General features: G+C 73.0%; 58 protein-coding genes, 2 tRNA genes, 1 other RNA gene and 2 pseudogenes (1 of these 63 only partly in view). 29 read left to right on the forward strand and 34 right to left on the reverse strand.

Going from position 1 to position 53,934, the window contains the following annotated elements:
• The 7 genes from ABZ312_RS01030 to ABZ312_RS01060 all read right to left on the reverse strand — a co-directional run.
• A protein-coding gene (locus tag ABZ312_RS01030; protein WP_499512995.1) for an RNA polymerase sigma factor SigF crosses the window boundary here: on the reverse strand, positions 1-83 show its start. The gene continues 784 nt to the left of window position 1, outside the view; the window shows 83 of its 867 coding nt (coding positions 1-83); its start codon is at positions 81-83; the stop codon falls past the left edge of the window.
• 161 nt (positions 84-244) lie between these two features.
• Complete coding sequence (locus ABZ312_RS01035) at positions 245-541, reverse strand: Dabb family protein (RefSeq protein ID WP_500331925.1); 297 nt, start codon at positions 539-541, stop codon at positions 245-247.
• 31 nt (positions 542-572) lie between these two features.
• Entirely contained in the window at positions 573-737 is a 165-nt protein-coding gene (locus ABZ312_RS01040; protein WP_018558266.1) for a hypothetical protein, read from the reverse strand.
• A 563-nt stretch (positions 738-1,300) separates the two neighbouring features.
• Positions 1,301-1,387: transfer RNA gene (locus ABZ312_RS01045), tRNA-Ser, on the reverse strand.
• 10 nt (positions 1,388-1,397) lie between these two features.
• Positions 1,398-1,853, reverse strand: a complete 456-nt coding sequence (tadA, locus tag ABZ312_RS01050) for a tRNA adenosine(34) deaminase TadA (protein WP_500331924.1) — start codon at positions 1,851-1,853, stop codon at positions 1,398-1,400.
• A 38-nt stretch (positions 1,854-1,891) separates the two neighbouring features.
• Entirely contained in the window at positions 1,892-2,434 is a 543-nt protein-coding gene (locus ABZ312_RS01055; RefSeq protein ID WP_500331922.1) for a tRNA adenosine deaminase-associated protein, read from the reverse strand.
• Positions 2,435-2,655: 221 nt separating this feature from the next.
• A complete protein-coding gene (locus ABZ312_RS01060; protein WP_499513000.1) occupies positions 2,656-2,865 on the reverse strand; it encodes a hypothetical protein in 210 nt (69 codons plus the stop codon).
• A 145-nt stretch (positions 2,866-3,010) separates the two neighbouring features.
• On the opposite strand from ABZ312_RS01060, the gene upp reads away from it, so the two are divergent.
• Positions 3,011-3,643: a uracil phosphoribosyltransferase gene (gene upp / locus ABZ312_RS01065; protein ID WP_500331920.1), complete on the forward strand. Its 633-nt coding sequence runs from the start codon at positions 3,011-3,013 to the stop codon at positions 3,641-3,643.
• Positions 3,644-3,732: 89 nt separating this feature from the next.
• Here the strand turns inward: upp and ABZ312_RS01070 are convergent, their stop codons facing one another.
• On the reverse strand, positions 3,733-4,410 hold the full coding sequence (locus tag ABZ312_RS01070; RefSeq protein ID WP_500331918.1) for a LytR C-terminal domain-containing protein: 678 nt from the start codon (positions 4,408-4,410) through the stop codon (positions 3,733-3,735).
• A gap of 132 nt (positions 4,411-4,542) precedes the next feature.
• Positions 4,543-4,839 carry a type II toxin-antitoxin system VapB family antitoxin gene (locus ABZ312_RS01075; protein ID WP_499513003.1) on the reverse strand — a complete coding sequence of 99 codons (297 nt, stop codon included), beginning with the start codon at positions 4,837-4,839 and terminating at the stop codon, positions 4,543-4,545.
• Positions 4,840-4,936: 97 nt separating this feature from the next.
• Between ABZ312_RS01075 and ABZ312_RS01080 the strand changes: the two genes are divergently transcribed.
• The gene (locus ABZ312_RS01080) at positions 4,937-6,487 is read left to right on the forward strand and encodes a helicase HerA-like domain-containing protein (protein WP_500436085.1); all 1,551 of its coding nucleotides are present in this window, start codon (positions 4,937-4,939) and stop codon (positions 6,485-6,487) included.
• 2 nt (positions 6,488-6,489) lie between these two features.
• Here ABZ312_RS01080 and ABZ312_RS01085 read toward each other — a convergent pair whose 3' ends face one another.
• Complete coding sequence (locus ABZ312_RS01085) at positions 6,490-7,086, reverse strand: HhH-GPD-type base excision DNA repair protein (RefSeq protein ID WP_500331914.1); 597 nt, start codon at positions 7,084-7,086, stop codon at positions 6,490-6,492.
• Between the two features lie 142 nt (positions 7,087-7,228).
• Between ABZ312_RS01085 and ABZ312_RS01090 the strand changes: the two genes are divergently transcribed.
• Both ABZ312_RS01090 and ABZ312_RS01095 read left to right on the forward strand, forming a co-directional pair.
• Entirely contained in the window at positions 7,229-7,654 is a 426-nt protein-coding gene (locus tag ABZ312_RS01090) for a DUF7144 family membrane protein (RefSeq protein ID WP_499513006.1), read from the forward strand.
• Between the two features lie 143 nt (positions 7,655-7,797).
• A complete protein-coding gene (locus ABZ312_RS01095; protein ID WP_500331912.1) occupies positions 7,798-10,017 on the forward strand; it encodes a family 2 encapsulin nanocompartment cargo protein terpene cyclase in 2,220 nt (739 codons plus the stop codon).
• Between the two features lie 62 nt (positions 10,018-10,079).
• Here the strand turns inward: ABZ312_RS01095 and ABZ312_RS01100 are convergent, their stop codons facing one another.
• Together ABZ312_RS01100 and ABZ312_RS01105 are read right to left on the reverse strand one after the other, a co-directional pair.
• Positions 10,080-11,123: a CU044_5270 family protein gene (locus ABZ312_RS01100; RefSeq protein ID WP_500436087.1), complete on the reverse strand. Its 1,044-nt coding sequence runs from the start codon at positions 11,121-11,123 to the stop codon at positions 10,080-10,082.
• On the reverse strand, positions 11,120-11,662 hold the full coding sequence (locus tag ABZ312_RS01105) for a sigma-70 family RNA polymerase sigma factor (RefSeq protein ID WP_500436089.1): 543 nt from the start codon (positions 11,660-11,662) through the stop codon (positions 11,120-11,122). The genes ABZ312_RS01100 and ABZ312_RS01105 overlap by 4 nt, the downstream gene beginning before the upstream one ends.
• A gap of 95 nt (positions 11,663-11,757) precedes the next feature.
• Here ABZ312_RS01105 and ctaD point away from each other — a divergent pair, with 95 nt between their 5' ends.
• Together ctaD and ABZ312_RS01115 are read left to right on the forward strand one after the other, a co-directional pair.
• Entirely contained in the window at positions 11,758-13,437 is a 1,680-nt protein-coding gene (ctaD, locus tag ABZ312_RS01110; RefSeq protein WP_500331906.1) for an aa3-type cytochrome oxidase subunit I, read from the forward strand.
• Positions 13,438-13,447: 10 nt separating this feature from the next.
• Positions 13,448-13,963 (forward strand): PaaI family thioesterase, encoded by a 516-nt coding sequence (locus tag ABZ312_RS01115; RefSeq protein ID WP_500436091.1) that lies wholly within the window; start codon positions 13,448-13,450, stop codon positions 13,961-13,963.
• Positions 13,964-13,967: 4 nt separating this feature from the next.
• On the opposite strand, the gene ABZ312_RS01120 is transcribed toward ABZ312_RS01115, so the two are convergent.
• Genes ABZ312_RS01120 through ABZ312_RS01130 form a run of 3 tightly spaced genes read right to left on the reverse strand, consistent with a single transcriptional unit; the run spans position 13,968 to position 17,928 of the window.
• The gene (locus ABZ312_RS01120; protein ID WP_500331902.1) at positions 13,968-15,830 is read right to left on the reverse strand and encodes a GMC family oxidoreductase; all 1,863 of its coding nucleotides are present in this window, start codon (positions 15,828-15,830) and stop codon (positions 13,968-13,970) included.
• Entirely contained in the window at positions 15,827-17,239 is a 1,413-nt protein-coding gene (locus ABZ312_RS01125) for a tocopherol cyclase family protein (RefSeq protein ID WP_500436093.1), read from the reverse strand. Before ABZ312_RS01125 ends, ABZ312_RS01120 begins: the two co-directional genes overlap by 4 nt.
• Positions 17,236-17,928, reverse strand: a complete 693-nt coding sequence (locus ABZ312_RS01130; protein ID WP_500331899.1) for a FadR/GntR family transcriptional regulator — start codon at positions 17,926-17,928, stop codon at positions 17,236-17,238. Before ABZ312_RS01130 ends, ABZ312_RS01125 begins: the two co-directional genes overlap by 4 nt.
• Before the next feature lie 193 nt (positions 17,929-18,121).
• Between ABZ312_RS01130 and ABZ312_RS01135 the strand changes: the two genes are divergently transcribed.
• Positions 18,122-19,492 carry a serine hydrolase domain-containing protein gene (locus ABZ312_RS01135; protein WP_500331897.1) on the forward strand — a complete coding sequence of 457 codons (1,371 nt, stop codon included), beginning with the start codon at positions 18,122-18,124 and terminating at the stop codon, positions 19,490-19,492.
• Between the two features lie 31 nt (positions 19,493-19,523).
• Here the strand turns inward: ABZ312_RS01135 and ABZ312_RS01140 are convergent, their stop codons facing one another.
• From ABZ312_RS01140 to ABZ312_RS01150, 3 genes are all read right to left on the reverse strand, one after another.
• Positions 19,524-20,897: an amidase gene (locus ABZ312_RS01140; protein ID WP_500331895.1), complete on the reverse strand. Its 1,374-nt coding sequence runs from the start codon at positions 20,895-20,897 to the stop codon at positions 19,524-19,526.
• 164 nt (positions 20,898-21,061) lie between these two features.
• Entirely contained in the window at positions 21,062-22,036 is a 975-nt protein-coding gene (locus ABZ312_RS01145; RefSeq protein WP_500331893.1) for a lysylphosphatidylglycerol synthase transmembrane domain-containing protein, read from the reverse strand.
• Between the two features lie 186 nt (positions 22,037-22,222).
• Positions 22,223-23,164, reverse strand: coding sequence for a GlxA family transcriptional regulator (locus tag ABZ312_RS01150; RefSeq protein WP_500331891.1), 942 nt, complete (start codon positions 23,162-23,164; stop codon positions 22,223-22,225).
• 178 nt (positions 23,165-23,342) lie between these two features.
• Here ABZ312_RS01150 and ABZ312_RS01155 point away from each other — a divergent pair, with 178 nt between their 5' ends.
• The 4 genes from ABZ312_RS01155 (at position 23,343) to ABZ312_RS01170 (ending at position 25,812) form a co-directional block, all read left to right on the forward strand.
• Positions 23,343-24,011 (forward strand): DJ-1/PfpI family protein, encoded by a 669-nt coding sequence (locus tag ABZ312_RS01155; protein WP_500331889.1) that lies wholly within the window; start codon positions 23,343-23,345, stop codon positions 24,009-24,011.
• Between the two features lie 16 nt (positions 24,012-24,027).
• Complete coding sequence (locus tag ABZ312_RS01160) at positions 24,028-24,462, forward strand: hypothetical protein (protein WP_500331887.1); 435 nt, start codon at positions 24,028-24,030, stop codon at positions 24,460-24,462.
• 2 nt (positions 24,463-24,464) lie between these two features.
• A complete protein-coding gene (locus ABZ312_RS01165; protein ID WP_500331885.1) occupies positions 24,465-24,755 on the forward strand; it encodes a DUF3817 domain-containing protein in 291 nt (96 codons plus the stop codon).
• A 196-nt stretch (positions 24,756-24,951) separates the two neighbouring features.
• Positions 24,952-25,812, forward strand: coding sequence for a SigB/SigF/SigG family RNA polymerase sigma factor (locus tag ABZ312_RS01170; RefSeq protein ID WP_500331883.1), 861 nt, complete (start codon positions 24,952-24,954; stop codon positions 25,810-25,812).
• Positions 25,813-25,826: 14 nt separating this feature from the next.
• On the opposite strand, the gene ABZ312_RS01175 is transcribed toward ABZ312_RS01170, so the two are convergent.
• Both ABZ312_RS01175 and ABZ312_RS01180 read right to left on the reverse strand, forming a co-directional pair.
• Positions 25,827-26,132 carry an ANTAR domain-containing protein gene (locus ABZ312_RS01175; RefSeq protein WP_500359594.1) on the reverse strand — a complete coding sequence of 102 codons (306 nt, stop codon included), beginning with the start codon at positions 26,130-26,132 and terminating at the stop codon, positions 25,827-25,829.
• Positions 26,133-26,213: 81 nt separating this feature from the next.
• A pseudogene (locus tag ABZ312_RS01180) lies at positions 26,214-26,605 on the reverse strand (cysteine hydrolase family protein).
• Between the two features lie 310 nt (positions 26,606-26,915).
• On the opposite strand from ABZ312_RS01180, the gene ABZ312_RS01185 reads away from it, so the two are divergent.
• Positions 26,916-28,187 (forward strand): ferritin-like domain-containing protein, encoded by a 1,272-nt coding sequence (locus tag ABZ312_RS01185; protein WP_500436095.1) that lies wholly within the window; start codon positions 26,916-26,918, stop codon positions 28,185-28,187.
• Positions 28,188-28,220: 33 nt separating this feature from the next.
• Here ABZ312_RS01185 and ABZ312_RS01190 read toward each other — a convergent pair whose 3' ends face one another.
• Positions 28,221-28,571: a hypothetical protein gene (locus ABZ312_RS01190; protein WP_500331875.1), complete on the reverse strand. Its 351-nt coding sequence runs from the start codon at positions 28,569-28,571 to the stop codon at positions 28,221-28,223.
• 167 nt (positions 28,572-28,738) lie between these two features.
• On the opposite strand from ABZ312_RS01190, the gene ABZ312_RS01195 reads away from it, so the two are divergent.
• Complete coding sequence (locus tag ABZ312_RS01195) at positions 28,739-29,140, forward strand: VOC family protein (protein ID WP_499513022.1); 402 nt, start codon at positions 28,739-28,741, stop codon at positions 29,138-29,140.
• A gap of 115 nt (positions 29,141-29,255) precedes the next feature.
• Positions 29,256-30,365: a hypothetical protein gene (locus tag ABZ312_RS01200; protein WP_500359596.1), complete on the forward strand. Its 1,110-nt coding sequence runs from the start codon at positions 29,256-29,258 to the stop codon at positions 30,363-30,365.
• 139 nt (positions 30,366-30,504) lie between these two features.
• Here the strand turns inward: ABZ312_RS01200 and ABZ312_RS01205 are convergent, their stop codons facing one another.
• Complete coding sequence (locus ABZ312_RS01205; RefSeq protein WP_500331928.1) at positions 30,505-30,936, reverse strand: hypothetical protein; 432 nt, start codon at positions 30,934-30,936, stop codon at positions 30,505-30,507.
• A gap of 560 nt (positions 30,937-31,496) precedes the next feature.
• On the opposite strand from ABZ312_RS01205, the gene ABZ312_RS01210 reads away from it, so the two are divergent.
• From ABZ312_RS01210 to fmdA, 3 genes are all read left to right on the forward strand, one after another.
• On the forward strand, positions 31,497-31,775 hold the full coding sequence (locus tag ABZ312_RS01210) for an FmdB family zinc ribbon protein (RefSeq protein WP_500331871.1): 279 nt from the start codon (positions 31,497-31,499) through the stop codon (positions 31,773-31,775).
• Between the two features lie 137 nt (positions 31,776-31,912).
• Positions 31,913-32,542: an AmiS/UreI family transporter gene (locus tag ABZ312_RS01215; RefSeq protein WP_500331869.1), complete on the forward strand. Its 630-nt coding sequence runs from the start codon at positions 31,913-31,915 to the stop codon at positions 32,540-32,542.
• Positions 32,543-32,618: 76 nt separating this feature from the next.
• A complete protein-coding gene (fmdA, locus tag ABZ312_RS01220; RefSeq protein WP_500331867.1) occupies positions 32,619-33,866 on the forward strand; it encodes a formamidase in 1,248 nt (415 codons plus the stop codon).
• A 76-nt stretch (positions 33,867-33,942) separates the two neighbouring features.
• Here fmdA and ABZ312_RS01225 read toward each other — a convergent pair whose 3' ends face one another.
• The 4 genes from ABZ312_RS01225 to ABZ312_RS01240 form a co-directional block, all read right to left on the reverse strand.
• On the reverse strand, positions 33,943-34,593 hold the full coding sequence (locus ABZ312_RS01225) for a hypothetical protein (RefSeq protein ID WP_500436097.1): 651 nt from the start codon (positions 34,591-34,593) through the stop codon (positions 33,943-33,945).
• A 97-nt stretch (positions 34,594-34,690) separates the two neighbouring features.
• Complete coding sequence (locus tag ABZ312_RS01230) at positions 34,691-35,266, reverse strand: hypothetical protein (protein ID WP_500436098.1); 576 nt, start codon at positions 35,264-35,266, stop codon at positions 34,691-34,693.
• Positions 35,259-35,810 carry a SigE family RNA polymerase sigma factor gene (locus ABZ312_RS01235; protein ID WP_500331861.1) on the reverse strand — a complete coding sequence of 184 codons (552 nt, stop codon included), beginning with the start codon at positions 35,808-35,810 and terminating at the stop codon, positions 35,259-35,261. Before ABZ312_RS01235 ends, ABZ312_RS01230 begins: the two co-directional genes overlap by 8 nt.
• A gap of 142 nt (positions 35,811-35,952) precedes the next feature.
• Positions 35,953-36,456: a MarR family winged helix-turn-helix transcriptional regulator gene (locus ABZ312_RS01240; RefSeq protein ID WP_500331859.1), complete on the reverse strand. Its 504-nt coding sequence runs from the start codon at positions 36,454-36,456 to the stop codon at positions 35,953-35,955.
• A gap of 200 nt (positions 36,457-36,656) precedes the next feature.
• On the opposite strand from ABZ312_RS01240, the gene ABZ312_RS01245 reads away from it, so the two are divergent.
• On the forward strand, positions 36,657-37,505 hold the full coding sequence (locus ABZ312_RS01245) for an alpha/beta fold hydrolase (RefSeq protein WP_500359600.1): 849 nt from the start codon (positions 36,657-36,659) through the stop codon (positions 37,503-37,505).
• Positions 37,506-37,581: 76 nt separating this feature from the next.
• Here the strand turns inward: ABZ312_RS01245 and ABZ312_RS01250 are convergent, their stop codons facing one another.
• The 3 genes from ABZ312_RS01250 to ABZ312_RS01260 all read right to left on the reverse strand — a co-directional run bounded on the left by ABZ312_RS01250 (position 37,582) and on the right by ABZ312_RS01260 (position 39,519).
• The gene (locus ABZ312_RS01250) at positions 37,582-38,457 is read right to left on the reverse strand and encodes a hypothetical protein (RefSeq protein ID WP_500331855.1); all 876 of its coding nucleotides are present in this window, start codon (positions 38,455-38,457) and stop codon (positions 37,582-37,584) included.
• A gap of 9 nt (positions 38,458-38,466) precedes the next feature.
• On the reverse strand, positions 38,467-39,000 hold the full coding sequence (locus ABZ312_RS01255; protein ID WP_500331853.1) for a SigE family RNA polymerase sigma factor: 534 nt from the start codon (positions 38,998-39,000) through the stop codon (positions 38,467-38,469).
• Positions 39,001-39,087: 87 nt separating this feature from the next.
• Complete coding sequence (locus ABZ312_RS01260) at positions 39,088-39,519, reverse strand: hypothetical protein (RefSeq protein WP_500436100.1); 432 nt, start codon at positions 39,517-39,519, stop codon at positions 39,088-39,090.
• 1,017 nt (positions 39,520-40,536) lie between these two features.
• Between ABZ312_RS01260 and ABZ312_RS01265 the strand changes: the two genes are divergently transcribed.
• The gene (locus ABZ312_RS01265; RefSeq protein ID WP_500436101.1) at positions 40,537-41,178 is read left to right on the forward strand and encodes a TolB family protein; all 642 of its coding nucleotides are present in this window, start codon (positions 40,537-40,539) and stop codon (positions 41,176-41,178) included.
• A gap of 786 nt (positions 41,179-41,964) precedes the next feature.
• Here ABZ312_RS01265 and ABZ312_RS01270 read toward each other — a convergent pair.
• Together ABZ312_RS01270 and ABZ312_RS01275 are read right to left on the reverse strand one after the other, a co-directional pair.
• Positions 41,965-42,369: a DUF6221 family protein gene (locus tag ABZ312_RS01270; RefSeq protein ID WP_500436103.1), complete on the reverse strand. Its 405-nt coding sequence runs from the start codon at positions 42,367-42,369 to the stop codon at positions 41,965-41,967.
• Positions 42,370-42,547: 178 nt separating this feature from the next.
• On the reverse strand, positions 42,548-42,790 hold the full coding sequence (locus ABZ312_RS01275; RefSeq protein ID WP_500436105.1) for a hypothetical protein: 243 nt from the start codon (positions 42,788-42,790) through the stop codon (positions 42,548-42,550).
• Positions 42,791-42,810: 20 nt separating this feature from the next.
• Here ABZ312_RS01275 and ABZ312_RS01280 point away from each other — a divergent pair.
• A pseudogene (locus tag ABZ312_RS01280) lies at positions 42,811-43,032 on the forward strand (site-specific integrase); the annotation flags it as partial.
• 67 nt (positions 43,033-43,099) lie between these two features.
• On the opposite strand, the gene ABZ312_RS01285 reads toward ABZ312_RS01280, so the two are convergent.
• Positions 43,100-43,187: transfer RNA gene (locus ABZ312_RS01285), tRNA-Ser, on the reverse strand.
• A gap of 72 nt (positions 43,188-43,259) precedes the next feature.
• On the opposite strand from ABZ312_RS01285, the gene ffs reads away from it, so the two are divergent.
• The 9 genes from ffs to ABZ312_RS01330 all read left to right on the forward strand — a co-directional run bounded on the left by ffs (position 43,260) and on the right by ABZ312_RS01330 (position 51,834).
• An RNA gene (gene ffs / locus ABZ312_RS01290) (signal recognition particle sRNA small type) lies at positions 43,260-43,356 on the forward strand.
• 111 nt (positions 43,357-43,467) lie between these two features.
• On the forward strand, positions 43,468-45,672 hold the full coding sequence (locus ABZ312_RS01295; RefSeq protein WP_500436107.1) for a DNA polymerase III subunit gamma and tau: 2,205 nt from the start codon (positions 43,468-43,470) through the stop codon (positions 45,670-45,672).
• 156 nt (positions 45,673-45,828) lie between these two features.
• Entirely contained in the window at positions 45,829-46,164 is a 336-nt protein-coding gene (locus tag ABZ312_RS01300; protein WP_431958833.1) for a YbaB/EbfC family nucleoid-associated protein, read from the forward strand.
• A 25-nt stretch (positions 46,165-46,189) separates the two neighbouring features.
• Positions 46,190-46,789, forward strand: coding sequence for a recombination mediator RecR (recR, locus tag ABZ312_RS01305; protein ID WP_018558314.1), 600 nt, complete (start codon positions 46,190-46,192; stop codon positions 46,787-46,789).
• Positions 46,782-47,429 carry a DUF5063 domain-containing protein gene (locus ABZ312_RS01310; RefSeq protein ID WP_500332022.1) on the forward strand — a complete coding sequence of 216 codons (648 nt, stop codon included), beginning with the start codon at positions 46,782-46,784 and terminating at the stop codon, positions 47,427-47,429. The genes recR and ABZ312_RS01310 overlap by 8 nt, the downstream gene beginning before the upstream one ends.
• Before the next feature lie 237 nt (positions 47,430-47,666).
• Positions 47,667-48,941: an aspartate kinase gene (locus ABZ312_RS01315; RefSeq protein ID WP_499513036.1), complete on the forward strand. Its 1,275-nt coding sequence runs from the start codon at positions 47,667-47,669 to the stop codon at positions 48,939-48,941.
• Positions 48,942-49,228: 287 nt separating this feature from the next.
• Positions 49,229-49,897 carry a SigE family RNA polymerase sigma factor gene (locus ABZ312_RS01320; protein WP_500332021.1) on the forward strand — a complete coding sequence of 223 codons (669 nt, stop codon included), beginning with the start codon at positions 49,229-49,231 and terminating at the stop codon, positions 49,895-49,897.
• Positions 49,894-50,931, forward strand: a complete 1,038-nt coding sequence (locus ABZ312_RS01325) for a hypothetical protein (RefSeq protein ID WP_500332020.1) — start codon at positions 49,894-49,896, stop codon at positions 50,929-50,931. The genes ABZ312_RS01320 and ABZ312_RS01325 overlap by 4 nt, the downstream gene beginning before the upstream one ends.
• 48 nt (positions 50,932-50,979) lie before the next feature.
• A complete protein-coding gene (locus ABZ312_RS01330; protein ID WP_500332019.1) occupies positions 50,980-51,834 on the forward strand; it encodes an SURF1 family protein in 855 nt (284 codons plus the stop codon).
• On the opposite strand, the gene ABZ312_RS01335 is transcribed toward ABZ312_RS01330, so the two are convergent.
• Both ABZ312_RS01335 and ABZ312_RS01340 read right to left on the reverse strand, forming a co-directional pair.
• Complete coding sequence (locus ABZ312_RS01335; protein WP_500332018.1) at positions 51,790-53,580, reverse strand: S9 family peptidase; 1,791 nt, start codon at positions 53,578-53,580, stop codon at positions 51,790-51,792. The two genes, ABZ312_RS01330 and ABZ312_RS01335, sit on opposite strands and share 45 nt — an antisense overlap.
• Before the next feature lie 46 nt (positions 53,581-53,626).
• Positions 53,627-53,932 (reverse strand): DUF6191 domain-containing protein, encoded by a 306-nt coding sequence (locus tag ABZ312_RS01340; protein WP_500332017.1) that lies wholly within the window; start codon positions 53,930-53,932, stop codon positions 53,627-53,629.
• Positions 53,933-53,934 lie beyond the last annotated feature (2 nt).

Consider the following 53,934-nt stretch of genomic DNA (forward strand, 5'->3'; position numbering starts at 1 on the left):
CGATTGCCGCCGCCGGTGGTCGTACCGGTCCCGCTGCCGTCTCCGGAGGTCGATGGTGACGCGGGTCGGGCCGACACGGACATGCCACTCCTCATCGGTCCACTCATCCGGCAAAAGCGGTCATAGCATCACAATTCATGTGGACTGTGTGCAAGTGAGGCGCGGCCCTCGATGAAAAAGCCCTCCGCCCGGCGGGCGGAGGGCTGTGCGGCAGGAGCGGGTCCCGAGGGGCCGCCGCGGGGGGTCACTCGAACATGTAGTCGGCGACCACCCAGGTGGAGAACTCGCGCCACAGCGCGACCCCGGCCTGGTGTGCGGGATGCTCCAGGTACGCCTTGAGCGCGTCGGCGTCGGCCACCGAGGAGTTGATGGCGAAGTCGTAGGCGATCGGACGGTCCGAGATGTTCCAGCCCAGTTCCCAGGAGGCCAGTTCGGGGATCTGCCCGCCGAGCCGCTCGAAGGCGTCGACGCCGGCCACGACCCGTGGGTCGTCGCGCTCCACGCCTTCGCCGAGCTTGAAAAGGACCAGGTGGCGTATCACGGTGCTGTGCTCCTCACCGGCTCCCGGCCGGTCAGTTGACCAGCGCGGTCATGAACTCCCCGACGCCCTTGGCGGCGTCCGATATGCCCTGGAAGCCTATCTGCACGAGATCGGCTGCGCGGGCCGGCGATGTCACGATCGTATAGAGCACGAAAGCCACGATGACGTACATGGTGATTTTCTTCGCCTGCGCCATGGCTGGAGTGTATCCACCGGATGGCCCAATCAGACCGGGTGGCGGAAGCCTCCTTGCGGGTGATCCACGGGCCCGCCCCGCTCCGTGCGTGACGCTCGCCACAGCAGGTTCGGAAGGCCGGAAAACGCCGAGAACGCCCGGTCCGGAAGGGGCGGGTACCGCTCGCGGCGGCCGCGGTCGGCACCCGTCGCCAGGGTGTGCTCGCTCGCACGTTCATTCGGTGCGGGCGCGGGGTGCGGCAGGCGACCGCCACCGCATCGTCTGCGGCTCGGTCAAGGTCTCGCTGCCCGGCGCGGTCACCGTCAAGGGGGCTGGGCGCAGGGCACGCTCACCGTGGCCAACCCCGGCTCCACCACTCTCACCGGCCAGCACGTCTTCTGGGACATCAGCACCATGGACCGGACCGACCCTCGGCGGCGGCTTCGCGGCGGGCAAACACCAGTCGTCCGCCGGCGAGTACCCCGGAATCGGTCCCGACACCGCCCGCCGGCACACGTGAGGGCAAAGCCGAAGGGCGGCAACCGGGAAAGTTCTCCCGGTTGCCGCCCTTCGCTTGCTCGGAGCGGTAGCGGTGGGATTTGAACCCACGGAGGAGTTGCCCCCTCACACGCTTTCGAGGCGTGCTCCTTAGGCCGCTCGGACACGCTACCGAGAGAGAGCTTAGCGGACGTCCGGGTGTGCTCCGAAATCCTTTGACCGGAAGAAGCGGGTGAGGAGCTCACCGCACTCCTCGGCCAGCACGCCGTGGATCACCTCCGGACGGTGGTTGAGCCGGCGGTCGCGGACGAGGTCCCACAGGGAGCCCGCCGCCCCGGCCTTCTCGTCGAGCGCGCCGTAGACCACGCGTTCGAGGCGGGAGGCGACGACGGCCCCCGCGCACATCGTGCACGGCTCCAGGGTCACCACCAGCGTGCAACCGGTCAGCCGCCACTCCCCGAGCGCCTTCGCGGCCTCGCGGACGGCGAGCACCTCCGCGTGGGCGGTCGGGTCGCCGACCGCCTCGCGTTCGTTGCGGCCACGCCCGATGACCGTGCCCTGCGGCGACAGCACCACCGCGCCCACCGGCACGTCGCCGGTGCGCGGGGCGAGGCGGGCCTCCTCCAGGGCGAGCCGCATCGGGGGGACCCAGGGGTCGCGCAGCGGGTCGGGCCCGGTCAGCGGACCGCCTCCAGCACGTCGGCGCAGCCCAGCGAGTCGGCGATCTCCCCGAGCGCCTCCCCGGTCAGCGCGCCGTCGCCGCTGAGGGCCAGCAGCTCCTTGTCGCTCATGCCGAAGTCCGCGAGGAGCTCGGCGTCCCCGAGCGGGCCCACGGGGACGTGGACCTCCGTCGGGCCGGGCACCACGTCGTCGTCGAGGTCGTCGGCGTCACCTTCCTCGGTGCCGTCGAGGTCGACGATCTCGTCCAGGTCCTCCGGGTCGCGGCCCAGCAGTTCGTCGGTGAGCAGGATCTCCCCGTACGAGCTGCGCGCCGCGGCGGCGGCGTCGGACACGTAGATCCGCGGGTCCTCCTCCCCGTCGACGCGGACGACGCCGAACCAGGCGTCCTCCTGTTCGATGAAGACCAGGACCGTATCCTCCCCGGCTGAAGCCGCCCGGGCCAAGTCGGTCAGGTCGCCGAGGGTTTCCACATCGTCGAGATCGGTCTCGCGCGCTTCCCAACCGTCCTCGGTGCGCGCGAGCAGTGCGGCGAAGTACACCGTGACTCTCCCACAGGTCTCAGGCCGTCCGGACTTTCGGGCGGGAGTCGAATGATCTGGCGCAGGTCCCCGCCCACACTCGGCATCGTGGCAGAAACCTCGGCTTTGCGAAGGGTCTTCCGCGCTGCGTCGGGAGAGGCCTTCCGGCTTTTTTACCGCGTGGCGGCCTGCGGGTACCCCCTCGGCGCCCGCCAGGTGGGGGCATTGTGCCGACCTGGGGACTACCAGCGGAACGTCCGCATCCTCATCTGCTGGCGCGCGCGTGCCGCGCGCGCCCGGCGTGGCTGGACGCGGTCGCGCAGTTCCTTGGCCTCGTTCAGCTCGCGCAGGAACATGGCGCGCCGCCGTCTGCGTTCGGCGTCGCGATCCTGCTGCGTACGGGCGTCGCCCGTGTCGTCCGCGCCGGCGCCGTCGCTGCCGCGCTCCGCCATGGGGCACCACCCCTAGAGATCCACGTGCCCGGCCGGGACAGCCCGGGCGTAAGGGCACGCATTCCCCCTACCGGGTGGTTCGAAGCGTGACCGGCCGCACGGACCGGGAGGGCCGGGGGACAGGCCGAACGTTAGAGTCGTGGACATGCGGATCCACGTCGTCGACCACCCCCTGGTGGCGCACAAACTCACCACCCTGCGCGACGAGCGCACCGACTCGCCGACCTTCCGTCGGCTGGCCGACGAGCTGGTCACCCTGCTCGCCTACGAGGCGACCCGTGACGTGCGCACCGAGCAGGTGGACATCAGCACACCCGTCGCGGACACCACGGGCGTGCGCCTGTCCCACCCGCGTCCGCTGGTCGTGCCGATCCTGCGGGCCGGCCTCGGGATGCTGGAGGGCCTGGTGCGGCTCCTGCCGACCGCGGAGGTCGGCTTCCTCGGCATGATCCGCGACGAGGAGACCCTGGAGGCCAAGACCTACGCCACCCGCATGCCGGAGGACCTGTCCGGGCGGCAGGTGTACGTCCTCGACCCGATGCTGGCCACCGGCGGTACGCTGATCGCCGCGATCGACCTGCTGATCGAGCGGGGCGCCGACGACGTGACGGCCGTGGTGCTGCTCGCCTCCCCCGAGGGCGTCGAGGCGATGGAGCGCGCGCTGGCCGGCAAGCCGGTCACCGTGGTCACCGCGGCGGTCGACGACCACCTCAACGAGCACGGCTACATCGTCCCGGGCCTCGGCGACGCGGGCGACCGCCTCTACGGCACGGCCTGACACCGGTCGTCCCACGACACGCGGAACCGGCCGCCGGGGCCCACGCCCCGGCGGCCGGTCCCGTCGCAAACGCAACCGGGACCGTGGGCCTAACAGGTGCCGGCGCTCGGCGCCGCGCTCGGCCGGGCCAGGGCGGCGAGGGCCTTCTCGACGGCCTTGTCGCCGGAGAGCTTGGTGAAGCCCTTGCCGAGCATGATGTCCACCGTGCCGGTGGGGCGCTTGGAGCCGGCGGCCGCGGGCTTCAGCGTGACCGTGCCCTTGACCTGGGCGCCGACCAGCTTCATCGCGGCCTCGGCCTTGGGCCCGTGGCCGCCGATCAGCAGCGCGGCCACCTGCACCTTGCGGTCGTACTCGGGGTCGGCGTTGCCGAAGGTGCCCACCTTGAAGCCGCGTGCGGCGAACTCGTCGGCGGTGTCCTTGGCCAGGCCGCCCTTGGCGGTGGCGTTGTAGACGTTGACCGTGAGCTCCCCGGGTTCCGGGAAGGCGGTGGGCACCGTCGAGGCCGAGCCCGGTGCGGCGGCCGCCTTGCAGGTGCGTTCCTTGGCGGCGTTCTCCGCCTTGGCCGCGGCGTTCTTCGCGGGCGTGGACTTGCCGCCGAAGACGTCGACCAGTTGGAGCGTGCCCCAGCCGGCCAGGCCGACAACGGCGACGGTCGTCACGACGACCGCCACGATGCGCACCCTGCTCCGGGGGCGGCGCATCCGCGGGTACTGGTTCCCGGTGACCCGGTACTTTCCGCCCATGCCAGGGGGCGTCAGCATGCTCATGTGCGCAGCGTAGTGCGATCGGGCGTCCGGGCCTACTAAACGATCAACCAATCGGGGCCAATGAGGGGCACTTGAACCCGAAAGGGCGAAGGAGTCCCCCGGCGGAGACGGGCCCGCGGAGCGGTCCGGAGGTCAGTCCATCTCCAGCACGCGGGCGTGCAGCACCTGGCGCTGTTGCAGCGCCGCGCGCACGGCCCGGTGGAGCCCGTCCTCCAGGTAGAGGTCGCCCTGCCATTTCACGACGTGCGCGAACAGGTCCCCGTAGAAGGTCGAGTCCTCGGCGAGGAGGGTCTCCAGGTCGAGGTTGCCCTTGGTGGTGACCAACTGGTCGAGGCGGACCGGACGTGGGGCGACGTCCGCCCATTCACGGGTGCTTTTCCGGCCGTGGTCGGGGTACGGCCGCCCGCTTCCGATGCGCTTGAAGATCACACGGAAAGCCTACCGGGCAAGGGCGTACGGGCGCAGCAACGGCGCAGGAGTGCGATGGTGGGCAAATACGGTGATAGCGGGAGCAGTGGAGCAGCCCATGACCACGCCGAGCCCGCCCGGCGCCGCCCGGGCCATCGCCGAGGGGTACGCCTTTACGGGGCCGGCCCTCGAACTCGGCGCCCTGCTGTGGGAGGACCGGGTGCTGCCGGAGGCGCCCGTGCGCGTCCCGCTGGCGGTGCTCAACCGGCACGGGCTCGTCGCGGGGGCCACCGGCACCGGCAAGACCAAGACGCTCCAACTCGTCGCGGAACAACTCTCGGCGCAGGGCGTGCCGGTCTTCCTCGCCGACGTCAAGGGCGACGTCTCCGGCATCTCCTCCCCGGGGGTGCCCGGTGACCGCGTCGCCCGGCGGGCCGCCGAGGTGGGTCAGGAATGGAGCCCGGCCGGCTGCCCCGCCGAGTTCTACGCCCTCGGCGGCATGGGCCGGGGCATCCCGTTGCGGGCCACGGTGACGAGCTTCGGTCCCGTGCTGCTGTCCAAGGTGCTCGGGCTCAACACCACGCAGGAGCAGTCGCTCGGCCTGATCTTCCACTACGCCGACACCAAGGGCCTGGAACTGCTGGACCTGAAGGACCTGCGGGCCGTGGTCACCTTCCTCACCTGCAACGAGGGCAAGGCCGAGCTGAAGGGGATCGGCGGGGTCTCGCCGGCGACGGCCGGGGTGATCCTGCGGTCGCTGACGGCCTTCGAGGCACAGGGGGCGGGGGCCTTCTTCGGCGAGCCCGAGTTCGACACCGCCGAACTGCTGCGGACGGACGGCGACGGGCGGGGCGTCGTCTCCGTGCTGGAACTGCCCGCCGTGCAGGACCGGCCGCAGCTGTTCTCCACCTTCCTCATGTGGCTGCTGGCCGACCTCTTCGAGGACCTGCCGGAGGTCGGCGACCTGGACCGGCCCAAGCTGGTCTTCTTCTTCGACGAGGCCCACCTGCTGTTCACCGGGGCCAGCAAGGCGTTCCTGGAGGCCATCACGCAGACCGTGCGGCTGATCCGCTCCAAGGGCGTCGGCATCTTCCTGGTGACGCAGACGCCCAAGGACGTGCCCTCCGAGGTGCTCGGCCAGCTCGGCAACCGGGTGCAGCACGCGCTGCGCGCCTTCACCCCGGAGGACGCCAAGGCGCTCAAGGCGACGGTCCGCACCTTCCCCACCTCCCCGTACGACCTGGAGGAACTGCTCACCGGGCTCGGCACGGGCGAGGCCGTGGTCACCGTCCTCGACGAGGACGGCGCCCCCACCCCGGTTGCCGCGGTGCGGCTGCGGGCGCCCCGGTCGCTGATGGGTCCCGCCGACCCCGCGGCGATGGACGCGGCGATCGGGAACTCGGCGCTGTACGGGCGCTACGCGCAGGCGGTGGACCGGGAGTCGGCGTACGAGCGGCTGGCCGGGCGGCAGGCGCCGGCGCCCGTGCGGCCGTCCGCACCGGGTCCTGCCGGGCGAGGGCGCGAGGAACGCCCGCAGGAGGGGACGGGTGTGGTGGAGCAGGTGATGGGCAGCGGTGCCTTCCAGTCGCTGGCCCGCTCCATCGGCACCCAGATCGGGCGGGAGATCACCCGGTCCCTCTTCGGCACGTCCAAGCGCCGCCGTCGTTAGGGTCAGGACTCCTTCGCGGCCTTCGCCTCCTTGGCGGCCCGCTTCTGCTCCTGCTTGAAGGCCCTCACCTTGTCCAGCGACTCCGGGCCGGTGATGTCGGCGACCGACCGGTGGGAGCCTCGCTCCCCGTACGCGCCCGCCGCCTCGCGCCAGCCCTTCGGCGTCACGCCGAGCTGCTTGCCCAGCAGCGCCAGGAAGATCTGCGCCTTCTGCTTCCCGAAGCCGGGCAGCTCGTTGAGCCTGGTCAGCAGCTCGCGGCCGTCGGACACCTCGCGCCAGACCGCCCCGGCGTCACCGTCGTAGTGCTCCACGAGGTACTGGCACAGCTGCTGGACCCGCTTGGCCATCGACCCCGGGTAGCGGTGGACGGCGGGCTTCTGCGAGAGCAGCTCGGAGAAGGCCTCGGGGTCGTAGGCCGCGATCTCCCCGCAGTCGAGGTCGTCGCGGCCCATGCGCTGCGCGATGGTCCAGGGGCCGGAGAAGGCCCATTCCATGGGGATCTGCTGGTCGAGCAGCATGCCGACCAGGGCCGCCAGCGGACTGCGGGAGAGCAGGGCGTCGGCCTCGGGCTGCTGGGCGAGGTGGAGTGTGGTCGTCATGCACCGATGATCTCGCCTGCCGGGGTTTGCCGCCCGTGGGTCACCCGGACGGCGCAGCGCGGATGGCCGTACCCACCGGCCGGGCGGACCGTGTGGAGTGTCCGGGCAGCGAGCCCGGGCGGCGAGGGACGGGAGCCATCTCATGAGCCAGCAGACACAGCCGGTCACCGGGCGCCCGCATTCGGGCCTGGCGTCGGGCGGTACCACCTTCGCCGGTGTGCTGCTCATCGTCTCCGGTGTCGTGATGATCTTCGAGGGCATCTCGGCCATCGCGCAGGACGACATCTGGGTCCGGCTCGGCGACTACGTCTTCAAGTTCAACCTGACGGCCTGGGGCTGGATCCACCTCGTGCTCGGGGTGCTCGTCATCGTGGTCGGCGCCGCCCTGCTCCAGAACGCCCCCGACTGGGCCCGGGTCGCCGGTGTCGCCCTGGCCGCGTTCAACATCGTCGTGAACTTCGCGTGGATGCCGTACACCCCGGTGTGGGCGATCATCGTCATCGCCATCGACGTCTTCGTCATCTGGGCGTTGTGCAGGAGCTGGGGGGAGCACCCGAAGCGGGCCTGACCTCCGCGGACGACGAGGGCCGGCCCGGCGCACGGGCCGGCCCCCGGCCGTTCCCGGGGGGTGTTCCCGGAGTGTTTTCACCCGTTCGTATGGGTTGTCCGTCATGCCGGATAGCGCCCCCGGCCCCGGGTAGCGCTGAACGAGTGACGCAGCCATTTGAACTGCCCGACTTCTACCTGCCGCACCCGGCGCGCCTCAATCCCCACGTGGAGCGGGCCCGGGAGCATTCCCGCGGCTGGGCGCGGGAGATGGGGATGCTCGAAGGCTCGGGCATCTGGGACACCGGCGACCTCGACTCGCACGACTACGCGCTGCTGTGCGCGTACACGCACCCGGACTGCTCCGGACCGGCCCTGTCCCTGGTGACGGACTGGTACGTATGGGTCTTCTTCTTCGACGACCACTTCCTGGAGGCGTTCAAGCGCACGCAGGACCGCGAGGGCGGCAAGGCGTACCTGGACCGGCTGCCCGCCTTCATGCCGATGGACCTGGCGCAGGGCATGCCCGAGCCGCGGAACCCGGTGGAGGCGGGCCTCGCCGACCTGTGGGCGCGTACGGTGCCGGCGATGTCCATGGACTGGCGCAGGCGCTTCGCCGAGAGCACCGAGCACCTGCTCAACGAGTCCCTGTGGGAGCTGTCCAACATCAACGCGGGCCGGGTGCCCAACCCCGTGGAGTACATCGAGATGCGCCGCAAGGTCGGCGGCGCGCCCTGGTCGGCGGGGCTGGTGGAGTACGCCGCCGGAGCCGAGGTGCCGGCCGCCGTCGCCGGGGCGCGGCCGCTGCTCGTGCTGCGGGACGCCTTCTCCGACGCGGTGCACCTGCGCAACGACCTCTTCTCGTACCAGCGCGAGACCGAGGAGGAGGGCGAGCTCAGCAACGGCGTGCTGGTCCTGGAGACCTTCCTCGGCTGCACGACGCAGGAGGCCGCGGAGTCGGTCAACGACCTGCTGACCTCCCGGTTGCAGCAGTTCGAGAACACCGCGCTCACCGAGTTGCCGCCGCTGTTCGCCGAGCACGCGCTCGACCCGGAGCAGTGCGCGCGTGTGCTGGCGTACGCGAAGGGCCTGCAGGACTGGCAGTCCGGCGGCCACGAGTGGCACATGCGCTCAAGCCGCTACATGAACGGCGGCGGGGCGGGGGCCGCGGACGCCGGATGGTCGCCGTTCGCGCTGCCCGGCGGGCTCGGGCTGTCGGCGGGCACCGTGCGGACCACCGGCCGCGCCGAGGTCGCCCGCGCCCGGGGCTTCACCCATGTGCCGCGGCGCACCGGGCCGACGCCGCTGCCCGACTTCCTCATGCCCTTCCCGGCCACGCTCAGCCCGCACCTGGACGCCGCCCGGCGCCACGTCGTCGACTGGGCGCACCGGATGGGCCTGCTGCTGCCGCAGCCCGGGGTCCCGCACTCCCACGTGTGGGACGAGCACAAGCTGACCGCCTTCGACTTCCCGCTCTGCGCCGCCGGCATCCACCCCGACGCGACCCCCGAGGGGCTGGACCTCACCTCCGGCTGGCTCACCTGGGGCACCTACGCCGACGACTGGTTCCCCGCCGTGTACGGCCGCACCCGCGACCTGGCCGGCGCCCGCGCGGCCAACGAGCGGCTGTCGGCCTTCATGCCGGTCGACGGCTCCGCCGCCCCGGCCCCGGTCAGCGCCCTGGAGCGGAGCCTGGCCGACCTGTGGGCGCGGACGGCCGGGCCGATGGAGCCGCAGGCGCGGCGCCGCTTCCGCACGGCCGTCGAGAACATGACCGCCAGCTGGCTGTGGGAACTGGCCAACCAGGCGCAGAACCGCATCCCCGACCCGGTCGACTACCTGGAGATGCGCCGCCACACCTTCGGCTCCGACCTGACGATGAGCCTGTGCCGGCTGGGCCACGGCGAGCGGGTGCCGGAGGAGGTGTACCGCAGCGGGCCGATGCGGTCGCTGGAGAACTCCGCCGCCGACTACGCCTGCCTGATGAACGACGTCTTCTCGTACCAGAAGGAGATCGAGTACGAGGGCGAGATCCACAACGCCCTGCTGGTCGTGCAGAACTTCTTCGACTGCGACGAGCAGGCCTCGCTCGCCGTCGTCCACGACCTGATGACCGGGCGCATGCGGCAGTTCCAGCACGTCGCCGCGAACGAACTCCCGGTCCTGTACGAGGACTTCGGGCTCGGCACGGACGCGCGGGCGGTGCTGGACGGTTATGTGCGCGAGCTGCGGAACTGGCTCGCGGGCATCCTGACCTGGCACCGCGGCTGCCGCCGCTACGACGAGGAGGAGCTGCGCCGCCCGGTGGGGGGAGGCCGGCTGCCCACCGGGCCGACCGGACTGGGCACCTCCGCGGCGCGCCTGGCGGTCCTGGCCGCGCGCTGACCGCCGCGCGGGGGCGGGGCGCCGGGCCCCGCCCCCCGTCCCGGCGCTGCGCGCCCCGGGCGTCAGTCCATCCAGGCCTGGTACGACATGACGTCGCCGGCCTTCACCCGGTACTCGGGCTGGTCCTGCGTGTACGTCTCCTCGATCCCCAGGACGCGCCCGTCGGCCGGGTCGAGGACGACCATGCGGCGCAGCCCGGCCGCGTCGTGGACGTAGGCCTGGCCCCGCCTGCCCAGCCGGTCGGTGACCGTACCGGCAGGCCGCAGGCCGGGGGCGGCGGCGAGGAGCTCGTCGACCGCGGCGGTGCCGGCGGGCCCCGGCGTCCAGTCCCGCAGCAGCGAGGCCAGCGCGTCCACCAGTTCCGGGGTGCCGGCGCAGGCGCAGCCGTACACCTGGGACAGGTACGCCCGCAGCTCCTCCGCGGAGTCCGGGGGCTCGGTCCCCGAGCGGCCGTACGGGGGGAGGGTGCCCGGCGGGTACGCGGCGCGGTGCAGCACCTCGCCGTCCGCGACGGTGTGCGGGGAGCCGCCGGAGTCGCTGATCACCGGCTCCCCGGGATGCCGCGGGTCGGTGGCGACGACCAGTTCGGTGCCGCTGCCGTCGGCGTTCCAGCGGGTGAGGTGCTCCTCGGGCAGGGTGACGGGCGGGCGGCCGCCCGGGCCCGCCTCCATGCCCATGCTCCACATCATCACGTGGCTCCCGCGGCGGGTGCCCGGGCCGCCGCCCCGCGCCGCCGCCTCCCTGGCCGCGCCGGCCACCTCGGTCAGCGGGACCTCCCGCGACCCGGCCAGCGGACGCAGCGCCACGGGGGCGGCGACCGCCGGGGTGGTGCCGGCCCCGGAGAGCACGACGACCAGGACGGCCACCACGGTCGCCGCCACCGCGGCCAGGCCCGTGACGAGGCCGCCCACCCGGCGGGCGGTCCGTCGGGGCGCGGGGACGGGTGCCGCTCCGGCTGCTGCTCCAGGTGCCGGTCCGGAGGCCAGCAGCCGCCGCAGCCCGAGTTCGGCCCGCGCGTCCAGGGGGCGGTCGCGCCAGCGCGGATCGCCGGCAGGCACGGGATCGGCCCGGCGCAGCAGCTCCAGCTCCGGCTCCAGCTCGGTCATGGCCCCTCCTGGGTCACGGTCATCCCCATGCGGTCGATCTGCTCGCGCAGCCTGCGGCGCGCCCGGTGCAGGCGCATGGCGGCCGCGGAGCGCCCGCAGCCCAGGGCGACCGCCAGTTCCCCGACCTCCAGCTCCTCCCAGGCGGTCAGCCGCAGCACCTCCTGGTCGGCCGCCGCGAGCCGCCCCAGTGCCTCGTGCACCCAGGCGCCGGGTGCTTCGGTGCCGGGGCTCGGCACGAGGTGCGTGCCGTGCGCCGTCTCGTGGTTCCCGATCCGGTCCAGCAGCCTGCGCCGCCGCCCCTGCCCGCGCACGCTGTTGGCCAGGCAGTTGCGGGCGACGCCGTACAGCCAGGGCAGCGCGTACGAGGGGAGCTCGGCGCGCCGCCGCCAGGCGACGGCGAAGACCTCCGCCACCACTTCCTCCACCTCGTCGTACGCCGCCCGCCCGGCCGTCCGCCGGGCGACGTAGCGGCTGACCGCCCAGTAGTGCTCGCGGTAGGCAGCGGCGAACGCCTGTGACCGCGTCTCGTCCGTGCTCATGACCGCTTGGTGTCCGCCACGGGACCGATCATCACACCCCGCCGCTGTGACGTTCCCCGCGTGACGCCGCGGGCGGGCCCGGACACCTACCGGGCATGAGGCTCACGTTCCCGCGACGCACGGCGTCCGCCGTGGCATGGCTGACCACGACCGACCACAAGGCCATCGGCACGCTCTACCTCGGTACGGCGTTCGCCTTCTTCTGCGGTGGCGGGGTGATGGCCCTGCTGATGCGCGCCGAGCTCGCCCGCCCCGGGCTGCAGGTCATGTCGAACGAGCAGTTCAACCAGCTCTTCACGATGCACGGCACGGTGATGCTGCTGATGTTCGCGACCCCGCTGTTCGCCGGTTTCGCGAACTGGATCATGCCGCTGCAGATCGGTGCCCCCGACGTCGCGTTCCCCCGGCTCAACATGCTCGCGTACTGGCTCTACCTCTTCGGCTCGCTGATCGCGGTGGGCGGTTTCCTCACCCCGCAGGGCGCGGCCGACTTCGGCTGGTTCGCCTACTCACCACTGTCGGGCGCGGCGCACTCGCCGGGCGTGGGCGGCGACCTGTGGATCATGGGGCTGGCGCTGTCCGGCTTCGGGACCATCCTCGGCGCGGTCAACCTGATCACTACGATCATCTGCATGCGTGCCCCGGGCATGACGATGTTCCGGATGCCGATCTTCACCTGGAACGTGCTGCTCACCGGTGTGCTGGTGCTGATGGCCTTCCCGGTGCTGGCCGCGGCGCTGCTCGCGCTGGAGCTGGACCGCAAGTTCGGGGCGCACATATTCGACCCGGCGAACGGCGGGGCGCTGCTGTGGCAGCACCTGTTCTGGTTCTTCGGGCACCCCGAGGTCTACATCATCGCGCTGCCCTTCTTCGGGATCGTGAGCGAGGTCATACCGGTCTTCTCGCGCAAGCCGATGTTCGGCTACACCGGCCTGATCGCGGCGACGATCTCGATCGCCGGACTGTCGGCGACGGTCTGGGCGCACCACATGTACGTCACGGGCGGCGTGCTGCTGCCCTTCTTCTCCTTCATGACGCTGCTCATCGCGGTACCGACCGGGGTGAAGGTCTTCAACTGGATCGGCACGATGTGGAAGGGCTCGCTCAGCTTCGAGACGCCGATGCTCTGGGCGACCGGCTTCCTCGTCACCTTCGTCTTCGGCGGGCTCACCGGGGTGCTCCTGGCGTCGGCGCCCCTGGACTTCCAGGTCTCCGACTCCTACTTCGTGGTGGCGCACTTCCACTACGTCGTCTTCGGCACCGTTGTCTTCGCCATGTTCTCCGGACTCCACTTCTGGTGGCCGAAGTTCACCGGCAAGATGCTCGACGAACGCCTGGGGAAGATCACCTTCTGGACGCTCTTCGCCGGTTTCCACGGCACCTTCCTCGTCCAGCACTGGCTGGGCACGCAGGGCATGCTGCGGCGCATCCCGGACTACCTGGCCGCCGACGGCTTCACCACGCTGAACACCATCTCGACGATCAGCTCCTTCCTGCTGGGCCTGTCGATCCTGCCGTTCCTCTACAACGTGTGGAAGACCGCCAAGTACGGCGAGCCGGTCGGGACGGACGACCCGTGGGGCTGGGGCCGTTCGCTGGAGTGGGCGACGAGCTGCCCGCCGCCGCGGCACAACTTCCTCACGCTCCCGCGCATCAGGTCCGAGTCGCCCGCCTTCGACCTGCGCCACGGCGCGGCAGGGGTGCCGGGGGCCGTGTCGGGAACGGTATCCAAGCTGCCGGATACGCCACTGCCGACGAGCCGGGCCGACGCCTAGCGTCGGTGCCATGACGACGTACGAGGCCGCCACCGCCACCCGTTCGCGCACCCACACCTGGGAGCCGCGCCCCGATCCCACTCCAGAACTCCTGGCGCTGACCGGGCGTGAGGTCCTGCAGGGCGCGATCGACGGCCGCTTCCCCGAGTCCTCGATCATGAGCACCCTGGGCTTCCGCTTCGTCGAGGTCGGCGACGGGCGCGCGGTCTTCGAGGGCGACCCCGGCGACCACCTGCTCAACCCGATGGGCACGGTGCACGGCGGCTTCCTCGCCACCCTGCTGGACTCGGCGCTCGGATCGGCCGTGATGAGCCACCTCCCGGCCGGATCGGCGTACATCACCGTGCAGTTGGGGGTGCACATGATCCGGCCGGTGCTCCCCGGGACGTCCACGCTGCGCTGCGAGGGCGTGGCGCTCCACGTCGGCCGGACGACGGCCACCGCCGAGGCCCGGGTGACCGGCGCGGCCGACGGGAAGCTCTACGCGCACGGCACGACGACCTGCGCGGTGCTGCGCCCCCGCTGACCGCTCAGCCGGCCGCCCGCACCGCGCCCTCGCTGACGGCCAGGGCCAGCGCCATGATGCTGAGCTGCGGGTTCACCTCGGGGCAGCTGGGCAGCGCCGAGGCGTCGGCGATCAGCACCCCGTGCACACCTCGCAGCCGGCCCGCGGGGTCGGCCGGCGCCACCTCCGGGTCCGCGCCGAGGGCGACGGTGCCCGTGGGGTGGAAGGCCGACAGGTGCAGCTGCCGTGCCGTCACCCCCTCCAGGGCCGACGCGAACTCCCGTGGCGTACGGGCCCGCGGCGCGGCGGGGACGCCGGTGAGGACCTCCTCGGCCCCGGCGGCGAAGAGCAGGTCGCCCATCGCGCGGACGGCGCGCAGCAGTCGGCGGCCGTCGCGGGGGTCGAGGTCGTAGCGGAGCAGGCCGCCCTCGCGGCCGAGGACGCGTCCGCCGGGCCGGTCCGCGATCATCGCGCCGAACGTGGCCAGCCGTCCGGAGTCCTCCAGCTCCGCGCGCAGTTCCCGGCCTACGCCCGGCAGCACGAACGAGCCCATGCCGGGCGGCGGGGCGGTCGCCTCGACGAGGATGCCGTCCTCGTGCAGCTCCTCCACGCCGACGCTCTGCAGCACCGCCGGGCCGCCGTCCGCGACCGGCTCGGCGAACCGCCCGGCGACGCTGGTGGCGGGGTGCACGGCCAGGTTGCGGCCGGTCCGGGGGTGGCCGCCGAGGCCGGAGCGGCGCAGCAGCGGGGGAGTGCGCAGGGCGCCCGCGGCCACCACGACCAGCGGGCTGAGGATCTCCAGTTCGCTGCCGTCCGCCCGCCGTACCGCCACACCGCAGGCGCGCGGGCCGCCCGGCCGGTCGGGCTCGGTGAGCACCCGCCGCACGTTGGCGCCGGTCACGATCCGGGCCCCGGCCGCGCACGCCTGCGGCAGCACCGACAGCTGGACGCTCTGCTTCGCCCCGGACGGGCAGCCCACCACGCACTGGCACGAGCCCCGGCAGCCGGGGGCGTTGCGCCGCAGGGGCGCCGCGCGCCAGCCGAGGCCGCCCGCGCCGAGCAGGGCGAGGGCGCCGTTGCGGCCCAGCACGTCCTGCGGCTGGCGGGCCACGCGCAGGGTGCGCTCCACCTCGTCCAGGTACGCGCCGAAGGCCACCGGGTCCGCGAGGTCCCCGAGCCCGTGCTCCTCGCGCCACCGGGCCAGCACACGGTCCGGAGTGCGGTAGCAGGTGCCGGAGTTGACGACCGTCGTGCCGCCGACGGCGCGCCCGGTCGGCACGACCATGGGGGGGTTGCCGAGGGCGAGGGTCGCGCCGCCGTCCCGGTACAGCTCGGCGAACCGGTCGAGCGGGGCCCGCCGTCCGAACTCCGAGGTGGTGTGCCGCCGGCCCTCCTCCAGGACGACCACCCGCAGTCCCGCCCGTGCCAGGGTGCGCGCCGCCATCGCCCCGCCGGCGCCCGAGCCGACGACGACGGCGTCCGCGCGGGAGCGGTCCGGCCACTCGCCGGCGGGCACGCAGTCCAGCGCAGGGTCCTCCGGCGCCACGGGCGCCGTGGCGCCGGGCGGCTGCGCCAGCAGCCGTTCGGTGCCGGCCGCCAGCAGCACCGGCACCTTCACCACGTCGAGCAGGGGCAGCAGCGCGGGCCGCGCGGCGAGGCCCGCCAGCACCCGTTCCCGTTCCCCCGGGCCCAGCCGGTCCAGCCGCCGCCCGGTGCGTGCCGCCGCGTAGACGTCCACCGCGGCCGCCGCGGCGCGGAAGCCGTGCCGGGTCCGCGCGGGCATCGCCGCCAGCAGGCCGTCCAGCCGGTGGGGCACGCCCGTGGTCCAGTCGCCGTCGCCCGCGTCGGCGAGCAGCGCCGCCACCAGGCCGCGGACGGCGGCGCTCACCGGTCGCCCACTTCTGCGTGGGCGGTGCCGGCGAGCGTCCACTCCGCCTCGGTGCGCCAGCCGCCGCGGCCCCTGCGCTCCAGCACGACGTGGGCGTCGGCGGTCTCGCTGTTGCGGCACACGGCGGGAGAGCCGTCGGGGTCGGCGTAGTCGAGGGCGAGGGTGCGCTCGGCCGGCTGGTCGACCCGTACGGTGATCCGGCGCCCGCCCGCGCGGCCGGTCACCGTCCAGCGCGGCAGGCCGATCTCGGCGGTGAAGCGGCCGAGGCCGGCGCGCCCCAGGGCCGGGCGCAGGCCGCCGCGCGGCCAGTCGCGGCCGTCCCTGCGCAGCCGCAGGAACACCAGCGGAGGCAGCCGGTCCAGGCCCGGGCGGGTGGAGACGGCGGCGACGACCTCCAGCACGTCCCCGTCGCCGAGGTCGGCGTGCAGCCAGGCCCAGCGCCGGGCGTTGCCATGGCCGTAGATGCGGGCCGAGGCCCCGGGCGCGGCCCGCAGGCCGAGTTCGCCCCCGCCGTGGCGGACGGTGCCCGTGTACCGGGCGCGGGGCGACGGCACGAGCTGCGCGGCGGGCAGCAGCGGATGCCGCCACGACCAGCGCGGGAAGGTGTACAGCGGCTGCTCGGCGCCGGCGTCCTCGGTGAGGTCCCAGGCGAGGTCGCCCGCCGTGCCGCGTAGCCGGCCGGGGACGGCCTCGACGCCGTCGGCCGTGAACCCCTCGGCGCCCGTCGCGGGACGCCAGGGCGACGGGCCGAAGCGGGCGTGCTCCACCGGGCCCTTGCCGTCCGGGGGGAAGACGGCGGCCCAGCCGTGGGCGAAGGCGGGGGATCCGTCGGCGGGGGCGACGAGTTCGTGGTGGAGCCACAGGCCGGTGCCCGTCGCGGGGTCGGTGGCCGTGGTGTACCAGACCTCGGTGCGGCCCGCGGCGCCGTCCCAGCGCGGTGCCCACTGCGCCCGGGGGTCGTCCCGGCGGGGGAAGCGGAAGCTCGCCAGGAACGGCACGAGCGAGGACGCCGTGCGGAAGCGCAGCGTGCCCGTGCCGGCCGGTTCCGGGACGTCCCCGGCGGTGAGGGTGAAGGGCAGCGTGGTCATCGAGGCCAGCGGCCGCCGCGGGGTGACGGACTTCCAGCCCTCCAGGAGGCAGCGCTCGCCGTCGAGTGCGAACTCCAGCCGGTAGTGGATGCGCCGCCGGGCCAGCGGCGAGACCTCCAGCGTGCCGGTGGCGGCGGCGTCGGCGCGGCCCGCGATGCGCAGCCGACCGGTGGCGCGGGCCACGGTCGTACGGTGCGGCAGCAAGAGGTCGTCGCTGCGCGCCGTCAGCTCCAGCCGTACCGGCCGCTCCCGGTCCTCGCCGCGCAGCCGTACGGTCCCCGTCATGGTCTCGGCGAAGACCGTCCCCCGTCCCGCGCTCACCGGGACTTCAGCCCCTCGCGCATGATCTCCTCGGTCGCCGTCAGATACGCCTCCGCCGCCGCGCGGGCGGCTGCACCGTCCCCCTCCTCCACCGCGGCGACCACCGGCGCCAGCCGTCCGTACGCCTCCTCCGCGTCCTGGAAGGGGCCGGCGAGGTGACGGCGCATCGGCAGGTAGGCGTTGAACAGGGTGTTGGTGAGGAGCACGTAGACGCGGTTGCCGGTGGCGCGGGCCAGCGCCCGGTGCACCTCGGCGTCCGCCAGTTGCACCGCGTCCGGGTCCCCGGCCGTGCGCACGGCCTCCACCCGGTCCCGCAGCCGGGTCCGTGCGGCGCCGCTCGCCCGGGTCGCCGCCGCGCCGGCGATCAGGGCGCCCACCCCGCGCCGCACCTCGAAGATCTCGGAGAGCCAGCGCGCGTCGTGCCGGACGAGCATGGGCAGCAGGTCGGCGCCGCCGAGGCGTTCGTAGTCCCGGACCCTGGTACCGACGCCGTGCCGCGTCTCCAGCAGTCCGGCCTGGACCAGCCGCCCGAAGGCGTGCTTGAGGGTGGTGCGGGTGACGCCGTACCCCTCGGCCAGCGTGCGCTCGGGCGGCAGCAGGGTCCCCGCGGGACGGCGGCCGGTGAGGATCTCCTCGCGGATCCGGTCCTCCAGGACGTCCACGATCGACGTGCGCGGCAGCGCTTCCATCACACCTCCATGGGTCAGTGGATGAGCCACTCAACCAATGACCCGACGCACCGTCAAGACCCGCCCCCCCAACGGACGTCACCCGCTCGGCCGCGCGCCGCCCGCCGCCCGGTCGCCGCACCGCGGCCGGCGGCTTACGTTCGCGATGGCGTGCCCCCGCCCCGCCCCGTCCCCACGGCCGAAAGGCACTGACATGACGCACCCGTGCGCCCGTCCGCCCAGGCTCCGCGGCACCGTGCGCAAGGCGGTCGCCGCGGTCCTGGCCGCCGCCGCGCTCCCCACGGCCCTGGCGTGCGGCGGGCCCGCGGACACCACCCGCTCCCCCGAGGCCACCCGGACGGCGAGGTCGGCTCCGGCCTCGCCGCTCGCGCGGGCCGAGGAGGAGGACCGCACGGCGGGCCCGGCCTCCGCCTCCCCGGCGTCCGCGTCCCCCGCGCAGGCCTCCCCCAGCGGGTCACCGGGCGCCGGCGGGAACTTCCCGGCGCTCTCCGGCGACGTCGTCGAGAAGCTCGACGGCGCGATGGCGGACACCCTGAAGAGGACCGGTGTGCCCGGCGCGATCGTGGGGCTGTGGGCCCCAGGCAAGGGTTCCTACGTACGCGCCCTCGGCGTGGCGGACACGAAGTCGAAGGCGCGCATGTCGCCCGACCTCAACATGCGGATCGGCAGCGAGACCAAGACCTTCACCGTGACGGCGCTGCTGACCCTCGTCGACCGGAAGAAGGCCGGACTCGACGACCCCGTCTCGCGGTACGTGGACGGCGTGCCCGGCGGCGACGCCATCACCTTGCGGCAGCTCGCCGAGATGCGCAGCGGGCTCTACAACTACACCGACGACCCGAACTTCCAGAAGGCCCTCAAGGCCGACCCCAACCGGGGGTTCGTCCCCGCCGAGCTGCTCGCCTACGCCTTCCAGCACCCCTCGCAGGCCACCCCGGGCTCCCGCTTCCAGTACTCCAACACCAACACCGTCCTGCTGGGCCTGGTGATCGAGAAGGCGAGCGGCATGCCGTTCGGCGACTACCTGCGGCGCGACGTGCTCGATCCGGCCAAGCTGAAGCACACCGTCTTCCCCGCGGGGCGCGCCTTCCCGAACCCGCACGCCCGCGGCTACACCCGGCAGACCAAGGACGGGAAGGAAGGCGACGCCACCAACTGGGACCCCTCCTGGGCCTGGGCCGCCGGCGCGATGATCTCCGACCAGCAGGACCTGCGGGCCTGGGCCCGCATCGTCGCCGACGGCACCCTGCTCAGCAAGGCCACCCAGGCGCAGCGCACGACCTTCCTCCCCACCTCGTACCCGGGCATCGGCTACGGCCTCGGCCTCTTCGACAACCACGGCTGGATCGGGCACAACGGATCGCTGCCCGGCTACCAGAGCACCGCCGTGTACCTGCCCGACGCCAAGGCGACCATGGTCGTGCTGCTCAACACCGACACCGCCGTGGGCGGCAACGAGCCCAGCAGCCTCTTCGCCGAGGCGATGACCAAGATCGTCACCCCGGGCCACGTCTACGCCTTCCCGCCCACCAACGGCACCGGCACCAGCCCGAGCAGCAGCTGAGCGCGGGCTGCCCCGCTCGCGCGGGAAGGGGTCAGCCGACCAGGAACGGCGGCCTGCGGTCCCGCCAGGGGACGGCCTGCTCCAACTGCGCGGCCACGCCCAGCAACAGGTCCTCCCGGCCCTGGGCGGCGACGAGCTGCACCCCGACCGGCAGCCCCTCGCGGCTCTGGCCGAGCGGCAGGCTCACCGCCGGATGCCCCGAGACGTTGAAGGCCGCCGTGAACGGCCCGTACGCGAACAGCTCCCGCAGCCAGGAGCGCACCGTGTGCCGGGGGTCGTCGTGGCCGAGGGTGCCGTGCGGCGCGGGGAGCGCGCCGAGCGTCGGCGTGACGAGCAGGTCGTACGCGGTGAAGAAGCGGCCCGCCGCGCGGGTCACGCGGTGCTGCGCGTCGACCGCCGCCATCAGCCCGAGCGCCGTGCACGCCTCGGTCTCGGCGAGCACCGCTCGCGACACCGCCTCCAGCAGTGAGCGGTCCAGGCGCGGCGCCGCCCGCAGCAGCGCGCCGCCACTGGCGAACGCGCCCAGCGCGGTGGCCTCCACGAGGTCGTCCGCGTCCAGGCGCGGTGTGTCCTCGGCGACGCGGTGCCCGATCCACTCCAGCACCTTGCCCGCGTCGACGGTGACGGCGGCGACCTGCGGATCCACGGGCGTGCCCGTCCAGGCGGCGGTGGTCAGGGCGATCCGCAGCCGCCCCGGGTCGGAGCGCACCGCCCGCGCGTACGGCGACGGGGGCGCGGGGAGGGGGTACTTGTCGCCGTACGAGGGCCCGCCCACGGCGTCGAGCAGCGCCGCGGCGTCCCGTACCGTCCTGGTCACGGCGAACTCCACCTGGAGCCCGAACGCCGCCTCACCCGCGAGCGGCCCGCACGGGGTGCGCCCCCGGCTCGGCTTGAGCCCGACCAGCCCGCAGCAGGACGCCGGGATGCGGATCGAACCGCCCGCGTCGTTGGCGTGCGCCACCGGCACCGCCCCCGCGGCGACCAGCGCGGCCGACCCGCCGCTCGACCCGCCCACCCCGCGCCCCGGGTCCCAGGGGTTGCGCGTCGGCCCGTAGCGCACCGGCTCGGTGGCGAAGCTCAGGCCGAACTCCGGCGCGGTGCTCTGGCCGAGCGCCACCAGGCCCGCCCCGCGGAAGCGGGTCATCAGATCGTGGTCGGCATCCGCCACGGCACCCCGCAGGGCCCGGCTGCCGAGGGTGAACGGCACGCCCCGCACGAAGGGCCCACCGTCCTTGATCACGAAGGGCACACCGCCGAACGGCCCGTCCGCCCGGTGCGCGGGCGCAGGGTCGAACAGCGGCAGCGTCAGCGCGTTGAGCTCCGCATCCGCCGCCTCCAGGGCCCTGCGCGCGACGGCTTCGACCTCGCCCGCGCTCACCTCGCCGGCGCGGATCAGCTCCCGCAACCCCGTCGCGTCCCGCTCCGCGTACTCGTGCAGCTCCAGTGCTCCGCCCTCCCGTGCCCCGTCCCCGCGGCCAGCCTGGCACGCGCCGCCCCGCCGCCACCACGGGGTTTGCGCGGGCGGGCGGCGCTCGAGCGGACGGGGCGCGCGTCGCGGGGGCGTGGGGGTCAGACGACCTTCCGGCGGACCAGCGCACCCAGGACCAGCGCGCCGGGGACGAGGGGGAGCCACACCGTGACGATGCGGTAGCCGAGCACGGCCGAGGTGGCCGCGGCGAGGGAGGCGCCCGTGGCGACGAGGGTCACCACGAGGGCCGCGTCGACGGAGCCGACGCCGCCGGGGGTGGGCAGCGCCGCCGCCGCGACGCTGGCCACGAGGTAGGCGACGGCGACGTGGGCGAAGGGCACCGGGACGCCCAGGGCCATCGTGACCGCGACGAGGCCGGCGGCCTGCAGGGCGGGGAAGGCGAGCGAGCCGCCCCACAACGCGAGGGCCCGCGACGGCCGGGCGTGCAGCGTCCGCGCATCGGTGAACGCCGTGGCCAGGAACGTGACCACCACCCGCCGCAGCCCCGGTACGGCGACCAGCACGACCGCCGCGACCGCGCAGACCCCGGCGGCCGCCCCCGCCGCCGGGCCGACGGGTACGGAGATGCCGTCGGGCAGCAGTCCGTCGAGCCGCAGCGCGTGCGGGAACGCGGCGAGCAGCACGGCCAGCAGCGTCGCGCGGCCCACGCACTCGGCCAGGAAGTACAGCGCGATGGCTGCCGCAGACCGGGCGGGTGGCAGCCCGCACGCCCGCATGAAGCGCAGGTTGACCGCGCTCGCCCCGATGCCCGCGGGCAGCAGGTGGTTCGCGGCGCCCGCGGCGAACTGCGTCGCCAGCAGCCGTCCCGCCGGCAGCCGTTCCAGGACGGTGCCCTGCCGCATGAACGACACCGCCACCCAGGCCAGCCCGGTCGCCGCCACGGCGGCCAGCAGCCAGCCCCGGTTGGCGTCGAGCAGCCCGCGGCCCCCGTCGGCGATCAGCTGCCAGTGCCGGGCCACCCACCACCCGACCAGCACGATCGGGGCCAGGCAGGCGATCCGGCGCAGCGTCGCGCCGCTCAGGAGGTGTGGAGTCGTCGTGGTGGTGATGCCCATGGTCCGCTCGCCCCCGCGCGTCGCGCGCCTGTCCGCAGGTGTTGTCGCCAGGTGTTGTCGCCCCTTCATGCCCGGTCCGCGCGACCTGCGGGTGTCCTGCGGCTGACGTCCGTCCCGTCCCCGGATGGCGGAACGGCGCCGGGCCGGGCGCGGGCCGGGTGCGGGCCGGGCGCGGCGAGGCAGGGGTCAGCCGCGGAAGGCCCGCCGGTACGCGTGCGGGCTGGTGCCGACGACCCGCTTGAAGCGCTCGCGGAAGGCGGTGGGGGAGCCGAACCCGGCCTGGACGGCGATCCGGTCCACCGAGTGGTCCGTGGTCTCCAGCAGGTACTGGGCCCGGCGGACACGGGCCCGGTGCAGCCACTGCAGCGGGGTGGTGCCGGTCTGCTCGCGGAAGCGGCGGTTGAGGGTGCGGGTGCTCGTCCCGGCGTGCGCGGCGATGTCCTCCAGCGCCAGTTCGCGGTCCGCGTTCTCCTCCAGCCAGCGCAGCAGCGGCTCCATGGTGGTCCCGGCCGGCGCCGGGGGCTGCTCGTGGACGATGAACTGGGCCTGGCCGCCCTCGCGTTCCAGCGGCATGACGGACAGCCGGGCGGCGTCGGCGGCCACGGCGGAACCGTGGTCCTTGCGGATCATGTGCAGGCACAGGTCGAGCGCGGCGGCGGCGCCCGCGGAGGTGAGGAACTGGCCGTTGTCGACGTAGAGCACGTCCGGGTCGACGGTCACCTCCGGGTGGAGCTCCGCCAGCCGCCGCGCGCCCACCCAGTGCGTGGTGATCCGCAGGCCGTCCACCAGCCCGGTGGCGGCGAGCACGAAGGCCCCGGCACAGACCGAGGCGATCCGGGTGCCGTTCGCGGCGGCCGCCCGCAGCGCCCGCAGCACCTCCCCGGGCACCGGCACCGAGGGGTCGGCCGTGCCCGGCAGGACGATCGTGTCGGCCTCGGCCAGCGCCTCCAGTCCGTACGGGGCGCGCAGTACGAAGGGCCCGGCGTCGACCTCGGGCGAGGGGGCGCAGATCCGCACCCGGTAGGCGGGGCGGCCGTCGGGCAGGCGGGTGCGGGAGAACACCTCGATCGGGGCCGCCAGGTCGAAGGGGATGACCTGGTCGAGGGCGAGGACGACCACCGTGTGCATGGCTCCATGGTAGAGAGGCGACGAATTCCCGCCAAGCCTGTGAGCTGGGTGGCATCCCGCACGTGCTGATGACAGGGCTGGCGGGAATCCGTTGGGAAGTGGCAATCCCGCCACTTCTGGCGATGCGGCTCCGGGCCTAGCGTCGGGAGCGTCCCGCACCGCTCCCGGAAGGCCCCAGATGCTCGCTCAGTTCGTGTTGTACGACGGGTTCGACCCCCTGGACGTCATCGCTCCCCTGGAGGTGCTGACCGCCGGCGGCATCCGCGCCGGGCTCGTGTCGGCGGAGGGGGCCCGCGAGGTGCCCGCGGGCCTGGGGCTGCCGTCGCTGCGGGCGGCCGCCGCGTTCGACCCGGGCCGCGGCGGCCTGGTGGTCGTACCGGGAGCGGCGGGCCGGATCCCCGCGGCGGACGGCGACGGCGAGGACGGCGACGGCGAGGACGGCGACACGGTCCCGGCCGTCCTCGCCCGGGCGCTGCGGACCGGGCTGCCGCCCTTGCTGCGCACCGCCCTGGAGCGGCCGGACGTCACCGTGGCCACGGTGTGCGGCGGTTCGCTCCTGCTCGCCATGGCGGGCCTGATCGGCGGGCGCCCTGTGACGGGCCACCACCTCGGGACGGCCGGTCTCCGGGCGGCGGGCGCCACCGTCGTGGACGCCCGGGTGGTCGACGACGGGGACCTGGTGAGCTCGGCCGGCGTCACCTCCGGGCTCGACCTCGCCCTCCACCTGCTGGAGCGCGAAAGCGGCCCGCGCGTGGCCCACTTCGTGGAACGGCTGCTCGCCCACGAACGCCGGGGCGTGGTGTGGCGCGCCGAGGGCCCCGTCCTCGCCGGCCCGGCCGGCGCGTGAGGAGGGGGAAGCGCACATGACCAAGTTCCTTCTCGCCGTCCACGTCCTGGCCGCGATCGTCGCCGTCGGACCCGTCACGGTCGCCGCCAGCATGTTTCCCCCCGCCGTCCGCCGCGCCCCCGACACGGCGGGACTGCTGCACCGGATCTGCCGCGTGTACGCCGCCGTCGGCGTGGTCGTCCCGGTCTTCGGCCTCGCCACCGCGTCGAGCATGGGGGTGCTCGGGGACGTGTGGCTGATCGTCTCGATCGTCCTGACCGCGCTGGCCGCCGCCCTTCTCGCCGGGGTCGTCCTGCCGCGGCAGCGCGCCGTCCTGGCCGGGCTCGCGGACGGGACGGCGTCCGCTCGCACGGCCGCCCGACTGGGCATGGCCACGGGGATGTTCAACCTGCTGTGGGCGACCGTCACCGTGCTGATGATCGTCCGCCCCGGCTCCTCGACGGGAGCGTGACCGTGGCCTCCTCCCCGACCGGTTCCCCGGCCGCGCCCGCAAGGACCGCGCCGCGCCCGCTGCGTGCGGCCGCCGCCGTCGAACTGCTCTCCCTCGTCGTGCTGCTGGTCAACCTCGCCACAGCGCACTGGAGGCCCGTCTCGTCCCTGATGGGCCCCGTCCACGGCTGCGCCTACCTCCTCACCGTCCTCACCGCCGTGCGCGCCGAGGGCTCGACGACGGCGGTGCGGCTCCTCGCCGTGGTCCCCGGCGTCGGGGGCCTGCTGGCGCTCCGGCGGCTCGTCGCCCCCTGACGGCCGATCACCACCGGGCCGCGGTGCGGGGGTTTGCGCCCCGCCGCCTCGGGCAGGCGCTCCCCGTGCTTCGGAAGGGAGGCACGCACGCGCGGGGCGCCCCGGCCGGGCCCCGGAGCGCCGAGCGTGTCCTCCCGTACGGCACGCCCTGCGCGGCGCGGCTCCCGGACCCCCGCAGGAAGGCGCAGGACCAGCCATGGCCGCCCGACAGCCCCGTACCAGGCATCCGCACCCGCACCCGGGTGCCCGCCCGCGTCCGCATGACGACACCCCGGACACCGCGGAGGCGTTGCGGCGGATCGCGGCGCTCCCGGACGGCCCGGAGAAGGACGCGCTGCGCGAGCAGGTCGTGATCGCCTGGATGCCGATGTCGGATCGGCTCGCACGCCGCTTCCGGCACCGCGGCGAGTCCACCGAGGACCTCCGGCAGGTCGCCGCGCTCGGCCTGGTGAAGGCGGTGCAGCGCTACGACCCCGCACGCGGCAGCGCCTTCGAGAGCTTCGCCGTCCCCACCATCGTCGGTGAGGTGAAACGTCATTTCCGCGACCACCTGTGGGGCGTCCACGTCCCCCGCAGGGTCCAGGAGCTCCGGAGCCGGGTCCGTACCGTCCACCACGAACTCGTCGGGACGAAGGGGCGCACCCCGACCGTCGCCGAGATCGCCGCGCACGCCCGCATGAGCGAGCAGGACGTGCTGGTCGCCATGGAGGCCCTCGACAGCTTCGTCCCCGCCTCCTTGGACTCCGCCACCCCCGGCACGGAGGGCCGCACCTTCCTCGACACCCTGGGCGCCGAGGACCCGTGCCTGGACTCCGTCGTGGACCGCGTGGCCGTCGCGCCGCGGCTGCGCGAACTCCCGCCGCGCGAGAGGAAGATCCTCTACCTGCGGTTCTTCCGCGACATGACGCAGACCCAGATCGCCGACCAGTTGGGTCTGTCCCAGATGCACGTCTCCCGGCTGATCAGCCGCACCTGCCGCCGCCTCCGCGAGGAGGTCGAGGCGGCAGAGGACCACAGCGGGAACAGCGGGAACACCCGGGCGGCCGGCGAGGCCTGACGCGGAACGCCCGGTCAGCCGGACGGACGCATGGCCCGTCCGAGGGCGTGCCGGACGTCCGCCGGCAGGGGCCGGCCCCCCGCGCTCGCCACGAGCGCGGCGGCGACGTCGCGGAGCTTGACGTTGCCGTACTGGGAGGCCCGGACGAGGACCGCCCAGGCCACGTCGCCGGGGCAGGGCGTCAGCGCCATCACCATTCCGACGGCCTGGTCGATGACCGACCGGCTGCCCAGGGCGCGACGCAGTTGCTCGTTCTCCGCGCGCAGCCGCCCGATCTCGCTCTCCGCGTCGTCCTCGGGACCGGCCGGCAGGGGGACCATCGTCAGCACCTCCTGAGGTCCGGATGCCCCGAATGTACGATCCCATACGGGTACGGGAGGTGATGACCCGGCAGCCCGGGCTCAGGCGCGCAGCGCGATCCCGGACGAGGGCGCGACGAGGGTGCCCATGTTGCGCTCCCTCATCCGCAGCGCGGCGTCCGCCAGGTCCCGGTGGATGTGTGCGACCGCGTCCGGCGCCACCGCGGTGGGCACGCGGCGGATGTGCGCGTCCAGCGCGGAGTAGAGCACGCACTGTTCGGTCACCTGTCCGCACAGCACCAGGCGGCCCACGCCAGGGCGATGTCGAGGATCTCGTCGTGGTGCGAACGCCAGCGGCCGAAGTTGTCGTTGACGTAGATGACGTCCACGCCCTCCTCCCGGGCCCGCGAGATCAGCCGCCGCACCCCGGGCAACGCCTCGCGCACCGCTGGGAGCAGCAGTTCGGCGTCCTCGTGCTCATAGGTGTTGATCACGGAGCGCGGTCGCGTCGCCGGTGTCGTGCATGCCTGGGCGTCCTCGGGTGCGGGAGGGGGCGCCGGGCAGCGTACGCCCGTTCCCGCCCCCGCCGTGGAGCCCGCGCCGGGCGCGGCGCCCAGGTCAGGCGGGCGGTGGGGCCCGTCGGCGGGCGGCGTCCGGGGACCGTTGGGCCGCACGGGCGGCACGGCACGGCGCGCGCGGCGTCGCGGGCCCGGGGGCCGGGGCCCGGCTGGTAGCTTCGCCAGCCTCGCGGGTCCGCCGAGTGCCGGCTCCCGCGCGCCATTCTTCTCGGGGACGGAGACCTGTGTGACGGGACCGGTGGACGACCAGGACAACGAGCACGGGACCGCGGTCACCCTCGACCGCCGGGGCTTCGTCAAGTCGGCCGCGGCGGCCGCCGTCAGCCCCGCCGTCCTCGGCACCGCCGCCCACGCGGCCCCGCTCGCACCGTCGCTGCCGGCGGCGGCGGTCCCGGCCGCGGCCGCCGCGGCACCGATGGCCGCTCCCGGCGTCGCGGCGACCGCCGCCCACGGCATGGTCGCCCGTCTGCTGGCCGTCCCCGCGCCGTCCCGCCGTGACGACTGGCTGCGGCAGGCCCTGCAGGTGGCCGTGGAGCTGGAACTCGCCACCATCCCGCCCTACCTGTGCGCCTGGTGGTCGGTGCGGGACCGGTCCGACACGGTCGCCAACCTGATCCGCGGCATCGTCACCGACGAGATGTTCCACATGGGGCTGGCCTGCAACATGCTCGTCGCCGTGGGCGGGCGGCCGCGGATCGCCTCCGTCACCCCCGAGTACCCCGCGCCCCTGCCCGGCGGCGTGCGCAGCAACCTGACGGTGTACCTCTCCGGGCTCACCCGCGCGTACGTGCGGGACGTCCTCATGGCCATCGAGACCCCGGAGTCCCCGCTGCCCGAGCCGTCCGCCGGGCCGCCGACCATCGGCGACTTCTACGACGGTCTCGTCACCGCCTTCCTCGACCACCGCCCCGAGCTCAGCGTCCGCGGTCAGATGGGCCAGCGCATCGGCCCCGACGAACTGCGTCCGATGCGGAACCTGGACGACGTCGTCGCCGCCGTGGAGATCATCAAGGAGCAGGGCGAGGGCAGCTCGGCCTCCCCCGAGGCGCCGTCCGGCGAGGCCACCGGGGGCCACCGCGACGTGGCGCACTACTACGCCTTCGCCGAGATCTACCACGGCCGCACCCTGGAGGAGGCCGACGGCGTGTGGGCGTTCAGCGGGCCGCCCGTCCCCTTCCCGGACGTCCACCCCATGGGCGTGGTCCCCCGGGGCGGCTGGCCCCACCCGCCGCGCGAGGCCGCGACGCTGCTGCGCCGCTTCGACAGCGCCTACGGCGAACTGCTGCGTGACCTGGAGGCCGCCTGGCAGTCCGCGGACCACGGCGCGCTCAACCGCGCGATCAAGACGATGGAGCAGCTGGAGGAGCCCGCCCTGGCCCTCATGGAGATCCCGCTCGGCGACGGGCGCCACACCTACGGCCCCCAGTTCCGCCCGGTCGCTCCGGATGCGGGGCAGCCCCCGTCCGCGGGCAGCGGGTCCCGCGGACGCCGGGCGTGAGCGCGGCGGCGGCGCCTGCCCGGGGCCCCGCCGCTACGTGCCCAGGAACTCGTGGACGAGCTCGATCCGGCCCACGATGTGCCGGTTGAACTCAGGGAGTTCCTCCGCCGGGACCCACAGCTCGAGGATCGTCCGGCCGCCCACCTGGCGCACCGGGTAGCGGGCGGCGAACCCGGCCTCGACCTCGAAGCGCGTCACGTAACCGGCGCCGGAGGCGGGGACGTTCCAGTCGCGGGCGATCCGGATCGCGTAGTCCTCGTCGAGCACCGGGTAGAAGACCGGCTGCTCGGGCAGCCGCGGCGGCCACTCCCGCCACCCCGACGCCTCGACCAGGGCCAGCTCCTCCGGCCCGGTGGGGCGCCACAGCGTCACCGTGTCCGTCATCGTTTTCCTCCCCGCTCGGTCCGGCCGTCCACCGTACGGGCCGCGACGGTCCCCGGCCCACCGGATTACGTCCCGGCATAGGATCGAAGACACGGCATCGCGTGCCGGTCACCGGCCGGGTGAGGCATGGAGGTGCCCGTGAGAATGCCTTACGGAGGCATCCCACCGTGTCAGTCGAGTTGAACCACACCATCGTCCACGCCCGGGACAACCGGGAATCCGCCGACTTCCTCGCGCACATCCTCGGCCTGCGGGCCGGCGAGGCATGGGGCCCGTTCGTCCCCCTGCAGCTGAGCAACGGCGTCACCCTCGACTTCGCCGCCGTCCCGGCGGAGACGATCGTCATGCAGCACTACGCCTTCCTCGTCCCCGAGGCCGCGTTCGACGGCATCCTGAGCAGGATCCAGGAGGCCGGACTCACCTACTGGGCCGATCCGCACGGCAAGCGGCCCGGGGAGATCAACCACAACGACGGCGGCCGCGGCGTCTACTTCATGGACCCGGCCGGGCACGGCATGGAGGTCATCACCCGTCCCTACGGGAGCGGCAGCACCACCGGCGAGAGCTGAGCGGGCGGCGGGGAGGGGTCGCAAGATCCCTCCCCGTCCCGGATCTTGATGGAGCGTCAGGTCCCCCGTACCCTGCCGACAGCGCGCCTCGCGCCCGTCGAGGGGAGTGGTCGTCATGGCCGAGGACCCGTCCGGTGCACCGTCCGACGACGAGATGCTCCAGGCCCTGGCGCGGCACCTGTCCGGGGACGGCGGCGCCGTCCGCCCCGGCTCCTGCGCCGGAGCGGACCTCACCTGGCACTCCCTCCTCGACTGCCGCATCCGCCGCACGACGGAGACCCGCACGGAGACCGCCAGGACCGAGAAGGGCCGCAAGGACCTCTCCGCGCTCGCCACCTACACGCACCTCGACGGCCACCGGCCCGGCCCGCCCGGGGAGCACGGCACCCTGCGCCGGATCGAGCTCGTGCGCGAGGGATCCGTACGCCACAACACCTGCGAGTGCGGCAACGGCGAATGGGCCTGCAGGCGTTGCGAGGGCCGCGGCCGGCTCCCCTGTGACCCCACCACGGCCTGCCCCGACTGCCGCGGACTGGAGTCCTGCGCCGAGTGCGACGGCACCGGCAGACCGCGGCCGCGTAGCAAGGACCGCGCCGGCGACCGCGCCGCGGCGGCGACCGCGTCCCGCACCGTCCCCAGACGCGTCCGCTGCGCCAAGTGCCGGCGCCCCGACGCCGCGTGCCCCACCTGTGCCGGGCGGGGCCGCACGCAGTGCGCCCAGTGCAAGGGGACGGGACTCGTCGACTGCCCCAAGTGCAAGGGCGGCGGCACCGTCGCGCACGACGCCTGCGGGGGGAGCGGGGTCGTCACCACCTGGGTCGGCGGCCTCATCGAGCAGCGCAGCCGCGAGGAACTGGTGCGCCGTCCCCGCAAGCGGCCCCCCTTCCTCGTCCGCCGCCGCACCCATCGGTCGGGCCGGTGGCGCAAGGAGGTGCTGACCGGTGACGACCCGCTGCCCGGCGACCTCGACGCCACGCACACCGAGGCGCTCGTCCCGCACCTCGCCCCGCGCGCCGGCGAGGCCCACCGCCGCGTCGTCCTGCGTCACTTGCCCCTCGCCCGCATCACCCTCCCCACCGACCCCGACCGCGTCTTCTACGCCTTCCCCGGGACCACCGGCATCGAGGTGCTCGGGCTGCCCTCTCGCAGCCGGGTCACCCGCGGCCTGGCGATCGCGGCGGGCGCGCTGGTCGTCCTCGTGCTGCTGCTCAGCCTCCTCGCGTAGCCGGCCCGGTCGCGCGACAGGATCCGGGCGTCGCGGTACGGGATTCCGGATCGGGGCGGTGAGCATGACGAAGGCCCCGGCCTCGTCGGAGGCCGGGGCCCTCGTGCCGCCCGGGCGGGCGGCCGCGAAGTGCGGTGGATCAGTTCATCACGGGCTTCCCGCCGATCTCGCAGGCCTGGCAGGGCGGCCTGCCGCAGGTGCACTGCGTGATCGCCTCGAGCACGCCGCGGTCGTGGTAGAGGCACTCGTCGCGGCAGGTGTGGCGGGGGATGAACCCGGCCTGGATCTCGCCGGGCCAGGGCTCGTGGCCCTCGCGGCAGCGGACGAAGCGCTCCGGGTCGGTCTCGTGCAGCTCGTGCATCGCGGAGCGGGCCTGGTCCTCCAGTTCCCGTACCCGGGTGACCAGGGCCTTGAGCTCGGCGGCGAGGCCCTCGTAGTGCTCTGCGCCGGTCCGCACGTGGGCGGCCCGCAGGGCCATGGCTGCGTTGCCCAGGAACCTGCCGGCGTCCTGGAGGTCGGTGACGTGGTGCATCTGGAGCCCGTTCACGCCACGGACCCACACGGCGTCCATGCTCATTGTCCACCTCTCCGGCGTTCGCCTTGTTCCGTGCGAAGCGTTGTGTGCCGTCCGATGAGCGCGGCGCCATTGCCACGGCATTCACGGAAAAGGCCGATGCATATGAACGCTAAAGCCGCGAGTGGTGTACGTCCAGAAAAAGCGCAGTGAACCGCCTCACAGCGGTCATACCGCCCGGGTCGGGCGCCCCGCGCCCCGGGCAGGGCGGCGCGACCGGTACGGTCCGGCCCCGGCGGGCGGGTGGGCGGCGCGCCGGGAAGGGCTCCCGGCGCCCCCTACGCGAGACCCGGAATGCGGTCGCGCCGGCGATGAGGTATTCCCGGCGAGCGGACCGGGAGAAGGGCGAGTGAATGGAATCCGGTGTTTCCGATGGCGTCGGAAAGGGAACTCCGGAACTCCCCTCGGACGCGCTCCGGACGTCTCCTGCCGACCTTGACAACTGTCTTGCCGTGGCGTCTCCTTGATATAGGGATTGTTTCCCCGGCGTGCGCTCAACGGGGTGTGTCGCAGACGTCGAGGTTGACCTGGGTGCGCCGACGACCGGAGGCAACTTCATGGCGACCTATGAATACCTTTGCAGCAACTGCGGGCCTTTCGACGTCAAGCTCGCGATAGGTTCCGCACCCGACGCGTACGACTGCCCCGCCTGCGCGGGCGAGTCCAGGCGCGTGTTCTGCTCGCCCTCCCTCGCCCTCACGCCGCACGGGCTCGCCACCTCCCGCGAACGGGAGGAGAAGTCCCGTGAGATGCCGGACGTCGTGTCCGCCCCACCGCCGCGCGAGCGGCCGGAGCCGCGGCCCCATCCGGCGCTGTCCCGGCTGCCCAAGCCCTAGTCCGAGGGCGGTGATCGGCGCGTCAGAGGTGCTCAGGGGGGCCGACGCCGGAGCGCGGACGCTCCTCCCGCCCAGGCGGGACCAGCAGGCGCGCCGGCGGCAATCCGTCCCCACGCGGACTTAGGAGGTGCGTCCCCGTGGCGAACGTGGGACTGCTCTTCGTCGGTGCGGTGCTCTTCATGAACGGCCTGCTGCTTTTGCAGAAGGTCGACCCCAAGTCGGCGGCGGTGTTCAACCTCTTCGTGGGTGCACTGCAGGTGCTGACCCCGACGTACCTCATCTTCACGGCCGGCGGTGACCAGGACAAGATCCTGGCGGCATCCGGGATTTACCTCTTCGGATTCACCTACCTGTACGTGGGTATCGTCATCCTCGCGAACATCGACAATGTCTGCGTCGGCTGGTACTCCCTGTTCGTGGCGATTGTCGCCCTCGGGTACTCGTTCGCCAATTTCCATCTCCTCAAGGACTACCCGTTCGGTGTCATCTGGCTGTACTGGGCGTTCCTGTGGGGTCTGTTCTTCCTGCTGCTCGGTCTCAGGAAAACGGAGCTCGGCACTTACGTCGGCTGGGTGACGGCGATCGAGGGCTGGGTCACCGGTGTGATCCCCGCGGCGCTGCTGCTGTCCGGCTACTGGAAGCACACCACGGAGATCGCCATAGCCCTGGGTGCCTTCGGAGTGGTCGTGTTCGCGGCGCTGTGGCCGCTCACCAGGAAGTCGCGCGCACAGGCCCGGGCCGCCGCGTCGTCCGGGTCGCCGGGTTAGGCGTCCGCCCGCCCGGCCCGTCGGGCCGGAGGCGTGGGCGCACCGTCCTGACCGGATCAGAAAAAGAGAGGCTGTCATGCCCGAAGTAGTTTTCAGCGTGGACCAGACCAAGTCGATGCGCGATCAGGACACCCCAGGACACAACAGGTGGCACCCTGACATCCCTGTCGCCGCCATGGTGAAGCCCGGAGCCGAGTTCCGGATGGAGTGCCGGGACTGGACCGACTGCCAGGTGGGCAACAACGACTCCGCCAACGACGTCCGCGACATCGACCTCACCATCCCTCACATGCTCAGCGGCCCGATCGGCGTGGAGGGCGCCGAGCCGGGCGACCTGCTCGTCGTCGACATCCTCGACCTCGGCCCCGTACCCCAGCAGAGCGGGGACGCGGCGGGCCAGGGCTGGGGGTACACCGGCATCTTCGCCAAGGCCAACGGCGGAGGCTTCCTGACCGACTACTTCCCCGACGCCTACAAGGCGGTGTGGGACTTCCACGGTCAGCAGGCGGTCTCCCGGCACCTGCCCGGGATCCGCTTCACCGGCATCACCCACCCCGGGCTGTTCGGGACCGCCCCCTCCGCCGAGCTGCTGGGCCGGTGGAACGCGCGCGAGAAGGCGCTCATCGACACCGACCCCGAACGCGTCCCGCCGCTGGCCGTCCCCCCGGACCCCTCCCACGCGCTCGCCGGCACGGCCACCGGGGACCTGGCCACGCGCATCTGCGCGGAGGGCGCCCGCACGGTGCCGGCCCGTGAGAACGGAGGCAACCACGACATCAAGAACTTCACGCGGGGTTCCCGGGTCTTCTACCCGGTGCACGTCAAGGACGCCAAGCTCTCCGGCGGCGACCTGCACTTCAGCCAGGGCGACGGGGAGATCACCTTCTGCGGCGCCATCGAGATGGGCGGGTTCATCGACTTCCACGTCGACCTGATCAAGGGCGGCATGGAGACGTACGGCATCTCGACCAACCCGGTGTTCATGCCCGGCAACGTCGAACCGCGTTACTCGGACTTCCTCACCTTCATCGGGATCTCCGTCGACCACGACACGGACACCAACTACTACCTCGACGCGACGCTCGCCTACCGCCGCGCGTGCCTCAACGCCGTCGAGTACTTCAAGAAGTTCGGCTACAGCGGCGAGCAGGCCTACCTGCTGCTCGGCTCGTCCCCCATAGAGGGACGCATCAGCGGCATCGTCGACATCCCCAACGCGTGCTGCTCCCTGTACGTGCCGACCGCCATGTTCGACTTCGACGTGCGGCCTTCGGCCACCGGACCGACGCGGGCGGACCGCGGCCGGGCCGCGCTGACCTCCTGACCCCCGGGCCGCTGCGCGCACCGGGTCCCGGCCCGTTCTCGGGCCGGGACCCGTGCACACCCTTGCCGCCGCGGGCTCAGGGGCGGTAGAGCGACTGGAGCCTGACCACCTCGCCGTTCAGGTCGAAACTGACGTCGTAGCCCAGCCACCCGCGTTCCGGGGCGGGCTGGGCCCACCACCGGGTGATGAACTGCGCCTGGGAGTAGGTGTGGGGGGCGGAGTCGTCGCCCAGCGGGACCGACAGCAGGACCCGGCCCTCCGGGGCCATGCGCACCGTCGTGTACGGGCCCTTGCCGGGGATGATGTCCCACCCCTCGATCGGTCCCGTGAGGGGTTCCTTGCGGGCGGAGCGCACCGAGAGGTACGTGCGCCCGTCCTTGATCCACGCGTTGTCGATCTGCACGAACTGCTTGCCGCCGGCCCAGCGCGCAGGGGCCTGCGGCGACCGCGCGTCCGACGGGCCGTCCGATGCCGGGGGCTGGGCGGAGTAGGAGGAGGAGGGCGCGCCGGAGCGCTGCGCCGAGGGCGAGGCGGGGGCCGAAGCCGTCGCCGGTGCGGGGGAGGAGGCGGCCGCGTCGGCACGGGCGGTATCCGCTTCGTCCCTGCCCTCCCCGGAACAGGCGGTGAGGGCGAGGGCGGTGAGGGCGAGGGCGGTGAGGGCGAGGGCGGTGATCCGGGCGGCGGCGCGGCGGCGCGGGGAGGACGAGGCGAACACGGTGGGTCCCATCGGGTCGGGTACGGGTGGCGTGCACAGGCTCTACGCACCGGCCCGCCACGCGGGTTACACCGGGAATGTCATGGACCGGTAACAACTCCCCGCCGCGCTAACCGGCCTCCCGCAGGGACTCCACCCGTCCCTCGCCGTCGTAGTCGATCTCGAACTTCCACCGCGGCCCTCCGGCCAGCCGGCCGACCAGCTCACCCAGTTGACGGTCCTCGGGCTGTCCGCCCGACAGCCGGCGCGTCTCCACGAGCGTCGTGCGCGGCAGAGTCAGCGTGTGCACCACGCCGGTGGGCGTCGGCGTCCCGCCCGCGGCCGCCCGGAGCTGCCGCACGGTGACCCGCACGCTGTCGCCCTGGGCCACCGCGTCGTGGACGTACCCCAGTTCGCTGGCGTACTCCTCGCCCGGTGCGGGGGTCGGGCGGACGAAGGGGGAGGGCGGCGGTGACGGGGTGACCGCCGCCGGTTCCGGTACCCGGGCGGTCCCGGCCAGCGCGAGGCCGCCGCCCAGCAGCGCGCAGGCGAGCACCGCCACGACGGACGCCCGTACCGTCCGCGCGCGGCGGCGGCGCCTTTCGCCGCGGGCCCGTACCTGGTGCGCGGCCGCCGGTACGGCCCGCCCCCGGCCGGACTCGGCGAGTTCGGTGAGGAGCCTGCCCAGCTCGGTCCCGTCAGCCATGCTTCCCCTCCGGAAGTCGGCCCGCCCCGGGGTCCAGTTCCGTGTGCGCCAGCAACCGCGCGAGCGTCGCCCGCCCGCGGCTGAGGTGCACCTTGACGGTGCCGACCGGGGAGCCGGTCTCGGCGGCCACCTGCTCCACCGGCAGGTCGCACAGATGGTGCAGGACGACGGCCCGCCGCTGCCCCTCCGGCAGCTGCCGCAAGGCCTCGACCAGCACCACGTGGTGCGGTTCCGGCGGCGGCACGACCGGGGGCGGGCCCTGCCGGCGGGCCAGCGTCAGCGCGGTGCGCACGCGTCGCCAGCGGCTGACGGCCAGGCGCCACGCCACCGTGCGCACCCAGGCCTCGGGCGCGCCGTGCAGATCGAGTTCGGCCCGGTGCTCCCAGGCCCGGGCGAACGCCTCCTGCACCACGTCCTGCGACTCCGCGAGGTCGCCCGTCATCGCGTACAGCTGGCCGATGAGGCGGCCCACGCTCGCGCCGTAGAAGGTGTCGAACTCACGCTCCCCCATCACGCGCCCCGGAGGGTCCTCCGGCAGTCCCATACCTCATCCCCCGGCCGGACGCCGTGCGTCCCGGCACACACGTGATCAACGCCGCGGGACCATTCTGTTGCCCAGGGCGACCACGCTCAAGCGGCGGCTACGGCGGCTACGGCGGCTACGGCGGCTACGGCGGCTACGACGGCTACGGCGTCGTCGCGGCGGGCTCGGCGCCCGTGGTGTGGCGGTCCACGTTCGCCGTCAGCCGGCGCAGCAGGTCCTGTGCGGTCCCGATCTCCTCCCGGGTCAGCCCCATGGCCTCCCCGATCGCCAGGGGCACGGTGCGGATCCGCTCCCGCAGCGCGGTCCCCTCCGGGGTCAGCGCCACCTCCACCACCCGCTCGTCGTCAGCCCGGCGCTGCCGCTCGAGCAGGCCGTGCGACTCCAGGCGCTTGATCAGCGGCGTGAGCGTCCCGTAGTCCAGGTGCAGGGCGGCCACCAGCTCCTTGACGGACACGGTGCCGTGCTCCCAGAGCACGACCATGACCAGGTACTGGGGGTAGGTCAGGCCCACCGCGTCCAGCAGCGGCCGGTAGACGCCGGTGACCGCGCGCGAGGCCGCGTACAGCGTGAAGCAGAAGTGGTCGTCCAGCAGCAGCGAGGGCTCCGCGGTGCCGCCGTTCCCGGGTGCGCGGGTGTCGTCGTTCACGATTCCCTCCCCCTCCTTGGTCGTCGGTGGTTCTCCCGGCGGACATTGTCGCACCTTCCATGCGGGCTAGTAACTCGTAGTCGATTAGCTTGCGCACAACTTAAACGGACGCTAGATTTCTCGTCATCGCCCGGAGCGGACGCCCCGGACCGACCGCCTGCCCGGCGTGCCAGCCGGGCGCCGTACGCCAAGGAGCCACCGTGAACCTCAAGACCGTCCTCCGCCCCACCCGCAAGAGCGTCGCCGTCCTGGGCGCCGCCGCCGGCGTCGCGGCCCTCACGCTGACGGCCACGGCCCCGGCCAGCGCCGCCAAGGCCGCGCACCGCCCGCAGGAGAAGAAGCCCACGGTCGTCCTGGTGCACGGCGCGTTCGCGGACTCCTCCAGCTGGAACGGCGTGGTGTCACGCCTGAAGCACGCGGGCTATCCGGTTGTGGCCCCGGCCAATCCGCTGCGCGGCCTGGCGAGCGACTCGGCGTACGTGCACAGCTTCCTGAAGAGCGTGAAGGGCCCGGTCGTGCTCGTCGGCCACTCCTACGGCGGCTCGGTGATCACCGAGGCCGCGGCCGACTCCCCCAACGTCAAGGCGCTGGTCTACATAGCCGCCTTCGCCCCGGACAAGGGCGAGACCGTCACGCAGATCTCCGACAAGTTCCCCGGCGGCACCCTGGGCGAGACCCTCAACGCCGTGCCCTTCCCGCTCCCCGGCGGGGGCACCGGCACCGACCTGTACATCAAGGCCGACAAGTTCCGCGCCCAGTTCGCCGCCGACGTGCCGAAGTCCGTCGCCGAGCAGATGGCCGCCACCCAGCGCCCCGTGGCCGCGTCGGTCTTCGACGAGAAGGCCGCGGGTGCCGCCTGGCGGACCATCCCGTCCTGGGACCTGGTCACCACCCAGGACAAGAACATCACCCTCGCCGCCCAGCGCTTCATGGCCGAGCGGGCCCACGCCCACACCGTCGAGGTCAAGGCCTCCCACGCCGTCTCGGTCTCCCGCCCCGGCGCGGTGACCCGCATCATCGAGCAGGCCGCCCGCTCCACCGTCCGCTGACCCACCCCGCGTACGACCCGAAGGACCCCGGCCGGATCCCGGCCGGGGTCCTCGTGCCGCCCGGTGGCTGCGCCGCTCAGCCGCCCAGGACGGGGATCTGCTTCTTCTCCACGGGATGCGCGTCGGCGTACCGCACCAGGTCGAGGAAGCGCCGGTCGCGCACCACCGCCAGCAGTTGTCCCGCGGTGACCGGGGCGGAGGTCTTCGTGTCCTGGTCGGGGTAGACGGCGAGTTCCACGTCGCTGTGGCCGTAGACGAAGCGGACCCGGGTGTACATCGTGTCCGGGGAGCCGTCGAGCAGGCGGTACGCCGCCACCTTGACGCCGCCCGGCAGCGTGCCCTGCGCGCAGCTGCCGCCCCTGAGGGAGTCGGGGTCCTCGGGGCACGTGGCCCCGTGCCGGGTCGTCCCGGGGGCACCGCCGGAGGGCCGCACCGACAGGCTGACGGTGAACACCTTCCCGCCCGCGGTCTCACCCTGGTAGTGCCACACCGCGAGGTCGACCGGCCGGATCAGGCCGACCGCGTCCGGAAGCAGCTCGTCGAGGAGGACCGCCGCCTGCTGCTGGAACCCCTCCTGGCGCTCGCGCTCGGCGGGCGGCAGATCGGCCATGGACTCCTCGGTGTCACTGGTGGGTTCGAGGTGGACCGGCGTCCGGTACGGCGCCGGCTCCTCGGACGTACGCGGCGCGGGTGTGGTGCTCGCGGCGGGACGGACCGTCCTGCCCCCGCCGTCCCCGCCCGGCAGCGCCGCGGATCCGAACACCACGGCCCCGACCGCACAGGCGACCCCGGCGGCGACGGCGACCCGGACCCGTGCCCTGCGGCGCCGTCCCTGGACCACCGCCGCGGGCACCAGGTCGTGGGCGGGCGGCAGCTGCGCCACCGCGTGCTCCATGGCGTCCCTCACCAGCAGGGCGCTCCCGTGCTCGTCCTCGGGCATGTTGTCTCCCATGGCGGTCCCTCAGCTTCCCGTGGCGTAGACGTGGGCCTCGCCCAACTGGGCGCGCAACTTGGCCAGGGAGCGTGAGCACTGGCTCTTGACGGTGGACTCGCTGCACTTCAGCAGCGTGGCGACGGACTCGACGCTCTGGTCCTCCCAGTAGCGCAGCACGACCATGGCCCTGGCCCTGGGCGGCAGTCCGGCGAGCGCCGACAACAGCGTCACCCGCAGGTCGGCATGGTCGGGCGAGGGCCCCGGCCCGGGACGCGAGTGCGCCAGCAGGTCCCGCAGCCGCCGCCTCCGCTCGGCCAGGTACGTACGGGTCAGCACGGTCCTGGCGTACGCCTCGATGTGGTCGGCGGCACTCGCCCGCCGCCAGTGCTGGCACAGCTTGGCCAGCGTGGTCTGCGTCAGGTCCCGGGCCGTGTCCGCATCCCCGCACAGCAGGTACGCGGTCCGGTACAGCCGTTTCTGACTCGCCCGGGCGAAGGCTTCGAAGCTTTCCGGCGCCCGCGGGCCCGCCGCCGCTCCCGGGCCCCGGCCGTTCTCCGGCATCTGCTCTCCTCTCGGGGCCCCGCACGGGGCCCTGTCCTGTCACCCGTGTTCAGAGCGCCGCCGCCCTCCGGAGGTTGAAAGCGGATTTCACCGCGCGGCACGGTCCGGCATCCGGCATCCGGCATCCGGCATCCGGTGAACGCGCGACGCCGGGTAGCCCATGCCCGTCAGCTCCTCGCGCAAGGCCCGGTAGCCGGGCTTCGTGTTCCCCAACGCCTCGTTGACGCGCTCCGCGTGCTCGCCGCCCCCACACGTCTCGGTGGCGGTCAGCGGAACCTCCACCGGTCTGGGCCCGGCGGACTCAGGGTCCGGCTCCGGTGGCGCCGAATCGTCCAAAGGCACCGGCATGTCGCCCTCGGCGTCCGGAACACCCGGCGGGGTCTCGCCCGACCCGTACCTCGGCGCGGGTGAGCCTCCCCGACCGGGCAGGTCCTCGGGCTCGGGCACCTCACCCTTGTCGCCGGGGACGTCCGTGGTGCGGCTCTGCGTGACGGAGGTGATCAGCTCCAGGAACCGCATCTCCGGTTCGGCGCTGCGCTCGGTACCGAGCGGGGACGCACGGAGCCCGCGCTTCCCGCGGGGCTCCGATCGGTGGCGGCGCGCTGAGCGCCGCAGCCGGAGAGCACCATGCGGGCCGGCACGGTCACGACAACGGGCTTCGGAAGGGATGCCGATTGCACGTAGGGCCAACCCGCCATTGATCACGCCCACACACCGAGGAACGTCGAAGGGCCCCACCGCGACCGGTGGGGCCCTTCGGCAACGTGCCCGGTGAGGCACTGGCGGAGGATACGAGATTCGAACTCGTGAGGGGTTGCCCCCAACACGCAGAGCCGAGGTCTCAGCTCAGACACCAGGGACGACGCCGACGAACTCCGCGCCCTTGTGGTTGGTTGCCCATGATGAACGGGAAGCCGTGTCCATCGCTGTACGTGAGGTCGACGCGCGCGTACCCGCTGCGGTGCGGGTTCTCGCAGTTGTCTCGGTCAGGCTGCACGGTCACCGCCTCGCGGTCGCCGGTTACGTCAGCTCGTTCAACGTCGCCGTTGCCGAGGGTGGACCCGCCACCAAACCAGTCACCAGAAGCGATGCCGGCCGCACCGGTGGGAGCTGCCGCACAGCATGGGCGCCAACGTCCTGTGACACCTGGGGCCGCCCGGACGCCTGATCTAATGATGGTTCGAGTGAATCGGGCCTGAAGATGAGGCCTCGGGCCTCCTGGACGATGGAGTATGAGTGCGGTATACGCGCGCTATAGCAATCATCGGTATCTCGATCGCGGTCACTCTGCCCTTCCTTGGCACCGCCTCCGCGCTCGAGCTCAGCTCATCGTCCACTGTCGACAGCAGCACAGCAGGCAGGCTCGTCGTCTCCGAATGGACCTCCGACACGCGTGGAACGTTCGAGGTGAACCCGAAGAGCGGAGCGGTCACGAAGACCCTCACCACCGCCGGCGTGGACGGAGTAGTGTCACCGGATGGTTCGCAGGTCGCGTTCGCCGGTACACCCGGGTGCCAGCCTGTCAACAGTTGCGGCATGCCCACTTCCCTGATGGTTTCCGCAGTCGGTGGAGCGGATCAGCGCACCCTGTTCACCGCCGGGGCGGACGAGGCCGGCTTCACCAGTCTTGAATTTCCTGACTGGGCTCCAGACGGCCAGCACATCGTTTTCGACAGCACTCAGGGAATGGGATGGGTAAAGCCCGACGGAGGGGGCTTCGAGTCCCTGGGCCCGGGGCTCCGCCCGACCTTCTCGCCCGATAGCACGCAGATTGCCTTCCACCAACCCGTGGAGTACCTGGATGATTTCGGGAACACGGAATACGGCGTCGACCTGTTTGTCATGAATCTGGCCACCCGCCAGGTACGCCAGCTCACTACGGACCACCGGGTCTGGAACGCACCTGCCAGCTGGTCACCGGACGGACGCCACATCATCTACCCCACCGACAGTGGGGCGAGTGTGGTCGACACCACGACCGGCGACAGCACATCCGTCATCTCCGGCCTCATGGGTGTCTCGCCGGTGTACTCGCCCGACGGCAGTCAGATCGCCTACTCGGCCTATGACCCGGGCACAGGGCAACACGGGCTGTACGTGGCGGATGCAGACAATCACAATGCACGAATGATTTCCGATCTCCCCGGAACGGAATTGACCGAGTGGATCGAGAACTGACCCGTCAGGGTGCCGTAGCTCACTGACCCGTAACGGCACCTTGGGCCGCCCCACCATCACCACCGACGGCATTGCAACCATCGGCTGACCAGCCACCACGCCGGTCCGGCCCCCGGCACCACCGCGCGGGCCGGACCGGCGGGAGAGACCTCCTGGTGGCCCTGAGGGTGCACCCGACGGTGGTACCGCCCCCGCAACGTCAAGGGCCCTGGATCTCTCCGGGGCAACGAGGGTCGGGCAGCATGACGAAGGGCCCTGCTGACGATCAGCGGGGCCCTCGTTTTGCCTCTTCAGGCGGCTGCGGAGGATACGAGATTCGAACTCGTGAGGGGTTGCCCGCAACGCTTTCCAACTGTGGTGGTGGGGTTGCGGGGTGTGTACGGGGGCGTTCACCTGCGTTCATGGGCGGCTGGCTGTCGATGTGCAGACGGCTGGAAGTCTCGACTGAACGGCTGTGAACGGGGCTGAATGAGACGGAAACCGAGCCGGTCGCCATGGTCCTAGAGCGGACCTTCCCACCATGGCACGTCTAGGTTGTCAGCCGGGATGACCTTGGCCCTTGCCAGAATCTTTCTGTCGAGGGCCCGCACGAGGGCACGCAACTCACGCGCACTCTTCCTGGGCAGTGCGTGAAGCACGGTTTCGAGGTGCTCACGGAAGCCGGCGCCGTAACACCCGCACTCATGGACGCCGCAGTCCCGCTGGGGCATTGACCTGCGCAAACAGGAGACGCACGGCATGCCGTGGGGTTGTTCTTGTGACCGTGGTTGACCGGTGATCCCTGCCCTATCTGGTGCGGATCTGGTGCGGCAGCCAGTGCTCTTGGAAGTCGGGGTGATCGGCGTAGGGCAGCGCCAAGTCGAACAGGTCGGCGCAGGGCCAGTCCTCCCCGTCCCACTGGCAGTCGTCTTGGTTGTCCCAGGGCAACTCGGGATCACCGACAGCAGGGCTGAGCACATGCCGTGTCAGGGTGCGGCGCTTTGCTGCGACCTCTCGGAGCACGCGGGCAGGATCGTGCAGCGCCACGTGTTTCGCGATCGTCGGATGGAAACCGGAGAGGTCGACCTGACAGAAGTCCACGGTGTGGCCGTGGGCGGTCCACTGTCCGCATCCGTCACCATCGCATCGGCCGGCCAGCTCGGCGTCCTCGTCGAGTCGCCTCCGCAGGAACTCCGTCAACTCGTCGCTCATGAGTGCATTGTCGACCTTGGACCACGCTCGACACCCGCACTAGGAGCGAGGTGGGGCGATCACCGGCCTGACCTGTGGCTCCTTGCCCTGGGCGGAGTCCGACGCCATGTCCTCCTGCACACCCCCATTCCCTGTGAGTCCCCGTCCGTTCTGGGCACGGATGTGGCACGGCAGCGGATCAGATGGTTTCCAGCACCGCGGTGGGGAGTGGCTCGTCCAACATTCGCTTGCGGGACAAAGCAAGGCCGAAGCGCCGCTGGATTGCCTCCAGTGCGGTTCGGTATACGTCGCCACGGGGCAAGGTTTCGTCAGGTAGGCCGGCAACGCTGAGCATCTCCTCCATGGAGGAGGCCACCTCCGGGTCCCCGGCGACACCGTCGTAACCCCACGAACTGTCCAGATGAAGGTTGAAGGCGCCCATCGGGCGCTCATCGTGGGCTCGCGGGAGTACGGGACGGCCGGCTGCACGACGCCCGGCACACCGCGGCGACGGTCCTCCTTCTGCTCGGCGTCCCTGATGTCGTCGTCGACGCGATCATGGGCTGGGAACCGGGCGGCTCGGCCCGGATGCGCTCGCGGTACACGCACGTGACCGGACCCGTGCTGAAGCACGTGGCTCGCCAGGTCGGCGACGCGCTGTGGAGCTCGCCGGATACCAACTGAGACGGAGAACGTCGAAGGGCCCCACCGCGACCGGTGGGGCCCTTCGACAACGTGCCCGGTGAGGCACTGGCGGAGGATACGAGATTCGAACTCGTGAGGGGTTGCCCCCAACACGCTTTCCAAGCGTGCGCCCTAGGCCTCTAGGCGAATCCTCCGCGGCAAACATTACTAGACCGGAGGGAGTGCTCGCGAACTCGTTCCCGGGTGATCCGATCAGGTAGGGTGGGCGTAGCCCCTCACGTGGCGCTATCTCGCTGAACTCCCCCAGGGCCGGAAGGCAGCAAGGGTAGGTGGGCTCTGGCGGGTGCGTGAGGGGTCTTTTGCTGCCCGCGGGCCTGTGGGAACGCGGCCCGGGGCGGCCGCGGGGGCCGCCGGTGTGGGGGCCGTCACACGCGCGGGGCCCGGGTGTCGGTGGGGGCCGATATCGTCGTAGGCGTGTCCCTCGCTCTGTACCGCCGCTATCGTCCCGAGTCCTTCGCCGAGGTCATCGGGCAGGAGCACGTCACGGACCCGCTGCAGCAGGCGCTGCGGAACAACCGGGTCAACCACGCGTACCTGTTCAGCGGGCCGCGCGGCTGCGGCAAGACGACCAGCGCCCGCATCCTGGCGCGCTGCCTGAACTGCGAGAAGGGCCCGACGCCGACGCCGTGCGGGGAGTGCCAGTCGTGCCGCGACCTGGCCCGCAACGGCCCGGGGTCGATCGACGTGATCGAGATCGACGCGGCGTCGCACGGCGGTGTGGACGACGCCCGCGACCTGCGGGAGAAGGCCTTCTTCGGGCCGGCGAGCAGCCGTTACAAGATCTACATCATCGACGAGGCGCACATGGTCACCTCGGCGGGCTTCAACGCCCTGCTGAAGGTGGTCGAGGAGCCCCCGGAGCACCTGAAGTTCATCTTCGCGACCACCGAGCCCGAGAAGGTCATCGGCACCATCCGGTCGCGCACCCACCACTACCCGTTCCGGCTGGTGCCGCCCGGCACGCTGCGCGACTACCTGGCGGAGGTCTGCGAGCGGGAGGCGATCCCGGTCGAGGCAGGGGTGTACCCGCTGGTGGTCCGGTCCGGGGCCGGCTCGGTGCGTGACTCGATGTCCGTGATGGACCAGTTGCTCGCCGGTGCGGGCGAGGCCGGTGTGACGTACGCCATGGCGACCTCGCTGCTCGGCTACACCGACGCCGCGCTGCTGGACGACGTCGTGGACGCCTTCGCCGCCGGGGACGGCGCGGCGGCGTTCGAGGTCGTGGACCGCGTGATCGAGGGCGGGCACGACCCGCGGCGCTTCGTGGCCGACCTGCTGGAGCGGCTGCGGGACCTGGTGATCCTCGCGGCGGTGCCGGACGCGTTGGAGAAGGGGCTGATCGACGCCCCCGCCGACGTCGTGGAGCGGATGCGGGCCCAAGCCGGGGTGTTCGGGGCGGCGGAGCTCAGCCGTGCCGCGGACCTGGTCAACAGCGGGCTCACGGAGATGCGCGGGGCGACCTCGCCGCGTCTGCAGCTGGAGTTGATCTGCGCCCGCGTGCTGCTGCCGGCGGCCTACGACGACGAGCGGTCGCTGCAGGCCCGCCTGGACCGGCTGGAACGCCGCGCCTCCGCCGGTGGTTTCGCGGCCCCCGCGGGCGGCCCGGCGGCCCCGGTCGTGGAGTTCGGCGAACCGCTCCCGCCCGGCGGCGGCCCCGCCGCGGCGCGCGCGGCGATGGGCGGACCGGCCCGGCCCGCCGAAGCCGCACCCCCCGCCACACCCGCACCCGCATCCACACCGGCCCCGGCGGCCGCCCCCGAGCCCACGCCGGCGCCCGCCGCCCCGCCCGCGCAGCCCCCGGCCGCGCAACGTCCCGGCGCCTGGCCGACCGCTGCCGCCCCCGGCGGCGGGCAGCGTCCCGGCGCCTGGCCCACCGCGGCATCGGCGTCGGCCCCGGCCCCGGAGTCCGCCCCCGCGGCGCCGCCCGCACAGGACCCCGCTCCTGCACCGCCCGCGGCGGGCGCGCAGCCCATCGGCGACGCCTCACGCGTCCACCAGATGTGGCCCACCGTCCTCGAGGCGGTCAAGCGGCTGCGCAAGGTGACGTGGATACTGCTCGACCAGAACGCCCGGCTCGTCGGCTTCGACGGCTCGACCCTGCAGATCGGCTTCGACAACCCCGGTGCCCGCGACAGCTTCGCCAACCGCGGACACGAGGAGGTGCTCAAGCAGGCGATCAGCGAGGCCCTGGGCGTCCAGTGGCGCATCGAGGCGATCGTCAGCCCGGGCGGCGGCCCCGGAGGCGGTGGCCCGGGCCCGGCGGGACCCGGCGGTGGCCCCGGCGGCTCCCGTCCCGCCCCCGCGTCCCCGGCACCGTCCGCGCAGCAGCAGCAGCAGCCGCACCAGCACCATCACCAGCAACCGCAGCAACAACCCCACCAGCAGTCCCAGAGCCCGGCGCCGTCCCCGTCGCCGCCCGCCGCCGCGGCGGCCCGTGCCGCCGTCAACGCGGCGCCTGCGGCGTCCGCGTACCCGCCGGTCACCGACGAGCCGCCGCCCATCGAGTACGACATGCCCGAGGACGACGACCCGGACCTGGACGAGACGGCGCTCAGCGGCCACGACCTCATCGTGCGCGAGCTGGGTGCCACCGTGATCGAGGAGATCGCCAACGAGTAGCCGCGGCGCCCCCGTTCCCCTGTGCGGAACGGTACGGCGGGGGCGGAACGGGCGACGCGCGCCGCTCGTTCCCTCGTACGGGTAGCGCGAGCGGGCCCCCGAGCACGTAGGCTCGCCCTACCCGCACAACCGACGTCGTGAGGCAGGAGCGAGACCGTGATCCCCGGTGGTGGTCAGCCGAACATGCAGCAGCTGCTCAAGCAGGCACAGAAGATGCAGCAGGACCTCGCGGCGGCCCAGCAGGAGCTCGCCGAGACCGAGATCGAGGGAACGGCCGGCGGTGGTCTGGTGAAGGCGACCGTGACCGGAGCCGGTGAGCTGCGGGGGCTGGTCATCGACCCCAAGGCGGTCGATCCTGAGGACACGGAGACGCTGGCCGATCTGGTCGTCGCCGCCGTGCACAACGCGACCGCGAGCGCGCAGGAGCTGCAGCAGAGCAAGCTCGGCCCGCTCGCCCAGGGGCTCGGGGGCATCCCCGGCCTTCCTTTCTAGTTCCAGGCGACGAAGAGGGCACAGCGTGTACGAGGGCGTGGTTCAGGACCTGATCGACGAGCTGGGCAGGCTGCCCGGCGTGGGTCCCAAGAGCGCGCAGCGGATCGCCTTCCACATCCTGCAGGCGGACCCCGCCGACGTCCGACGGCTCGCGCACGCCCTCAGCGAGGTGAAGGCGAAGGTCAGGTTCTGCGCGGTCTGCGGCAACGTCGCCGAGGCCGACCAGTGCCGGGTCTGCCGTGATCCGCGCCGCGACCCGGCCGTCATCTGCGTGGTCGAGGAACCCAAGGACGTGGTGGCGATCGAGCGGACCCGCGAGTTCCGCGGCCGCTACCACGTGCTCGGCGGCGCGATCAGTCCGATCGAGGGGGTCGGCCCGGACGACCTGCGCATACGGGAGCTGCTGGCGCGGCTCGCGGACGGTAGCGTCACCGAGCTGATCCTGGCCACCGACCCCAACCTCGAGGGGGAGGCGACGGCCACGTATCTCGCACGCATGGTCAAACCGATGGGACTGAAGGTCACCCGTCTCGCGAGCGGTCTGCCGGTCGGCGGCGACTTGGAGTACGCCGACGAGGTCACGCTCGGCCGGGCCTTTGAAGGAAGGCGGCTGCTTGATGTCTGACAACGCCCTGGACCCCGACGACTTCGCCTCCTCGATCTCGGACCAGATCGAGAGCTTCATCCTGTCGGTACGGGAGGTCGCCAAGGGCGACGACCCCGACAGCGCGGTGCCCTACCTGCTGCTGGAGGTCTCCCAGCTGCTGCTGGCCGGGGGCCGCCTCGGGGCGCACGAGGACATCGTCCCGGAGGAGCGCTACGAGCCCGACATCGGCCCGGAGCCCGACGCCGACGAGCTGCGCCAGCGGCTCGCGGTGCTGCTGGAGCCGATCGACGTCTACTCCGAGGTCTTCGACCCTTACGTGCCGCGCAGCACCCCGGTGGCCTGCCGGATCTCCGACGACCTCGCGGACGTGGTGACGGACCTCGCGCACGGCCTGGCGCACTTCCGCGAGGGCCGGGTCAGCGAGGCGCTGTGGTGGTGGCAGTTCTCCTACCTGTCCAACTGGGGGCCGACCGCCTCGGCCTCGCTGCGGGCCCTGCAGTCCCTCGTCGCCCATGTGCGGCTGGACAGCCCGCTGGACGCGCTGGACGGACTGGACACCGACCACGGCGCGGACGACGAGGACAAGCTCGCCGCCGAGGCCGGCCGGGTCATGGCCGCCGAGATCGCCAAGCCGCTGGGGCTGCGCCCCAGCCGCTGAACCCCCACCGCGCCCGCCCCTCCCGAGGGGCGGGCGCGTGTGCGTGGTCGGGTCTCCCAGGCGGGGACCCGGGGCCGTAGTGACCCGGAGCACGCCGCCCGGTGTGCATAGGTCGGCGTGTCGTTGGGCAGATGGCTCGCAGAGTGGGCCCGGCGTCTCAGCATGTGGTATTGAGGGGTCGGTTCCGGCCTGCTCGTTAGACTGAGCCGAACGCAGTACCGGATTTGAGGAGCGCACGTGGGCCTTGTCGTGCAGAAGTACGGCGGCTCCTCCGTTGCGGATGCCGAGGGCATCAAGCGCGTTGCCAAGCGGATCGTCGATGCCAAGAAGAGCGGCCACCAGGTGGTCGTCGTGGTCTCGGCGATGGGTGACACGACGGACGAGTTGATCGAGCTCGCCGAACAGGTATCTCCGATGCCTACCGGCCGCGAGTTCGACATGCTGCTGACCGCCGGAGAACGGATCTCCATGGCCCTGCTGGCGATGGCGATCAAGAACCTCGGACACGAGGCGCAGTCGTTCACCGGTAGTCAGGCGGGTGTCATCACCGACTCCGTCCACAACAAAGCACGCATCATCGACGTCACGCCGGGCCGCATCCGCACCGCCCTCGACCAGGGCAACATCGCGATCGTGGCCGGCTTCCAGGGCGTGTCCCAGGACAGCAAGGACATCACGACGCTGGGCCGGGGCGGCTCCGACACCACCGCGGTGGCGCTGGCGGCGGCCCTCGACGCCGGGGTGTGCGAGATCTACACCGACGTCGACGGCGTGTTCACCGCCGACCCGCGCGTGGTGAAGAAGGCGCGGAAGATCGACTGGATCTCCTCCGAGGACATGCTGGAGCTCGCCAGCTCCGGCTCCAAGGTGCTGCTCCACCGCTGCGTGGAGTACGCCCGCCGTTACAACATCCCGATCCACGTCCGGTCGTCGTTCTCCGGCCTCCAGGGCACTTGGGTCAGCAATGAGCCGCGAGAGGACCAGACGGGCATGGAGCACGCGATCATCTCCGGTGTCGCGCACGACACATCCGAGGCCAAGGTGACGGTCGTCGGTGTGCCCGACAAGCCGGGCGAGGCGGCCGTGATCTTCCGGGCGATCGCGGACGCCGAGATCAACATCGACATGGTGGTGCAGAACGTGTCGGCCGCGGCCACCGGCCTGACCGACATCTCCTTCACCCTCCCCAAGGCCGACGGCCCGAGGGCGATCGAGGCCCTGAAGCGCGTCCAGGGCACCATCGGTTTCGAGACGCTCCGCTACGACGACCAGATCGCCAAGATCTCGCTGGTCGGCGCAGGCATGAAGACCAACCCCGGTGTCACGGCGCAGTTCTTCGAGGCGCTGTCCAACGCGGGCGTGAACATCGAGCTGATCTCGACCTCCGAGATCCGCATCTCGGTCGTCACCCGCGCCGACGACGTCAACGAGGCCGTGCGCGCCGTGCACTCCGCGTTCGGCCTGGACAGCGAAACCGACGAAGCGGTCGTCTACGGAGGAACAGGCCGCTGAGCACCCCGATTTCGGTCGGGTGACCCAAATCTCTGGTCTGGACCGCTTGATCGGAAGCCTGTAGGCGCCAGACAATTTCAGCTCCCTGTGTGTCGCAACCGTGCGACGCGCAGGGAGCGTCTTTGTGTCAGCGCACTGCCCTACTGTGCTGCAGGCCGGGCGCGGCGCAACAGCGCCAGCAAAAGGGGCATTGGGGAAGAGTTGGTACGCATGCGCATATGTGCTACACCGTCAAAAACGGTGCCTCGGGCGTACAACCCTGACGGGGGGACGCGTGTCCAACAGGCGTGGCAGAGGCACTCGGCATCGAAGCACCCCTCGTGGGGCGGGGCAGCGCTCCGGCGCGTCCGCACGTCCGGCGGCCGTCGCGCGCAGTCGGCGGCATCCCGGTGATCGCGCCCTGGCCTGTGGTGCAGGCGCCCTCGGACCGCGACCGCGGCGACACTGACGCCGCGATGTCAGTCGGGACCACCGTCGACCACCTCACCGAGACCTACCGGGCCCACTACCGCTCGCTGCTCGGCCTCGCCGCACTCCTGCTGGACGACACCGCCTCCTGCGAGGACGTCGTCCAGGAGGCCTTCATCCGCGTCCACTCGGCCCGCAAGCGGGTCCGCGAACCCGAGAAGACCCTCGCCTACCTCCGGCAGACCGTCGTCAACCTCTCCCGCTCCGCGCTGCGCCGCCGCATCATGGGCATGCGGCTGCTGTCCAAGCCCATGCCCGACATGGCGAGCGCCGAGGAGGGGGCGTACGAGGCGCTGGAGCGTGACGAGTTGAAGGCGGCCCTGCGCAAGCTGCAGCGCCGGCAGCGCGAGGTCCTCGTCCTGCGCTACTTCGCCGACATGACCGAAGCCCAAGTAGCCGAGACCCTCGGCATTTCCCTAGGCTCGGTGAAGGCGTACGGCTCGCGTGGTCTCGCGGCGCTCCGCGTCGCGATGGAGGCCCCGGCATGACCAACCCGAACCCACCCGGCGGTATGGAAACCGAGAACGACATCGGCGGTGGCAGCCCCGAGGAGCGGCTGAACCCCGACGAACTGGCGCTGCGCCGGCTCATGCGCGACGCCGTGAGCGACATCCAACCGGGCCAGGAGGCGCTGGAGCACCTGCGCCGCGCGGTCCCCGCCCGGCGGGCGCACCGTCGGCAGTTGCTGGCCGGCAGCGCGGCCGCGTGCCTGCTGGCGCTGGTCGCGGTCCCCGCCGCCCTCCACGCGGCGGACCTCTCCGGATCCGCCAGGACCGGCACCGCCAACGCCTCCAGCGCCCAGGACACCGGTGGCACCGACGGCGACGCGAACGGCCCCGCCGCCGGCGCCGGCACGCCCTCCCCGTCCGACGGCGACGGCCGTCGCGACGAGGACCCCACGCGCACCGGCGGCTCCCACGGGCACGTCACCCCCGGAGCAACGGGCTCCGCGGACCCCTCCGACACGCTCGCGGCCAACGCCCCGCTGTGCACCGCCGGCGACCTCGGCAGCGCCTCCGGGTACGCCGGCGCCGCCGACGGCTCGGGCCGGGTCGACGGCTGGTTCCAGGTGGCGAACACCTCGAAGGGCTCGTGCACCGTCGATGGCGGCGGTTCGGTCAGCGTCTCCTCCACCCAGGGCGCGGCCGACTCCGCCCGCATCAACGTCGTCGACCACACCCCGAACGACGGCACCACACTGCCCGACTCCCTCGGCACGACGCTGATCCTCAAGCCCGGGCAGAGCTACCGGGTCGAGTTCACCTGGGTCCCGGCCGCCGGCGGCGACTCGGGCGGCTGCACCCCCCCGGCCACGCCGACGCCCACCGCGACCGCCACCAACACCCCGTCCGGCGAGGCGTCCGCGCCCCCGGCGGGTGTGGACGGCCCCGGCCAGGGCGGCCCGGCGGGCAGCATCGTGCTGAGCCACACGCCCGAGGCCGGAGCGCCCGTCGTCATGGCGACGATCGGCGGTGCCTGCGCCGGGACGGTCTACAGGACAGGCGCCATCGCCGCGCAGTAGCGGGGGGCGGTTCCCGGGGACGCCCGGGCGCCCCGTACCGTTGACGGCGTGTACCGGTTCCTGCTGTCCCCCCGCTGGCTGGGCGGGCACCTCTTCATGGTGTGCGCCGTGGTCCTCTGCACCTTCATGGGCAGCTGGCAGCTGAGCCGGTTCGAGGCCCGCGTCGACAGCCACCGCGCCGCCCAGGACAAGCCCGCGGCCACCGCCCGGGACGCGGCGCCGCTGGAGCGCCTGCTGCCGCGGGCGACCTCCGCGCTGACCACCGAGACGGCCGGCCGCACGGTACGGGCCACCGGCCGCTACGACACGGCGCACCAGTTCCTCGTGCCCGGCCGTGAGCTCGACGGACGCACCGGCTACTACGTGCTCACCCCGCTGCTGACCGGCGACGGCGCTGCCGCCCTGCCCGTCGTCCGCGGCTGGCTGCCCGGCGACGCGGACCGCGCGTCCGCCGTCGGCGTGCCCGCACCGCCGGCCGGCGAGGTCACCGTCACCGGGGCCCTGCAGGCCCCCGAGAGCGCCGGCACCGACGGCGCGATCGGCCGCGGCGGGCTCGCCGAGGGACAGCTGGGGATCATCAGCGCGGCGTCCCTGGTCAACCTCGTCCCGTACCAGGTGTATGGCGCCTGGATCACCCAGACCGAGGCCGTCCCCGCGCCCCTGCGGGCCGTCCCGCCGGTCGCGCCGAGCGGCACCGGCCTGGACCTCAAGGCCTTCCAGAACCTCGGTTACACCGGCGAGTGGTTCGTCTTCGCGGGCTTCGTGGTCTTCATGTGGTTCCGGCTCGTCCGGCGGGAGGCCGAGACCCGGCGCGACGCCGAGCTCGGCCTCACCGGGGAGGAGGGGCCGGCCGCGGCCTCAGCCGCCGAGGTGGCGCCGGACGAAATCCAGCTCCAGTCGTAGCTGCTTGATCCGCTCGTCGACGACGAGCGAGCCGTGCCCGGCGTCGTAGCGGTAGACCTCGTGCGCCTTGCCCAGGCCCGCCAGCCGCTCGACGTAGTTGTCGATCTGCCGGATGGGGCAGCGCGGGTCGTTGAGGCCCGCCGAGACGTAGACCGGGGCCTTGACCCGCGCCACGTACGTGATCGGCGAGGACGCCTCGTAGCGGTCCGGGACCTCCTCGGGGGAACCGCCGAACAGGGTGCGGTCCAGCGCCTTCAGCGCCTCCATCTCGTCGCCGTACGCCGTCACGTAGTCCGCGACCGGCACCGCCGCCAGGCCCACCGTCCACAGCTCGGGCTGGGTGCCCAGCCCCAGCAGCGTCAGGAAGCCGCCCCAGGAGCCGCCGGACAGCACCAGCCGGGCCGGGTCGGCGAAGCCCGACTCCACCGCCCACGTCCGGACGGCCGCGATGTCCTCCAGCTCGATCAGGCCGACGCGGTGCTTGAGCGCGTCCGTCCACTCCCGGCCGTAGCCCGTGGAACCGCGGTAGTTGACCCGCACCACCGCGTACCCGTGGTCCAGCCAGGCCGCCGGGCCGGCCGCGAAGGCGTCCGAGTCGTGCCAGGTGGGCCCGCCGTGGATCTCGAACACCGTCGGGTACGGGCCCTCGCCCCGCGCGGGCCGCTGGACGAGCGCGTGCACCGGCCCGCCGGGCCCGTCCACCCACACGTCCTCCACCGGGAGCGAGCCCGGGGCCCGCTCACCCGGCGCCTCCAGCACCACGGCCCCGGTCGTCGACCGCACCTCGGAGGGCGCCGCCGCCGACGACCACAGGAACTCCACCGTGCCGTCGGGGCGGGCCGTCGCGCCGCTCACCGAACCCGCCGGGGTGTCCAGCCGGGTCAGCTCGCCGTCCGCCAGCCCGTAGCGGTAGATCTCGCTGCGGGCCCGGTACGTGTGCACCACCAGCAGCGCGGTGCCGTCCGGGTACCACTCCGCCGCGACGTCACCGGGCAGGTCGATCGCCAGGGCGGTCTCCGTGCCCGCCGCGACGTCCCAGACCATCGGCTCCCAGCGGCCGCGCCGCTGGTGCGCCACCAGCAGCCGGGCGTCGCCCGGCACGGGGGCGAACCCCAGGCACTCCAGGCCCAGTTCCTTCGTGCCGCCCTCGCTGTCGTCCAGCTCCGCGACCGTCGTGCCGTCCGTCGTGACGACCCGCAGCGCCGAGTGCATCGCGTCGCCGTGCTCGGTGTGCTCGACGACGACCAGCGTGCCGTCCTCCGACAGCGCGCCGACCCCACCCGACTCCTCGTGCCGGTAGATCTCCACCGGTTCCGCCCCGGGACGCACGACGTGGATCGTCGTGCCCTCCTCGTCGGTGGAGCGGCCCACCACCGACAGCCCGCCCCGGCCCAGCGCCAGCCCCGCGGGGTACGAGGGCTCCAGGCCGGGCGCGGCCGGCTCGTCCGGGCCGCCCGCGAAGGGCTGCCGCATCCAGACCCCGAACTCGTCCCCGTCGGTGTCCGCGAACCACCACACCCACGCGCCGTCCGGCGTCAGCGTCCCGTCCGACGTGCCGTTCGGCCGGTCGGTGACCTGCCGCTGCGCCCCGGTCGTCCGGTCCCACGCGTACAGCTCGTAGGTACCCGTCGCATTCGACACGAACAGGCTGCGGTGGGGGGCGTCCTCCGCCCACTCCGGCAGTCCGACGCGTGGCGCCCGGAAGCGCTTCTCCCAATCCGGCATACCAGCCATGACGTCGCTCATGCCACCATCAAACCCGATCGCGCCCCGCAGCGGACCGTGGCCGTCGTCACCAGCTGCGATCACGCCCCGGAACGACGATCAGCGCCGTCCCCCGCCCCAGGTCCACCCGCGACCGCGGGGGTGCCCCGTCGCCCTCCTCGTCGCGCAGCATCAGCGTCGCCCGGCGCTCGTCCAACTCGCTGCGCTTGCCCGGCGAGAAGCTCGCGTGCAGCTGCTCGAAACCGGTCGCGGAGACCTGCCCGCTCCGTCCGCCCCACCGGCCCGCCCGCAGCACCTGGTCGACGAAGGCCACCCCGATCAGCAGGATCACCAGGCCCGGCAGCGTCATGAAGACCACGAACTCGACACCCATGG

This window comes from Streptomyces sp. NPDC006207, assembly GCF_040613835.1.
In the GTDB taxonomy this organism is placed as follows: domain Bacteria; phylum Actinomycetota; class Actinomycetes; order Streptomycetales; family Streptomycetaceae; genus Actinacidiphila.

Coding starts and splice junctions, on each gene's coding strand:
- ABZ312_RS01250 (WP_500331855.1), bottom strand. CDS start 38,457: ATGGGAGACAACATGCCCGAGGACGAGCACGGGAGCGCCCTGCTGGTG.
- ABZ312_RS01310 (WP_500332022.1), top strand. CDS start 46,782: ATGTCTGACAACGCCCTGGACCCCGACGACTTCGCCTCCTCGATCTCG.
- ABZ312_RS01135 (WP_500331897.1), top strand. CDS start 18,122: ATGACGCACCCGTGCGCCCGTCCGCCCAGGCTCCGCGGCACCGTGCGC.
- ABZ312_RS01340 (WP_500332017.1), bottom strand. CDS start 53,932: ATGGGTGTCGAGTTCGTGGTCTTCATGACGCTGCCGGGCCTGGTGATC.
- ABZ312_RS01115 (WP_500436091.1), top strand. CDS start 13,448: ATGACGACGTACGAGGCCGCCACCGCCACCCGTTCGCGCACCCACACC.
- ABZ312_RS01335 (WP_500332018.1), bottom strand. CDS start 53,580: ATGAGCGACGTCATGGCTGGTATGCCGGATTGGGAGAAGCGCTTCCGG.
- ABZ312_RS01210 (WP_500331871.1), top strand. CDS start 31,497: ATGGCGACCTATGAATACCTTTGCAGCAACTGCGGGCCTTTCGACGTC.
- fmdA (WP_500331867.1), top strand. CDS start 32,619: ATGCCCGAAGTAGTTTTCAGCGTGGACCAGACCAAGTCGATGCGCGAT.
- tadA (WP_500331924.1), bottom strand. CDS start 1,853: ATGCGGCTCGCCCTGGAGGAGGCCCGCCTCGCCCCGCGCACCGGCGAC.
- ABZ312_RS01175 (WP_500359594.1), bottom strand. CDS start 26,132: ATGGTCCCCCTGCCGGCCGGTCCCGAGGACGACGCGGAGAGCGAGATC.
- ABZ312_RS01235 (WP_500331861.1), bottom strand. CDS start 35,810: ATGGGACTGCCGGAGGACCCTCCGGGGCGCGTGATGGGGGAGCGTGAG.
- ctaD (WP_500331906.1), top strand. CDS start 11,758: ATGAGGCTCACGTTCCCGCGACGCACGGCGTCCGCCGTGGCATGGCTG.
- ABZ312_RS01060 (WP_499513000.1), bottom strand. CDS start 2,865: ATGGCGGAGCGCGGCAGCGACGGCGCCGGCGCGGACGACACGGGCGAC.
- ABZ312_RS01230 (WP_500436098.1), bottom strand. CDS start 35,266: ATGGCTGACGGGACCGAGCTGGGCAGGCTCCTCACCGAACTCGCCGAG.
- ABZ312_RS01275 (WP_500436105.1), bottom strand. CDS start 42,790: ATGGGCGCCTTCAACCTTCATCTGGACAGTTCGTGGGGTTACGACGGT.
- ABZ312_RS01040 (WP_018558266.1), bottom strand. CDS start 737: ATGGCGCAGGCGAAGAAAATCACCATGTACGTCATCGTGGCTTTCGTG.
- upp (WP_500331920.1), top strand. CDS start 3,011: ATGCGGATCCACGTCGTCGACCACCCCCTGGTGGCGCACAAACTCACC.
- ABZ312_RS01155 (WP_500331889.1), top strand. CDS start 23,343: ATGCTCGCTCAGTTCGTGTTGTACGACGGGTTCGACCCCCTGGACGTC.
- ABZ312_RS01100 (WP_500436087.1), bottom strand. CDS start 11,123: ATGACCGAGCTGGAGCCGGAGCTGGAGCTGCTGCGCCGGGCCGATCCC.
- ABZ312_RS01160 (WP_500331887.1), top strand. CDS start 24,028: ATGACCAAGTTCCTTCTCGCCGTCCACGTCCTGGCCGCGATCGTCGCC.
- ABZ312_RS01090 (WP_499513006.1), top strand. CDS start 7,229: ATGAGCCAGCAGACACAGCCGGTCACCGGGCGCCCGCATTCGGGCCTG.
- ABZ312_RS01325 (WP_500332020.1), top strand. CDS start 49,894: ATGACCAACCCGAACCCACCCGGCGGTATGGAAACCGAGAACGACATC.
- ABZ312_RS01170 (WP_500331883.1), top strand. CDS start 24,952: ATGGCCGCCCGACAGCCCCGTACCAGGCATCCGCACCCGCACCCGGGT.
- ABZ312_RS01200 (WP_500359596.1), top strand. CDS start 29,256: ATGGCCGAGGACCCGTCCGGTGCACCGTCCGACGACGAGATGCTCCAG.
- ABZ312_RS01080 (WP_500436085.1), top strand. CDS start 4,937: ATGACCACGCCGAGCCCGCCCGGCGCCGCCCGGGCCATCGCCGAGGGG.
- ABZ312_RS01270 (WP_500436103.1), bottom strand. CDS start 42,369: ATGAGCGACGAGTTGACGGAGTTCCTGCGGAGGCGACTCGACGAGGAC.
- ABZ312_RS01105 (WP_500436089.1), bottom strand. CDS start 11,662: ATGAGCACGGACGAGACGCGGTCACAGGCGTTCGCCGCTGCCTACCGC.
- ABZ312_RS01205 (WP_500331928.1), bottom strand. CDS start 30,936: ATGGACGCCGTGTGGGTCCGTGGCGTGAACGGGCTCCAGATGCACCAC.
- ABZ312_RS01255 (WP_500331853.1), bottom strand. CDS start 39,000: ATGCCGGAGAACGGCCGGGGCCCGGGAGCGGCGGCGGGCCCGCGGGCG.
- ABZ312_RS01225 (WP_500436097.1), bottom strand. CDS start 34,593: ATGGGACCCACCGTGTTCGCCTCGTCCTCCCCGCGCCGCCGCGCCGCC.
- ABZ312_RS01070 (WP_500331918.1), bottom strand. CDS start 4,410: ATGAGCATGCTGACGCCCCCTGGCATGGGCGGAAAGTACCGGGTCACC.
- ABZ312_RS01150 (WP_500331891.1), bottom strand. CDS start 23,164: ATGCACACGGTGGTCGTCCTCGCCCTCGACCAGGTCATCCCCTTCGAC.
- ABZ312_RS01130 (WP_500331899.1), bottom strand. CDS start 17,928: ATGGAAGCGCTGCCGCGCACGTCGATCGTGGACGTCCTGGAGGACCGG.
- ABZ312_RS01085 (WP_500331914.1), bottom strand. CDS start 7,086: ATGACGACCACACTCCACCTCGCCCAGCAGCCCGAGGCCGACGCCCTG.
- ABZ312_RS01265 (WP_500436101.1), top strand. CDS start 40,537: ATGCCCACTTCCCTGATGGTTTCCGCAGTCGGTGGAGCGGATCAGCGC.
- ABZ312_RS01190 (WP_500331875.1), bottom strand. CDS start 28,571: ATGACGGACACGGTGACGCTGTGGCGCCCCACCGGGCCGGAGGAGCTG.
- ABZ312_RS01260 (WP_500436100.1), bottom strand. CDS start 39,519: ATGCGGTTCCTGGAGCTGATCACCTCCGTCACGCAGAGCCGCACCACG.
- ABZ312_RS01145 (WP_500331893.1), bottom strand. CDS start 22,036: ATGGGCATCACCACCACGACGACTCCACACCTCCTGAGCGGCGCGACG.